This window comes from Streptomyces sp. NPDC014861 (assembly GCF_043081625.1).
In the GTDB taxonomy this organism is placed as follows: domain Bacteria; phylum Actinomycetota; class Actinomycetes; order Streptomycetales; family Streptomycetaceae; genus Streptomyces.
The window spans coordinates 637,451-683,895 of the sequence record NZ_JBIBWV010000002.1 but is presented as its reverse complement, the minus strand read 5'-3'; the positions used below and the strand labels follow the sequence as shown (position 1 = coordinate 683,895).

Genomic DNA, 46,445 nt, shown 5'->3' with positions numbered 1-46,445 from the left:
CCCTCCGCAACACCGACGGCAAGGACGCCCCCCTCACCATCCGCGCCACCACCTCCTACGGCGACATCACCGCCCACTCCCACTGACCCGCACGCGTTGTCGGTGGGCCCTGCCACGATGAGGGACACCGGAACGACACGAGCGTGAAAGGGCGTACGCGCCATGGGGACCTGGGACATCGGGCCGTTCGACAACGACACCGCCGCCGACTTCTCGTACCGGGTGGATTCGGCACCCGAGGGGAAGAAGGCGGAGGTGCTGCTCACGGCCTTCCGCGAGGTGACGGGGACCGGGGAGGAGTACCTGGACGCGGACCTGTCGATGGAGGCGATCGCGTCCGCCGCACTGGTGGCGGCGCAGTGCCCGGGCGGGGAGCCGGTGACGACCTCGTACGGGCCGAAGGAGCCGCTGGGGGTGCTGCCGGCGGAGCTGCGGACGGAGGCGGTGGCCGCGCTCGACCGGGTCGTCGCCGAGCCGTCCGAACTGCTGGAGCTGTGGGAGGAGTCGGACGGCGAGGAGTGGAAGGCGGGGGTACGGGCGCTGCGGGGCGTCCTCGCGGGGGCCTGACGCCGTCGCCGCCGCCTACAGTGGGCTCCGTCGTGAGAACGGGGGTTCGATGGAAACGCCGACGTGGGGGCTCGTCATGGAGACGACCGTGGGCATGGGGGAACGCAAGCACACGGAGGCGAGCGTGCTCGCGCACGTCACCGGGTCGCGCGAGGAGGCCCTCGCGGAGCTGGAGCGACGGGCGCGGAACCATACGCCCGCCCACCCGCTGAGTCACCGGCGGCGCCGGCTGCTCCGGCAGGACGACGGGTTCCTGCTCGTCGTCGACGGGGCGTGGCAGTCCTACGTCACCCGGTTCACGGTGGCGGAGCTGCTGGAGGACTCCGCGGCGCCCGTCCGTCGGGAGGAGCCCCGGCCGGAACGGCGGCCCGAGCCCGTACCCGCCGAGCCCTCCCCTCCCCCGGTCGAACGGGACGCGGACGGGGTGCCGGTCCGGCCCTCGTGGCTGGGCCGCGACGACCTGCGGTGAGCGAGGGCGCCACCCCGCGCGGGCGGGAGATCGGGCCCGGGCGGGGGCACTTGGACTTCCGTGCGGGTTCTTGGATCCTCGGCCGCAGACACGGCTCCGGGGCCGGCCGGGGCGCGATCATGGCGGCATGACGACGACCGAACCCGCCCTCCCGCTCGCCCTGGCATGGGTGACCGCCCCCGCCTCCTGGTCCCTCGGCGGTGACGGCGTCCTGACCGTCACCGCCGCGCCGCGCACCGATCTGTTCACCGACCCGCTCGACGGCACCCGCCGGCAGGACGCGGCGCTCGCGCTGACCGCGCCGCCGGACGGGGACTGGCAGTGGTCGGCCCGGGTCCGGGCCGGACTGCGGGACGCCTGGGACGCCGGCGCGCTCGTCGTCCACGCCGACGACGACCACTGGGCGAAGCTCACCGTCGAGCAGGCGCCCGACGGCACCGCGGGCGTCTTCTCCGTCGTGACCCGCGGCCGCTCCGACGACGCCGTCGGCGCGCCCGTCACCACGGACGCGCTGTGGCTGCGGATCAGCCGGACCGGCGAGCGGTACGCCTTCCACTCCTCCGAGGACGGCGGGACATGGCGCCTGGTACGGCAGTTCACCCTCGGCACCCCGGGACCCGTACGGGTCGGGATCGGGGCGCAGTCGCCCGTCGGGGAGGGGTGCCGGGCCGACTTCGACGCCCTCCGCCTCACCCCGACGCCCCTTGCGCACCTGTTCGACGGACGGTGAGCCGCGCGGCGGCTACGCTCCCGCCATGGCGAGCATCGGAGCATGGCGCGCGGAGGCCGTCGACCACCGCCGGGAGGAGGGCAGGCCCCCGTACGAGCAGGCCCGCCCTCCCGGCGAACCCCTGGCCCGGCGCGGCGAGTTCGCCGTCCACGGCGCGAAGGGCGAGATCCGGGCGACCGGTGCCGACGGCCGCACCCTGTGGACCCACGCCCTGGCCGGCCGCCCCAACGCCGCCCACATCTCGGGCGGCCGGGTCCTCGTGACCACCGACTCCCTGGAGTACACCCCCTGGGGCTTCCTCGGCCCGGCGTACCTCCTCGACCTGGCGGACGGCCGCAGGGTCGCCGAGCTGCGCGGCGAGCGGGGGGCCGCCCGGAGCGGCGGCCGGTTCCTGCTGGGCCTGGAGGGCTACGGCGTCTTCGAGACCCGCGAGTACGACCGCGACGGCGCCGAGACGGACCGCTGGACCTCGTACGGCCACTACGTCGTCGGCAGCGGCGTCCGCGTCGTGGAGGCGGACCGGCGGATCCCCACCCGGGCCCGGGTCGTACGGCTCCTGCCCGGCGGCGCCGTCTCCCCGGGCCCCCGCCTGAACGACCCCCAGCCGCCGAAACCGGTCGTCCTCCCCGACGGCACCCTCCTCGTCCTGGACGGGGGCGTGATCCGCGCGGTGGACCGGGACCTCGGCGCGACCGTCCTGGCCGAGCTGCGGACCCCCGCCGACTCCCGGACCGTACGGGCCCTGCGGCGCGACGGCGACGTGCTGCTCGCGATCGTCGCGGAACCGCACCCCGCCGACCCGGTCCGCTACACCGTCGACACCTGGACCTTCCGCCTCCTCGGCGGCTGACGCGCCCCACGACCGCGCCCCTCGACCGTGCCCCGCCCGGCGGGTAGGGCACGATGGGCGCCCGTACCGACGTACTACTCGCCAGTAGGAGACCGCCATGTCCGAGCCCAGTGCCGAGATCCTCGCCGCCTTCGAGGCCGCGAAGGGGTTCATGCCCGTCGGGGAGGGGCTGGCCCTGTACGCGGCGGCGGAGGAGGCGGGGAAGCTGGGGCTGCCGCTCCTGGAGGTGGGCACGTACTGCGGGCGGTCGACGATCCTGCTGGCGGACGCGGCGCGGGCGGCGGGGACGGTCGCGGTGACGGTGGACCACCACCGGGGCAGCGATGAGCAGCAGCCGGGGTGGGAGTACCACGACCCGACGGTGGTGGACCCGGAGGTGGGCGTGATGGACACGCTGCCGACCTTCCGGCGGACGCTGCGGAAGGCGGGTCTGGAGGAGCACGTGATCGCGGTGGTGGGCCGGAGCCCGCAGGTCGCGAGGGTGTGGGGCGGGGAGCTGGGGCTCGTCTTCATCGACGGCGGGCACACGGACGAGCACGCGACGAACGACTTCGAGGGCTGGGCCCCCCGGGTCGCCCCCGGGGGCCTGCTGGTGATCCACGACGTGTTCCCGGACCCGGCGGACGGCGGCCAGGCGCCGTACCGGATCTATCTGCGCGCGCTGGAGTCCGGGGACTTCGAGGAGGTCTCGGTGACGGAGTCGCTGCGGGTGCTGCGCCGGACCGCCTGACGCCTCAGGCGGTCACTTGCGCCAGAAGAGGTGGTGGGTGACCCCGCTGGGGCTGGGGACGACGTCCAGGTGGAAGCGGTCGGTGAGCTCCTCGGGCGAGTCCCAGAGCCTGAGGCCGGTGCCGGCCTCCACCGGGGAGACGGCGACGTGGAGGGTGTCGACGAGGTCGGCGTCCAGGAACGCGCGGACCGTCGTCACCCCGCCGCCGAGCCGGACGTCCTTCCCCTCCGCCGCCTCCCTGGCGCGGGCCAGGGCGGTCGCCGGGTCGGCGTCGAGGAAGTGGAAGGTGGTGTCGGAGAGCGTGAAGGAGGGGCGCTCGTGGTGGGTGAGGACGAAGACCGGGGTGTGGAAGGGCGGCTCCTCGCCCCACCAGCCCTTCCACTCCTCGTCGGCCCACGGGCCGCGCTGGGGGCCGAACTTGTTGCGCCCCATGATCTCGGCGCCGATGCCGTGGTGGAAGTCCCGGACGAGGTGGTCGTCCAGGCCCCGGCTGCCGCCGGGGTCGGTCCGGTTCGGCCAGCTGGCGGTCGCCCCGGCCCAGCCGAAGAGCCGGCCCGGGTCGAGGTGGCCGAAGGGCCGTTCCAGGGTCTGGTCCTCGCCCGCGGCGACGCCGTCGGCGGTGACGTTGAAGTTCTGCACCTTCAGGAGCTGGGGCCGGTGGCCGGCGGTCATGGGATGCCTCCTCGCGCGTGTGTTTCCGAGGTCATGACTGCCCGGGCGGCGGGAACTCATCGCGGGAGAGCGCGTACGCTACCCAAAGGGGTGCGACTGTAGTACTACGAATGGAGTGGCCTTCATGGCGAGGCGGAACGACGAGCGGCGCGCCGCGCTGGTGGACGCCGCGATCGAGGTGCTGGCGCGGGAAGGGGCCCGGGGGCTGACCTTCCGGGCGGTGGACACGGAGGCCGGGGTGCCGACGGGGACCGCGTCCAACTACTTCGCCAACCGGGACGACCTGCTCACCCAGGCCGGCGCCCGGGTGTACGAGCGGCTCCAGCCCGACGAGGCGACCATCGAGGGGACGCGGACCGCGCCGCGCGACAGGGAGACGTACGTCCGGCTGATGCGGGAGCTGGTCGGACGGGTCTCCGGCTTCCGCACCGGCTACCTCGCCCTGCTCGAACTGCGTCTGGAGGCCACCCGCCGGCCCGCGCTCCGCTCGATCCTGACCGAGCGGGTACGGGCCGACGTCGAGCAGAACGTCGCCTTCCACGACGCGTCCGGCCTCCCCGGCGACGCCACCGCCGTCAAGCTGCTCATGCTCACCCTGAACTGGCTGATCGTGGAGCAGCTGACCCTCCCCGAGGTCTTCCCGGAGGAGGAGCGCGACGCGCTGGTGGCGGCGGCGGTGGACCGGATCGTGTTCGCGGCTCGTGACGGGGCCTAGTACAGACCCCGGCACGAGCCGCCGTGCAGGCCCGAGTACAGGCCCCCGTACCAGCCCTAGTACAGGCCCGACGTGACGTAGAGGCAGTTGGTGTAGTCGTAGCCGGGCTCGATGGTCGCCTTGCTGGTCTTGGTGTCACCGGCCGTGGAGAAGCCGCTGCCGGCCCGCTTCTGGAGCATGTGGTACTTGCCCGCGGGCAGCTGGATCGTCACCTTCGGGTACTTCGAGGCCGCGCCGGAGCAGGGCTTGAAGCCGGGCCGGAGGGTGTCGACCCGCTCGTAGCTGCGGCAGCCTCCGCAGCCCTTCAGGGTGATCTTGCCGGTGACCGGTCCGGTGTAGAGGAGTTCGACCGCGTCCCGGGCGTCGTTGCTGATCACCATGGTCATGCGGGCGCCGCCGGGCACCGTCGCCGGGGGCAGCTTCTTCCCGGCCTCCGGCTCCTCCCCGGCGATCTGCGCGGCGATCGCGATGGAGCGGGCGTGCCCGACCTGCTCGCCGTCCGGGTAGTCCTTGACGTAGGTGTTCATCGTCTCGACGGCCTCGCTGAACTCCTCGTCCCCGAACTGCTCGGTGCCGCACGCGAAGACGCCCTTCCGCACGCCCCGGTCCGCGTCCGCGACCGCCCCGTCCAGCGAGACGCCCTTCATGCCGGCGGCGACCACCCGCAGGGAGCGCAGTTCGGCGGTGGTGTCGCAGCGGCCGGTCCCCGCGGCACCGAGTGCCCCGGCCTTGGCCCGGATCGCGTCCTTGACCGCCGTCTCGGCCTTGCCGACATAGGGCGACTGCGGGAACGTCGAGGTCAGGTCGTTGAAGCGCGCCGTCGCGTCCGACTTCGACGAGCCCCCGAGGGCGACCGTGCCGCACTCGTAGAGCGACTGCGCCAGCGGCTCGTCCATGCGGGCCGGGCGGTCGCCGAGGAGCGCCTTGTCGACGGTGTCCGGCAGCGACCGCAGGTGCCCCAGCGGGGCGACGGCCTCGCAGTACTTCTGCTGCCCGTACGGGGCGGAGACCGCCTTGTAGTAGGCGTCGAGCCGGTCCGGTACGAGCTTCGCGGCGCGCGAGCCGCCCTCGGTCGCGGTCAGGTCCTGGTACTCCTCCAGCGCCTTGCGGTAGTCGGCCTCAGCGGTCGTGAACGGCTGCCCCTCGCCGCCCTTCACCAGCGCGTCGGCGGCGGCGAGCCGGGCCAGCAGGGACTGCTGGCGGGCCTCCTCGCGGGCGTCCGAGTGGGCCCCCGCGTAGGCGACGGCGCCGCCGACCGGGGCGGCGAGCAGCACGACGGCGAGCGGCAGCGCCAGGCGGCGGACCGTGGTCCCGAAGCTGATCCGGGCGCGCAGGCCCCGCCGGGCCCCGTCGGCGGCGACGGCCAGCAGGAAGGCGCCGTACCCGACGAGCACGCCCGCGGGCACGCCGTCGGCGTCCGCCGGGAGGGCCACGAGGAGCAGGCCGGCGGTGGCCGCCCAGCAGAGGGCCGCGCTCACCCAGTGGCGGAGCGCGAGGTAGCCGAGGCCGAGGCAGGAGAGGTTCAGCAGGGCGATCAGGAGGGCCTGGAGAGGCCGCGCCTCGCCGCCCGCCCCGCCCTGGCCGTGTCCCGGCGGGGCGGGGGGCGGCGGGGGCAGCGTCCCGGTCCCGGCCCAGCCGGGCGCGGTCGCGGGCGCCTGACCGTGCGCGGCCCCCGCCCCGAACCCGCCGACGGGCGGACCGAACCCGCCGCCGGACGCGGTGCCCCCGGGATGGGACCCCCCGTTCTGCGGGGCCTCCCAGGGCGCCGGTCCGGCGGCCTGGACGGGTGCAGGTGCGGGAGCGGGCAGCCGGAAGGAGCCCGTCGCCGAGGCGTCCGTACCGCTCCCGGAAGCGTCGGCCCCGAAGCCCGTACCGCTCCCGGAACCGGCCGCCCCTGAGCCCGTACCACCCCCGGAACCGGCCGCCCCGGAAGCGTCAGCGGGCGCGGGGTCCGTATTGGCGGCGCCGGCGTCGGGGCGGCGGGCCGGTCTCATCATGATCGTCGCGCCGGAGCCGTCCGGCGGCGGCGCGTCGGACGGGCGCCCGTCCGCGTCCGGGCCCGGCCGGACGTCCTGCGGCGAGCCCGGCGGCGGCGCGTCGGCGGGCCGCTTGGCCAGGTCCGGGCCGGGCCGGGCGTCCTGCGGCACGGGCGGCACGGGACGGGCGTCCCGCGGGCCTTCCGCGTCCGGGCGCGGACGTGCGTCGTTCGGTTCTTCCCCCGCCACGGTTCCCCCTCGTGGTCCTGGCGCGGTGACCCGTCACCGCCGCTTCTTGCACCTACCCTTCACCCGGCGCGCACACTCGTCCAGCGGATTGCGGGAGCGGTGACGCAGCCGGTACATCCCGTCGATGGTTTCGGCCATCGGAGGGCCTAGAGTCGCGGGGTGCCGTACGACCGGAGGAACCCCGTGACCCGCTCCGCGCCCGCCGCCCTCGCGGCGATCGTCTGCTCCGCCGCCCTCGCCGGCTGCGGCGCCGCCTCCGAGGCCGCACAGGGCGCCCGGGGCCCCGCGGCCGGGGCCGCGACGGCCACGACGGCCACCGCGCCCGCCCCGGACCGGACCGGACCGACCGCCGGCGGCCCCCGGCCGCTCGCCGGGCGGACCGTCGTCATCGACCCCGGCCACAACCCGGGGAACTTCGACCACACGCGCGAGATCAACCGGAAGGTGGACATCGGCACCGCCCGCAAGGAGTGCGACACCACCGGGACCGCGACGAACGCGACCGGGGGCAGGCCCGCGTACACGGAGGCGGCCTTCACCCTCGACGTCTCGCACCGGCTGCGGAAGCTCCTGGAGGCGGGCGGCGCCACGGTCGTCCTGACGCACGACGCGGACCGGCCGTACGGGCCCTGCATCGACGAGCGCGCCCGGACGGGGAACGAGGCGAAGGCCGACGCCGTCGTCTCCGTCCACGCGGACGGCTCGGCCACCGGAAACCGCGGCTTCCACGTGATCGTGCCGGCGAAGGTGCGGGAGGGGGCCGCCGACACCGGCCCGATCGTGGCCCCTTCGCGCCGGCTCGGCGAGCGGATCGTCTCCGGCTTCCGCGGGGCGACCGGAACGAACCCCGCCAACTACCTCGGCGGGGGCACCGGATTGGACGTCCGATCGGATCTCGGAGGTCTCAATCTGTCAACGGTGCCCAAGGTCTTCGTCGAATGCGGCAATATGCGTGATCCGAAGGACGCCGCACTGCTGACGTCCGGGGTGTGGCGGCAGAAGGCGGCACAGGGCATCGCCGACGGCATCGTGACCTACCTCCAGGGGTAGAACCCGCGAGCGATAGATTCGCTCCGTACGATGGGGCCGCCCCGTGCCCAGAATTTGCGCCTGCCCGACGCGACGACGACCCGACGAAGGACTTCTTACGTGAATATCCGCTCCCTCACCCGAGGCGATGGCGTGCTGATCGGTGCTGCGGTGGTGCTGTTCATCGCCTCGTTCCTCGACACCGCCGGCTGCGACGGTCCGGCCGCGATCTGCGACCAGATCGACTTCGGCAACTCCTGGGAGGCGTCGCCGCTCGGCTGGGGCGCCTTCTTCCTCGGCCTCGCCGGTGCGGCGCTCGTCGTCGTCTCCCACGCCCTGCCCCAGCCGCGCAAGGTCCTGGGCCTGGAGCTCGGCCAGGTCGGGGCCGCCCTCACGGTCGCCTCGGCGTGGAACCTGCTCATGTGGGTCTTCGAGTCGGAGAACTCCGGCGCCGGCCTGATCCTCGGCCTGATCGCCGCCCTGGTGCTGGCCGCCGCCGCGGTCGCCGGCCCGATGGTCCCCGCCCTCAAGGCCCCGCTCGTCGGCGCCCCGCGCCCGCAGACCCCGCAGCCGTACGGCGCGCAGCCCGGCCAGCCGGGTGTCGCCGGCGGCGGCTACGGCTACCCGGGCGCCCAGCAGGGCCAGCAGCCCTACCCGGCCCCGCACGACGCCTCGCAGGGCGGCCGGCCCTTCGGCCAGCCGCAGCCGGCCCCGCAGCCGGAGCCGCAGGCCCCGGCGCAGGGCGGCTCGGACTTCACGCCGTTCTGGTTCGCCGTGCCGGTCGCCCGTCCGCTGTACGCGGAGGACGGCTCCGGCGCCCAGATCGCCGAACTGGCCCCCGGCACCTGGTACCTGGCCGTCGAGCAGCGCGGCCAGGCGCTGATCGCGCAGACGCAGGACGGCCGCCGCGGCGTCCTCCAGGACGCCACGGGCATCCAGCGCGGCTGAGCCCCCGCCGATCCACCGCAGCGGCCCCCCGACCGGAACCACTTCCGGTCGGGGGGCCGCTGTCGTACAGTCCCCGGGAACCAGATCTGACACATCGTCAGAATGTTTCGTCGGCGTCAGAAGGGAGTCCGGCATGCGCCTGGGACTCGCGCTCGGCTACTGGGGCCGCGGCCCCTCCCCCGCCCATCTGGAGCTCGCGCGCGAGGCGGAGCGGCTGGGCTACGACTCGGTGTGGACGGCGGAGGCGTGGGGCTCGGACGCCTTCACCACCCTCACCTGGATCGCCGCCCGCACCAGCAGGATCGGCCTCGGCACCGCCGTGGCGCAGATGGCGGCCCGCACCCCGACCGCGACGGCGATGCAGGCGCTGACCCTGGACCACCTGTCGGGCGGCCGGATGCGGCTCGGCCTCGGGCTCTCCGGGCCGCAGGTGGTGGAGGGCTGGTACGGGCGCCCGTTCCCGCGCTCCCCGCTGACCGCCACCCGCGAGTACGTGGACGTGATCCGCCAGGTGCTGCGCCGGGAGGGCCCCGTCCGGCTCGACGGCCGGCACCACTCCTTCCCGTACGCGGGAGAGGACGGCACCGGTCTCGGCAGGCCCCTCAAGCCGATCACCCACCCGCTCCGCGCCGACCTGCCGATCCTGCTGGGCGCGGAGGGGCCGAAGAACATCGCGCAGACGCTGCGGATCGCCGACGGCTGGCTGCCGCTCTACTGGTCGCCCGGCCGCTGGCGCGAGGTGTACGCCCTCCCGGACCGGCTCCCCGACGGCTTCCGGGTGGCCCCGATGGTCCGCGCCCAGGTCTGCGACGACGTGCCGAAGGGCCTGCTGCCGGTCAAGGCGATGCTGGGCTTCTACATCGGCGGCATGGGGCACGCGACCCGCAACTTCCACGCCGACCTCATGGCCCGCATGGGCTACGAGGCCGAGGCCCGGCACATCCAGGACCTCTTCGCCGAGGGCCGCCGCGAGGAGGCCGTCCTCGCCGTCCCGGACGCGTTCGCCGACGAGATCTCCCTGGTCGGCCCCCGCGGGCGGATCGCCGAACGGCTCCAGGAATGGCGGACGGGACCGGTGACGGAGCTGCTGGTCACGGCCCCGGACCAGGAGACCCTGCGGACGCTCGCGGAACTCTCCGCGTAACCCCGCGGGGGCGGGTCGGGGGTCGACGACCTCGGCGAGGACGCCCCGGGGCGGACGAGGCCGACGACCACCGTGTCGACGCGCGCCCGCTCCACGGTCGGCTCGTCGGCCGGGCGCGCGGTGGCGAGCTCGCCGACCGCGCGATGGCGAACCCCGCCGGGCGTGCCGCCCTCGTGCGCGGGCGCCGCTGTCAGCCGCCGCTGAGCTGGGAGGCCGAGGGGACCTTGTCGACGACCTCGGCCCCGGCGGACTTGCCGGCGTCCTTGATGTCGTTGATGACGCCCTCCAGGCCGCCGACGCCGGCCGCGTCGATCTCGCCCTTGCGGAGCTTCGTCCCGAGGTCCTTGAGGGACTCGATGCCGGCGGTGAGCGGGGCGACGGCCTTGGAGAGGAGCGGGTCGCCCTTGGCGTTGTTCACCGCGGCCTTGAGCCGGTTGTAGGTGAACGCGCCCGCGAGGCCCGCCTTGACGAGGGCGAAGGTGCGCCCGTCCGCGCCCTTCTTGAACTTGCCGGCCCTGTAGGGCTTCACGATCCACTGATACGCGGCCCCGGCGGCGAGTCCGGCGTTCGCGACGAAGCGGGTCTTCGCCAGCTTCTGCTGCTCGAAGGTGCTCGACGCCGAGGGGCTGGAGGCCGTACTCACGCTCTGGGTGGTGTCGGCCCCGCAGGCGGCCGTGGTGAGCAGCAGCGTGCAGGACAGCAGCAGCGCGACGACGCCGCGGGTCAGGCTTCTGGGCACAGCGGAACCTCCCTGGAGTGGTGGCGCCAGCCTCGCCCCGGCCCCGGGGCACCGCCATCCGTGCGGCTCCGTACGGGTGGCCCCGCCGGGCACCTCAGCCCCGCCCCCGGCGGGGATCGGGAGGAGGGAAGGGCCCCGGGACCGGTCCGGTCCGGGGCCCTTCCGCCGCCGTGTCACGCCCCGCAGCAGTCCGGGGCCAGGCCGGTCGGGAGGGTCTCGCCGCCGAAGACGGCGACGGTGGCCTGTTCGCCGCCGAGGGCGGCCACCGCGAGGAGGAGGGAGCCCGCCGTCCAGGTGGTCTGCTCCTCGGGCCAGACGGCCGGCTCGTCGCCGTCGGCGCCCTCGTACACGTACCCCGTCCAGTACAGGCCGCTCGGGGCGCGCAGGTGGCCGATGTCCTGGAGGATCGTGAGGGCCCGGTCGGACTCCCCCGTCGCCCAGAGGGCGAGGGCGAGTTCGCAGCTCTCGCCGCCGGTGACCCACGGGTTGGGGACGACGCAGCGGACGCCGAGGCCCGGGACGACGAACTCCTCCCAGCGGGCGTCGATGCGGGCCTTCGCCTCGGCGCCGGTGACGGCGCCGCCGAGGACCGGGTAGTACCAGTCCATCGAATAGCGGGACTTGTCGAGGAACCGCTCCGGGTGGCGGCGGATCGCGTGGGCGAGGGAGCCCGCCGCCAGCTCCCAGTCGGGCTGCGGCTCCTCGCGGGCCTCGGCGACGGCGAGGGCGCAGCGCAGGGCGTGGTGGATCGAGGAGGAGCCGGTGAGGAGGGCGTCCGTGACGGGGGCGCCGTCGGGCTCGCGCTTCCAGCCGATCTGGCCGCCGGGCCGCTGGAGCCGGAGGACGAACTCGACCGCCGCGTAGACGGCCGGCCACATCCGGTCGAGGAAGGCGTCGTCGCCGGTCGACAGGTAGTGGTGCCAGACGCCGACGGCTATGTACGCGGTGAAGTTGGACTCCTTGCCGCGGTCGGTGACGTCGTCGGCGTCGCCGTCCCGGTAGGCCGCGTACCAGGAGCCGTCGGGGTTCTGGTGGCGGGCGAGCCAGGCGTAGGCGCGGGCGGCGGCCTCGTGCTCGCCGGCCGTGTCCAGGGCCATGGCGGCCTCGGTGTGGTCCCAGGGGTCGAGGTGGTGGCCCCGGAACCACGGGATGGCGCCGTCCTCGCGCTGGGCGGCGAGGATGCCGGCGACGGTGGCGGCGGCCTGCTCCGCGGTGAGGACGCCGGGCAGGACCAGGTGCTCCGCGATCCGTTCGGGGGAGGTCACCGGGCCGCGTCCGCGGTGGCGGCGCCGGCCCCTGCGGGGGTGTCGGCGGCGGCCTTCGGGAGGTGGGGCTTGGTGGCGTAGGCGACGAAGCTCTTGCCGACGACCGGGTTGAGCAGCTGTTCGGCGACCCGGGTCAGGGCGGGCTTCTTCATGATGTCCCAGACCAGGAGCTTGTGGTAGGCGCGGACCGGCAGCGCCTTGTCGTTGTCGACGCCGAAGGCGCACTTGAGCCACCAGTAGGGCGCGTGCAGGGCGTGCGCGTGGTGGGTGCCGTACGGCTTGAGGCCGGCCTGGCGGATCCTGGCGAGGAGTTCGTCCGCCTTGTAGATGCGGATGTGGCCGCCCTCGACCTCGTGGTACTCGTCGGAGAGCGCCCAGCAGATCTTCTCGGGGCCGTAGCGGGGGACGGTGATCGCGATCCGGCCGCCCGGCTTGAGGACGCGGACCATCTCGGCGAGGACGCCCTTGTCGTCCGGGATGTGCTCCATGACCTCGGAGATGATGACGACGTCGAAGGACTCGTCGGGGAAGGGCAGGTTGAGCGCGTCGCCCTCCATCGCGGTGGCGGTGGCACCGGCCGGGGCCTCGCCGGCCTCCTTCATGGCGGCGAACCACTTGGCGACCTCGCGGATCTCCTCGCCGTTCTGGTCGAGGGCCACGACCTGGGCGCCGCGCCGGTAGCACTCGAAGGCGTGCCGGCCCGCACCGCAGCCCAGGTCGAGCACGCGGTCGCCGGGGGCGAGCGGGAAGCGGGTGAAGTCGACGGTCAGCACGGGGTCTGCCCTTCAGGGTGGCGGGGTTCGGGTGGTGCGGAGGCGGTACGAGGTGGGGCGGCGGCGGTCGGCGGTGGACGTGGGGTCAGCGGCGGCGGGCGCCCTGGCGGTCCAGGGCCTCCCGGTAGAGCTCGGCGGTGCCCCGTGCGGCGGCGGCCCAGGTGAACCGGGACAGGACCCGGTCCCGCCCCGCCGCGCCGAGCCGCGCCCGCAGTTCGGGGTCGCCCAGCGTCCGGCCGAGCGCGGCCGCCAGCGCGCCCGCGTCGCCGGTGGGGACGGCGAGGCAGGTCTCGCCGTCGGGTCCCGCGACCTCGGGGATCGCCCCGCCGGTGGTGGCGACGAGCGGGGTGCCGGTGGCCATGCCCTCGGCGGCGGGCAGCGAGAAGCCCTCGTAGAGGGAGGGGACGCAGGCGACCTCGGCGGAGCGGTAGAGGTCGACGAGCTCGGCGTCGCTGATGCCCTTGACGAAGCGGACGGCGCCGTCGAGCCCGTACCGCCCGATGGCCTGGGCCACGGGTCCGTCCTCGGCCCGCTTGCCGACCACGACGAGGTGCGCGTCGGGCCGCTCGGTGCGGAGCTTGGCGAGCGCCTCGATCAGGAAGACCAGGCCCTTGAGGGGGACGTCGGCGCTGGAGGTGGTGACGATCCGGCCGGGGACCTCGGCAACCGAGGGGTCCGGGGACCACAGCTCGGTGTCGGCGCCGATGTGCACGACCCGGATGCGGTCCTCGCGGACGCCGAGGTGCTCGACGATCTCGTCGCGCGAGGTGCCGGAGACGGTGAGGACCGAGGGCAGCCGGCGGGCGACCCGCTTCTGCATGCGGGTGAAGCCGTACCAGCGGCGGACGGAGGCGCGGCGCTTCCAGTCGGCGGCGGCGTCGAGGTCCAGCCGCCGGTCGACGGTGATGGGGTGGTGGATCGTGGTGACCAGCGGGGCGCCGAGCGCGCGGGGGCCGCCCAGGAGTCCGTACCCGAGGGTCTGGTTGTCGTGGATCACGTCGAAGTCGCCGCGGCGGGCGGCGAGCGTGCGGCGGGCCCGCAGCGAGAAGGTCAGCGGCTCGGGGAAGCCGCCGGTCCACATGGTGGCGACCTCCAGGCCGTCGATCCAGTCCCGGTACTCCTCGCGCTTCGGCGTCCGGAAGGGGTCGGGCTGGCGGTAGAGGTCGAGACTGGCGATCTCGCTGAGCGCGACGCCCTCGTCGAGCGTCGGGTACGGCTGGGAGCCGAAGACCTCGACGGTGTGGCCCAGGCGGGCGAGCTCGCGGGAGAGGTGGCGGACGTAGACGCCCTGGCCGCCGCAGAACGGGTTCCCCTTGTACGTGAGGAGAGCGATCCGCAACGGACTGTCACCGGACGGGGCGGCACCCTGCCGGGGGCTCGCCTCTATGGCCTCAGCGGTCATGCGCGACCCCCTTCGAGCGTGCGTTTCGCGCGAGCGTAACCGCTCGCGCTAATGTAGAACAAGTTACAGACTTGATCGTTCCCGACGTCTTCCGACACCACTCTCGATCCTCCGGGAGGCACCGAATCTACCGGCAGGTAGCTCCTGTGTGAGCGCCGGAACAGGTGATTCGCACCACCCGGCCGCGGAGGTTCGCGCCGCGGCCGTCCTCCGCCATACTGACGCTCCCCACCGCACGGAACGGGACCCCGATGACCGCAGAGAGCAGAGCGGACCACCGCCCCTCCGCCACCCCGCCCCTGACGGAGCGCCAGGAGGCGCGGCGCCGCCGCATCCTCGACGCCAGCGCGCAGCTCGCCGCCCGCGGCGGCTTCGACGCCGTGCAGATGCGGGAGGTCGCGGAGGCGGCCGGGGTCGCCCTCGGGACGCTCTACCGCTACTTCCCCTCCAAGATCCACCTGCTCGTCGCGACCATGCAGGACCAGCTCCAGCACATGCACACCACGCTCCGGAAGCGGCCCCCGGCCGGCGCCGTCCCGGCCGAGCGGGTCGCGGAGACCCTGATGCGGGCGTTCCGCGCCCTCCAGCGCGAGCCGCAGCTCGCCGACGCGATGGTCAGGGCGCTGACCTTCGCCGACCGCAGCGTCAGCCCCGAGGTCGACACGGTCTCCCGCCTGACGACCGCGATCATCCTCGACGCGATGGACGCGGAACAGCCGACCCCTGAGCAGCTGTCGGCCGTCCGCGTCATCGAGCACACCTGGCACTCCGCCCTCATCACCTGGCTCTCGGGCCGCGCCTCGATCGCCCAGGTGAAGATCGACATCGAGACGGTCTGCCGCCTGATCGACCTGACGTCCCCGGGACGGACGTCCGCCCGTCCCTGACGGGGTCGTCACCGGGGCCCTACTCCTCCGGCGGGTAGACCGGCTCGCCGCCGTCGGCGAGGGTGATGAGGATGGCCTCGACGGGGCAGCCCTCGGCCGCCGCGAGGAGGCGTTCGCCCGCGTCGGCCTCGGCGGCGAGGGGGTGGGACTGGCGGGCGGTGTCGAGGCGGAAGCCGTCGGGAGCGTGGTCGACGCACATGCCGGAGCCGATGCAGACGCCCCGGTCGACCTCCAGGTGCCAGCGGTCGCCCATCAGTCGCCCACCGGCCCCTCGTACCCGGCCGGCAGGTGGACCATCTTGTGCTCCAGGTACTCGGAGAGGCCCTCGGGGCCGAACTCGCGGCCCAGACCGGAGTCCTTGTAGCCGCCGAAGGGTCCGAGCATGTCGAGGCTGAAGGTGTTGACGTTGAAGGTGCCGGTGCGGACCCGGCGGCCGAACTCGATGCCGCGCTCGACGTCGCCGGTCCAGACGCTGCCGCTGAGCCCGTACGCGGAGTCGTTCGCGATCCGCAGCGCCTCGGCCTCGTCCCCGTACGGGAGGAGGCAGACGACCGGGCCGAAGATCTCCTCGCGGGCGATCCGCATGGAGTTGTCGACGTCGCCGAAGAGCGTCGGCTCGACGTACCAGCCGCGGTCCAGGCCGTCCGGACGGCCGCCGCCGGTGAGGACCTTCGCGCCCTCCGCCTGCCCGATGCCGATGTAGTCGAGCGAGCGCCGCTGCTGACGGCGGGCGACGAGCGGGCCGAGCTGGGTGGCGGGGTCGAGCGGGTCTCCGACGACGAGCGCGGAGGCCGCGGCGGCCAGCGCCTCGGCGATCTCCTCGTACCGGGAGCGCGGGGCGAGGATCCGGGTCTGGGCCACGCACGCCTGCCCGTTGTTCATCCAGGCGGCGGGGACGATGCCGGCGACGGCGGTGGCCACGTCGGCGTCCGGGAGGATCACCGCCGCGGACTTGCCGCCGAGTTCGAGGGTGACGCGGGTGAGGTTGCGGGAGGCGACCTCCATCACGCGCTTGCCCGCGGCGACCGAGCCGGTGAAGGAGACCTTGTCGACACCGGGGTGCCCGACGAGGTACTCGCTGACCTCGCGGTCGGCCGGCAGGATCGAGAGCACGCCCTCCGGCAGCCCGGCCTCCGCGGCGATCTCGCCGAGCAGATACGAGTCGAGCGGGGACTCCGGCGACGGCTTGAGGATCGCCGTGCACCCGGCGAGCAGCGCAGGGCCCAGCTTGGCCGCGGCGGTGAACTGCGGCACGTTCCACGGCACGACGGCGGCGACCACCCCGACCGGCTCGCGCCGCACCAGCAGCGGACCGAGCACCCCGGCGCGCCGCTCCTCGAAGACGAAGTCCCGGGCCACCGTGATCGCCGAGTCCCACACCATCATCGCGCCGAGCGCCTGGGCGAGGACGGACCAGGAGTACGGGGAGCCGTTCTGCGCGCTGATCGAGCGGGCCAGCTCCTCGTGCCGGACGGCGATGGCGTCCTTGATCCGCGAGACGACCTCGATCCGCTCCTCCAGGCTCGTCCGCGGCCAGGGCCCCTCGTCGAAGGCCCGCCGGGCCACCGCGACGGCCCGGTCGACGTCGGCGCGGGAGGCGTGCGGGACGCGGCCGATGACCTCCTCGGTGTGCGGGGAGATCACCTCGATGACGGCGTCGCCGAGGGGGTCGGTCAACTCCCCGCCGATGAACAGCTTCCCGTGCTCCACAAGCTCGCTCATGCCGGTCGCCTCCCGGGGGTTTCTGACGGTGTCTCAGAACTGATATCAGTTCTAGTTATAGTGGGCAATGGTCGTACCGGCACGCAGAGATGAGGACGCTCATGACGCAGGTGACCGAGCACGGCGGCGGCGTCTGGTCGCTGCGGGTGCCCATCCCGGACAACCCGCTGGGCCACACCCTCGTCCACGTCCTCGACACCGACCGGGGTCCGGTCCTCGTCGACACCGGCTGGGACGACCCCGACTCCTGGGCCGAACTCGGCGCCGGGCTCGGCGCGCTGGGGATCGGCGTCGGCGAGATCCACGGAGTGGTCATCACCCACCACCACCCCGACCACCACGGCCTCTCCGGCCGGGTCCGGGAGGAGTCCGGGGCCTGGATCGCCATGCACGCCGCCGACACCGCCGTCGTCCGCCGCACCCGCGAGTCCGACCCCGCCACCTGGCTCGACTACCTGGCCCGCAAGCTCGCCGCCGCCGGCGCGCCCGAGGACCACCTCGCGCCGCTGCGCGCGGCCCGTTCCGGCGGCCGGATGCGGACCCTGCCCGGCCTCGGCGCCGCCCTCCCCGACCGGGAGATCGTCCCCGGCGAACTCCTCGACCTCGCGGGCCGCCGGCTCCGCGCCGTCTGGACCCCCGGCCACACCCCCGGCCACGTCTGCCTCCACCTGGAGGAGCGGCACCCCGCCGGGCTCCCCGGCCACGGCCGGCTCTTCTCCGGCGACCACCTGCTGCCCGGGATCTCCCCGCACATCGGCCTGTACGAGGACCCCGACGACGCCACGGTGACCGACCCCCTCGGCGACTACCTCGACTCGCTGGAGCGGATCGGCCGGCTCGGTGTCGCCGAGGTCCTCCCCGCCCACCAGCACGCCTTCCCGGACGCCGCCGGCCGGGTCCGGGAGCTCCTCGACCACCACGAGGAGCGGCTCGCCGGCCTCCTCGCCCTCCTCACCGTCCCCCTCACCCCCTGGCAGCTGGCCGAGCGCATGGAGTGGAACCGGCCCTGGGACCGCATCCCGTACGGCTCGCGCAACATCGCCGTCAGCGAGGCCGAGGCCCACATCCGGCGCCTGGTGAAGCTGGGCCGCGCGGAGGCCGTGACGGGGACGGAGCCGGTGGCGTACCTGGCGGTGTGACGCGGCTCGCACGCCGGGGAGGGGGGCGTACGGGCCGGTAGAGTGGCCCGGTCGTCTTCATGCCCGAGCGGGGGAAAGCCGGTGCGAATCCGGCGCTGACCCGCAACCGTGACGTGCCCCTCAGGAGCACGGAGCCGGAACGCCCTGCCCCGGGACGTGAGCGCCGGCACCGTCGAGGAATACGGCGCCGGACGCGGGCCCCCCGGGGCGCCGGTGTCCGGTGCCCGCACGAGAGGCCCACATGATCAGCGTCCGCCGCGCCGCCGCCGCGCTCACCGCAGCGGCAGCCGTGCTCAGCACCGCCGCGACCGGCGTCGCCACCGCAGCGCCCTCCCCGAGCGCTTCCGCAGCCGCGCTCCCGCCCGGCCTGTACGGCAAGAGCGACCCGACCTACGACGGCGTCTGGCGCCAGTCGCTCGCCTTCCTCGCCCAGCGCGCCACCGGCTACCAGCCCGCCGACCAGGCCGTGGACTGGCTGCTCGGCCAGCAGTGCGCCGACGGCTCCTTCGCCTCGTACCGCCCGGACGCCGCGAAGCCCTGCGACGACACGACCATGCGGGACTCCAACGCCACCGCCGTCGCCCTCCAGGCGCTCGGCGCGGTCCGCCGCGAGGCCGCCGACCCGACGAAGATCGACACGGCGGTCAAGACCGGCTACGGCTGGCTGCGCGGCGTGCAGAACAAGGACGGCGGCTGGAGCTACACCCCCGGCGGCCCCAGCGACGCCAACTCCACGTCCATCGTCGTCAGCGCCCTCGCCGCGTCCGGCGTCAAGCCCGGCTCGTACACCTCGGCCCAGGGCCGCACCCCCTACGACGCGCTGCTCGCGCTCGCGCTGCCCTGCTCCGACGACGAGGGCCCGGGCGCCTTCGCGTACCAGCCGGACAAGGCGGGCAAGCTGCTCGCCAACGCGGACGCGACCGCCGCCGCCACGCTCGCCGGGCTCGGCAAGGGCATCACCGCCGTGAAGGCCACCCCGCCGCAGGCCCCGACCTGTGTCGACCTCCCCGAGCCGACCGTCGAGCGGGCCGCCCTCAACGGCGCCTCCTACCTGGCGAAGGCGCTCGTCCAGACCGGTCACCTGACCACCCCGCCGCTGCCGGGCGCCACCGACACCGAGCCGAAGCCGGACTTCGGCAACACCGCGGACGCCGTCGTCGCCCTCGCCGCCGCCGGCACCGCCCGGCTCGCGGAGCCCGCGCTCCAGTGGCTGGAGCAGAACGCGGCCCCGTGGGCGAAGGAGTCCGGCCCCGCCGCGTACGCGCAGCTGATCCTCGCCGCCCGCGCGATGGAGGCCGACCCGCGCGAGTTCGGCAAGGTCGATCTGGTCGAGGCGCTGAACGCGACCGGTCCGACGCCCAAGACCCCCGACACGTCCGCCGCCGCCACCGAGGACGAGGAGGACGACTCCTTCCTCGGCTTCGACGTCTGGTGGATCATCGGCATCGGCATGGTCGTCGGCGTCGGCATCGGCTTCCTCCTGAGCGGCCGCAAGAAGTGACCCGCCGCGCGAAGGTGTCGGGCGCCCTGGCGTGCGGCACGGCCGGGGTGCTGCTCGCGCTCGGCGCGGCGGCCCCCGCCCAGGCGGCCGGCTACCGGTACTGGTCGTACTGGGAGGCCGACGGCGGGGAGTGGACCTACGCCACCCAGGGCCCGGCGACCGCCAGGCCCGCCGACGGCGACGCGATCGGCTTCCGCTTCGCGCTGAGCGAGGACTCCGCCGACGCGACGAAGCCGACCGCCGCCCCCAACTTCGGCGCGGTCTGCGCCGACGTCGAGAAGGCCCCCGGGACGAAGCGGGTCGCGGTCGTCGTCGACTTCGGCACCCGGCGGGACGCCCCCGCGGGCGAGACCCCGCCGAAGGACTCGCCGACCACCGGGTGCGCCCGGATCGCCGAGAACGGCACCGGCGCCGACGCCCTCGCGGCCGTCGCGAAGCCGCTCCGCTACGACAGCGCGGCCATGCTCTGCGGCATCGCCGGCTACCCGAAGCGCGGCTGCGGCGAGGCGGTCGCCGAGCCGGCCGCCTCCGCCTCGACCGCCCCGGAGGCGGCCTCCGACTCCTCCGACGGCGGCCCGTCGCTCGGCCTCCTCGTCGGCGGCGGCGCCGTCCTGGTCCTCGGCGCCGCGGCCGTCTGGAAGTCCCGCCGCCGCGCATGAGCCGGGCGAGCGAGACCCCGTCGGACGCCGCCGCCGACCGGCCCGGAAGCCCGCGCGCGCGGGCGCTCCGGACGGCTTCGGCCGGCACCGGGCCCGCCGGTGACCCCGCCGTCGGCCGCAGGCCGGGACCGCCCGTGCCCCCCGGCCGGCCGGGGTGGCGGTCGCGGCTCCTGGCGCCCGTGGCGGACCGGGGCAACGCGCTGCACCCGGGCGCCTGGTGGCTGTGGGCCCTCGGACTCGCCGTCGCCGCCTCCCGGACGACCAACCCGCTGCTGCTCGGGCTGATCATCGGCGTCGCCGGCTACGTGGTGGCGGCGCGCCGCACCGACGCGCCCTGGGCCCGTTCGTACGGGGCCTTCGTCAAGCTCGGCCTGTTCGTCGTCGCCCTGCGGATCGTCTTCTCGGTGGCCCTCGGCTCCCCCATCCCCGGCACGCACGAGCTGTTCACCCTGCCCGAGCTGCCGCTGCCCGGGTGGGCGCAGGGCATCCGGATCGGCGGCCGGGTCACCGCCGAACAGGTGCTCTTCGCCCTGTACGACGGGCTCAAGCTGGCCACCCTGCTGATCTGCGTGGGCGCCGCCAACGCGCTCGCCAACCCGGCGCGGCTGCTGAAGTCGCTGCCGGGCGCGCTGTACGAGGCGGGGGTGGCGGTCGTCGTGGCCATGACCTTCGCACCGAACCTGGTCGCCGACGTCGTACGGCTCCGCACCGCCCGGCGACTGCGCGGCCGGCCCACCGGCGGGGTGCGTGCGGTCCTCCAGATCGGGCTGCCCGTCCTGGAGGGCGCGCTCGAACGGTCGGTCGCGGTGGCCGCGTCGATGGACGCGCGCGGGTACGGGCGCACCGCCCAGGTCCCGCGGGCCGTCCGCCGCACCACCGACGTCCTCACCCTCGGCGGCCTGCTCGGCGTCTGCGCCGGTTCGTACGGGCTGCTCGCCGCGCAGGGCGCCGGCTACGGCCTGCCGCTGCTCGCCGCCGGGCTCCTCGCGGCGGTGGCCGGCCTCCGCCTCGGCGGCCGGCGGAGCGTCCGCACCCGCTACCGCCCGGACCGCTTCGGCCCCCGCTCCTGCCTGGTCGCGGCCTCCGGCATCGCCGTGGCCGTCCTCATGATCCGCGCCAACGGCTACGCGCCCGAGGCCCTGCACCCCGGCGTCGTCCCCCTGACCGCCCCGGAGCTGCCGCTCTGGCCGGCCCTGTCGGTCCTCCCCGGCCTGCTGCCCGCCTTCGTCGCCCCCGTACCCCCGGTCGCGTCCCCCGCCCCCGTATCCCCCGCCCGCGAGGAGCCGCCCGCGTGATCCGCTTCGAGAACGTCTCGGTGACGTACGAGGACGCCGCCGGGCCCACGCTGCGGGGGGTGGACCTCACGGTGCCGGAGGGGGAGCTGGTGCTGCTGGTCGGGCCGTCGGGGGTCGGCAAGTCGACGCTGCTCGGAGCGGTCTCCGGGCTCGTCCCGCACTTCACCGGCGGAACGCTGCGGGGGCGGGTCACCGTCGACGGGCGCGACACCCGCACGCACCACCCGCGCGAGCTGGCCGATCTGGTCGGCACGGTCGGCCAGGACCCGCTCGCCCACTTCGTCACCGACACGGTGGAGGACGAGCTCGCCTACGGCATGGAGTCCCTGGGCCTCGCGCCGGCGGTGATGCGGCGGCGCGTCGAGGAGACCCTGGACCTGCTGGGCCTCGCCGACCTGCGGGACCGGCCGATCGCGACCCTCTCCGGAGGCCAGCAGCAGCGCGTGGCGATCGGCTCCGTCCTGACCACCCACCCGAAGGTCCTCGTCCTGGACGAGCCGACCTCCGCGCTCGACCCGTCGGCCGCCGAGGACGTCCTCGCGGTGCTCCAGCGGCTCGTCCACGACCTGGGCACCACGGTCCTCCTGGCCGAGCACCGTCTGGAACGGGTCGTGCAGTACGCCGACCGCGTCCTCCTCCTGCCCGACGCCGTCCTCGGCACGCCCGAGGAGATCATGGCCGTCTCCCCCGTCCACCCGCCGGTGGTGGCGCTCGGCCGCCTCGCGGGCTGGGACCCCCTGCCGCTGACCGTCCGGGACGCACGCCGGAGATCGGAGGAGCTGCGGAAGCGGCTGGCGGACCCGCCGGAGGCGCGGGACCCCGCCGGTCCCTCCCCCCACACCCCGGGAGGTGGGGGGACCCCCGCCTCCCCCGGCCGGGGCTCCGCCCCGGAGCCGGCGCCTCAGGGGGCGCACGCGCCGCGTCCGTCCCGCACGGGGCTCTTCCGGCGCCGCCGCACGCGTCCCGCCCCGCCCGCTCCCGTCCCCGACGCCGCCACCCCCCTCGTCGACGTCGACCGCCTCGCCGTCCGCCGCGGCCGGGTCGACGCGCTCCGGCGGATCGACCTCCAGGTCCGGGCGGGCGAGGCCGTCGCGCTCATGGGGCGCAACGGCGCCGGGAAGTCCACCCTGCTCTCCACGCTCGTCGGCATGATCGCGCCCACCTCCGGCACGGTCCGCGTCTCCGGGCTCGCCCCGCACACCACCGACCCCCGCACCCTCATCCGCCAGGTCGGCCTGGTGCCGCAGGAGCCGAGGGACCTGCTGTACGCGGAGACCGTCGCCGAGGAGTGCGAGGCCGCCGACCGGGACGCGGGCGCGGAGCCGGGGACCTGCCGGGCGCTGGTGACGGAGCTCGTACCGGGCGTGACCGACGCCACGCACCCCCGTGACCTGTCCGAGGGCCAGCGTCTCGCGCTCGCGCTCGCGGTCGTGCTCACCGCCCGGCCGCCCCTCGTCCTGCTGGACGAGCCGACCCGCGGCCTGGACTACGCGGCGAAGGCCCGGCTGGTCGCCCGGCTGCGGGCGCTCGCCGCCGACGGGCACGCGATCGTGCTGGCCACGCACGACGTGGAGCTCGCGGCGGAACTGGTCGACCGGGTGGTGATCATCGCCGGCGGCGAGCTGGTCGCGGACGGCCCGACGGCCGAGGTCGTCGTCTCCTCCCCGGCCTTCGCCCCCCAGGTCTCGAAGATCCTGGCACCCGCGCCGTGGCTCACGGTCGAGCAGGTGGAGGGGGCGCTGCGTCCATGAGCACCCGCTTCCGCTCCTCGCGGCCCCGTCCCGTCCGGCTCGGCCCCCGCTCGGTCGCCGCCCTGGTCCTCGTCTCCCTGGTGGGCCTGATCGGCATCGGCTGGCCGCTCTTCGCGGACGCCGAGTCCGCCGTGACGGACCACGCCGCCGACGCGCCCTGGCTCTTCGCGCTGATCCTCCCCCTCCTCATCGCCGTCGTGGTGGCGACGATCGCGGACTGCGGGATGGACGCGAAGGCGGTGGCGATGCTGGGGGTGCTGGCCGCCGTGGGGGCGGCCCTGCGCCCGCTGGGCGCGGGCACGGCCGGCCTCGAACCGATGTTCTTCCTGATGGTGCTGAGCGGCCGGGTCCTCGGGCCGGGCTTCGGCTTCGTGCTGGGGGCGGTGACGATGTTCGCGTCGGCGCTGCTCACGGGCGGGGTGGGGCCGTGGATGCCGACGCAGATGCTGGCGATGGGCTGGTTCGCGATGGGCGCGGGACTGCTGCCGGCGGGGGTGCGGGGACGGCGGGAGCTGGTGATGCTCTCGGCGTACGGCTTCGTGGCGGCGTTCGCGTACGGCACGGTCACCAATCTGTACGGGTGGGTGACGATCGGCCTCGGTCCGGGGCTGTCCTTCGTCCCGGGGGCGCCTGCGGGCGAGAACCTCGTCCGCTTCCTGGCGTACGTACTGGCCACCTCCCTCGGCTGGGACCTGGGCCGGGCCGTGCTCACCGTGGTCCTGACCCTCACGGTCGGCGGGGCGCTGCTGCGGGCGCTGCGGAGGGCCACGAGGAGGGCGAACTTCGAGGCCCAGGTCACATTCGAGGGGCCCGCGGAGGGGTCCGCGGGTGAGGCGCCTCATAGGACCCACGTCACGTACGACCCGAAATAGTAGAACCGGACGAGTCACCCAAAACGCCCATCAGCGGATGTGACCTGCGAAAACACCCACGTCCTCGCCCCCGTCCCGGCGGGGTGAGTCCGAACCTGCCTCGTACAGGGGGTCGTTGCGCCGCCCTCGGGGATTTGTTTGTGTAGTGGACGTCGCCAGGCAGCAGGTGCTCCTCACGAAGCACCGCGGCAGGCCGGTTCCCCCCAGATCCCGGGTTCCCCGGGCCCTGGTTCCGGCATGCCGAAAACGGTCGGAAACGGCCGTGACGCCCGGCGAGACCCAGTCCCCGAACGTTAGGTAGACGTTTTGTTCCGCTCGATCACCACTCGTGCCGCTTCCCGCAAGAAGACCTTCGCCGCCACCGCCGCCGTCCTTCTCGGCGCCTCCGGTGCGGTGCTCGGCACGACGGGCACGGCCTCCGCCGCCAGCCCGCAGGAGCTCGCCCGCGACATCGTCCCCGCTGCGCAGTACAACGCCTTCAGCAAGATCGTCTCGCACGAGTCCGGCTGGAACTTCAAGGCCACCAACTCCTCGTCCGGCGCCTACGGCCTGGTCCAGGCCCTGCCCGCCTCGAAGATGTCCTCGGCCGGTTCCGACTGGAAGACGAACCCGGCCACCCAGATCAAGTGGGGCCTCAACTACATGAACGAGCGCTACGGCTCCCCGAACGCCGCCTGGGCGTTCTGGCAGGCCAACGGCTGGTACTAAGAGTCACCACGCCGCACCCGCGCACCCGCAAGGCCCCGCCCTCCTTCTGGAGGGGCGGGGCCTGCGGCGTTTCCGGCCGCTCCGGTGCGTCCGACCCGTTCCTACGCGTCCGTCCTCCCTCCGGGGACGGGCACGGGGCCCCGCCCGTCCCCGGAGGGAGGGGCGGGGCCCCGCGACTTTCCCGGGCACCCCTGCCAGGTCTCGTGGAACGCCGCCGGCGCGGCTACAGCCGCTGGATGATCGTCCCGGTGGCGAGCGCGCCGCCGGCGCACATGGTGACCAGGGCGAACTCCTTGTCGGTCCGCTCCAGCTCGTGCAGCGCCGTGGCGATCAGCCGGGCGCCGGTCGCGCCGACCGGGTGGCCGAGGGCGATGGCGCCGCCGTTGACGTTGACCTTCTCCAGGCCGTCGAGGTCCTTGTCGAACTCCTGCGCCCAGCTCAGCACCACCGAGGCGAAGGCCTCGTTGATCTCGACCACGTCGATGTCCCGGAGGGTCATACCGGCCTTGCCGAGGACCGCGCGGGTCGCGTCGATGGGCCCGTCGAGGTGGAAGTGCGGATCCGAGCCGACCAGCGCCTGGGCGACGATCCGGGCACGGGGGCGCAGCTTCAGCGCGCGGGCCATGCGCTTGGAGGCCCACATCACGGCGGAGGCGCCGTCGGAGATCTGGGAGGAGTTCCCGGCGGTGTGGACGGCGGTGGGCATGACCGGCTTGAGCCGGGCGAGCCCTTCCATGCTGGTGTCGCGGAGCCCCTCGTCGTGGTCCACGAGGCGCCACATGCCCTGGCCCGCGTGCTGCTCCTCCTCGGTGGTCGGGACCTGGACGGCGAAGGTCTCGCGCTTGAACCGCTCCTCGGACCAGGCGACGGCGGCCCGCTCCTGGGAGATGAAGCCGAGGGAGTCGACGCGCTCGCGGGTCAGGCCGCGGCGGCGGGCGATCCGCTCGGCGGCCTCGAACTGGTTGGGCAGGTCCACGTTCCACTCGTCGGGGAAGGGCTTGCCGGGCCCGTGCTTGGAACCGGAGCCCAGCGGGACGCGGGACATCGCCTCGACGCCGCAGGAGATGCCGACGTCGATGACCCCGGCCGCGATCATGTTGGCGACCATGTGGCTCGCCTGCTGGGAGGAGCCGCACTGGGCGTCGACGGTGGTGGCGGCGGTCTCGTACGGCAGTCCCATGGTGAGCCAGGCGGTGCGCGCGGGGTTCATGGACTGCTCGCCGGCGTGGGTGACCGTGCCGCCGACGATCTGTTCGACGCAGTCGGCGGGGATGCCGGTGCGCCCGAGGAGTTCGCGGTAGGTCTCGCCCAGGAGGTAGGCGGGGTGGAGGTTGGCGAGCGCGCCTCCGCGCTTGCCGATGGGGGTGCGTACGGCTTCGACGATGACGGGTTCCGCGGCCATGAGCTGGTCCTCTCCTCGACCGGACGGGGTGTCCCGGCACCCGCCGGTCGGCGTCATGGGAGAACTAGTACGCGTTCTAGTTCTGACTGAAGTCTTATGACCGCTACCGCCGGTACGCAAGGGTCCGGGAGCCAGGAGTTCCCCTCCGGAAGGGCCTCCGAGGGCTCCCGGGGGCTCCGGGGGCGCGTCCGGGGGGCGTATTCCGCCCGCGCCTCTTGCCACTTGTAGAACTCGTTACTACCTTTCCCGGCAACTTCTGATGGTCCATCAGATATTGGAGCGTGTTGCCGATGACCTGCCCCCACCTCCCCGAAGGATTCGACGCCACCGATCCCGACCTGCTGCACCACCGCGTCCCGCTCCCCGAGTTCGCGGAGCTGCGGCAGACCGCGCCGGTCTGGTGGTGCCCCCAGCCGCGCGGCGTCACGGGCTTCGACGACGAGGGGTACTGGGCCGTCACCCGGCACGCGGACGTCAAGTACGTCTCCACCCACCCCGAGCTGTTCTCCTCCCACGAGAACACCGCCGTGATCCGCTTCAACGAGCACATCGGACGGGACCAGATCGAGGTCCAGAAGCTGATCATGCTCAACATGGACCCGCCCGAGCACACCCGGGTCCGCCAGATCGTCCAGCGCGGCTTCACCCCGCGCGCGATCCGCACCCTGGAGACCGTCCTGCGCACCCGCGCCCGCGCGATCGCCGACGAGGCCAGGACCGCCGCCGCCGAAGACCCCGACGGCACCTTCGACTTCGTCACCCGGGTCGCCGTCGAGCTGCCCCTCCAGGCCATCGCCGAACTCATCGGCGTCCCCCAGGAGGACCGCTCCCGGATCTTCGACTGGTCCAACAAGATGGTGGCGTACGACGATCCCGAGTACGCCATCACCGAGGAGGTCGGCGTCGAGGCCGCCACGGAGATCATCAGCTACGCGATGAACATGGCCGCCGCGCGCAAGGAATGCCCCGCGAAGGACATCGTGTCGCAGCTCGTCGCAGCCGAGGGCCAAGGCAACCTCTCCTCCGACGAGTTCGGCTTCTTCGTCCTCCTGCTCGCCGTCGCCGGCAACGAAACCACCCGCAACGCGATCAGCCACGGCATGCACGCCTTCCTCACCCACCCCGACCAGTGGGAACTCTACAAACGCGAACGGCCCGCGACCGCCGCCGAGGAGATCGTCCGCTGGGCCTCCCCGGTCGTCTCCTTCCAGCGCACCGCCACCCAGGACACCGAGCTCGGCGGCCAGAAGATCAAGCGCGGCGACCGGGTCGGCCTGTTCTACTCCTCCGCCAACCACGACCCCGAGGTCTTCGAGAACCCGGGGACCTTCGACATCAGTCGCGACCCCAACCCCCACCTCGGCTTCGGCGGCGGCGGACCGCACTTCTGCCTCGGCAAGGCCCTCGCCGTGAAGGAGATCCAGCTGATCTTCGACGCCGTCGCCGACGTCATGCCGGACCTGACCCTCGTCGGCGAACCGCGCCGGCTGCGGGCCGCCTGGCTCAACGGCGTCAAGGAACTCCGCGTCCGCACGACGGCCCCCGCCTGACGGGGGCGCCTGGCGGAGGGCTCCTGGCGGGTGCCGCCTGACGGAAAGCGCCTGGGGGAGGGCGTCGTCCCGATCCCCGCCCGAGGGGGCCGCCTGACGGGGACCGTCGTCCCGAGCCCCGTCCGGCGGAACGGAACCGCCGCCGTCCCCCGCACGTCCGATCGGGCATGCGGGGGACCACACACAGAATCCTGACCACGCTCGTCGCGCTGCTCGCGCTCCAGCTCGGCTCGCTGGTCGCGCCCGCCTGGGCCTGCGGCTGCGGAGCCATGATCACGCACCCGTCGGAACGCATCGGCGTCGATCGGGAGGAGTCCGCCGTCCACTGGGACGGACGGACCGAGACCGTCGTCATGCGCTTCCGCGTCCACGGCAACGCCCGTCAGGCCGCCTGGGTCATGCCGGTGCCCCACCGGGCCGACGTCACCCTCGGCGACCCGGAGCTCTTCGACCGGCTCGAAGAGCTCGCCGCTCCCGAGGAGCGCGAACGCACCTACTTCTGGCCCCGCGAGGACGACTGGCCCTTCGACGGCGGCTACGGCGACGGCGCCTCCGCCGGCGCGGCCCCCGGCGCCTCCGTCGGCGTCGTCGGCCGCGAGCGGCTCGGCCCCTTCGACGTGGCCCGCCTCACCGCCACCGACCCCGAGGCCCTCGGCACCTGGCTGCGCGCCAACGGCTTCGAACTGCCCGACCGGCTCACCCCCGAACTCCGGCCGTACGTCGAGCGGAAGTGGGAGTACGTCGCCGTCCGCCTCGCCCCGGAGGAGCGCGGCGAGCACCTGTACGGCGAGCTCACCCCGCTCCGCATCACCTTCGCCTCCACCGAACTCGTCTACCCCATGCGCCTCTCCCGGCTCGCCGCCACCTCCCAGACCCTCGGCCTGTCGATCCTCGCCGACCACCGCATGGAGCCTCGCTCGACGATCGGCGGCGAGCGCCACGAGGTCACCTTCTCCGGCCGGATCGACCGCCCCGACGGCCCGGTCGCCGCGCTCACCGGCGGTACGCCCGCCCATCTCACCGTCCTGGAACAGCGGTTCCCCGTTCCGTCCCGGATCGACGACGACCACGTCCTGCGCGCCGTCGCCGACACCCCGTACCGGCGGGTGATCCACCGGGACCGCCTGCTGACCGTCGCCGGGATGCCGGCCTGGCTGCTGACGGCGGGCCTGGGCGCGGCGGCGATCACCGTGACGACCGTGCTCCTCACCGTACGGGCGAACCGCCGCCGCCGAGCGCCGTCAACCGCTTGACGGACCGGCCGCGAACCCCGGCCCGCACGCCGAACCCGGCGCGAACCGACACGCGCCCGGCGAACCCGCGCAGTACCGTCGCCGTATGACGAACCCTCAGTGGACCGCCACCGACGCCTACCTCACCGATCTGCTCGCCCCCGCCGACGAGGCGCTCACCGCCGCCCTCGCCGACTCCACGGCCGCCGGACTCCCGGAGATCGCCGTCGCCCCCAACCAGGGCAAGCTCCTGAACCTCCTCGCCCAGGTCCAGGGGGCCCGGCGCATCCTGGAGATCGGCACCCTCGGCGGGTACAGCACGATCTGGCTGGCCCGCGCCCTGCCCGAGGACGGCCGCCTGATCTCCCTGGAGTACGACCCCCGGCACGCCGAGGTCGCCCGCGCCAACCTCGCCCGGGCCGGCCTCGCCGAGCGTGTCGAGGTCCGCACCGGCCCGGCCCTCGACACGCTCCCGCTCCTCGCGAAGGAGGGCGCTGGCCCCTTCGACCTCGTCTTCGTCGACGCCGACAAGGTGAACAACCCGCACTACGTGACCTGGGCCCTGGAGCTCTCCCGTCCCGGCACCCTGATCGTCGTCGACAACGTCGTCCGGGGCGGCCGCGTCGCCACCGAGGACCCGTCGGACCCGGCCGTCACCGGCACCCGCGCCATGTTCGACCTCGTCGCGCGGGAGCCCCGCCTCGACGCCACCGCGATCCAGACGGTCGGCGCCAAGGGCCACGACGGCCTCCTCATCGCCCGCGTGACGTCCTGACCGTCCCCTCCGGCCCCGCCGAGGAGGTACCGGTCATATCCTTCCTCCCATGAGCATCGTGAAGATCAACGTCCTGTCCGTGCCGGCCGAGCAGCGAGAGGTGCTGGAGCAGCGGTTCGCTTCTCGGGCCGGGGCCGTGGAGGGCTCGGACGGCTTCGAGTGGTTCGAGCTGCTGCGCCCGCTGGAGGGCACCGACCAGTACCTGGTGTACACGCGCTGGCGCAGCGAGGAGGACTTCCAGAACTGGATGAACGGCTCGATGAAGGCCGCCCACCAGGGCACCGCCGGCGCTGAGGGCGGCGAGCGGCCGAAGCCCGCCGCGTCCGGGTCCACCCTGTGGTCGTTCGAGGTCGTGCAGCAGGCGTCGCCGAAGTAATCCGGAGGCGCGGCCGGTCGTGCGGGCCGCAGAATGGCCCGCATGACCTGGACCTTCTCCCCCGAACGCGTCGACACCCCGGACGCCACCTCGCTGCGCCGCGACTACTTCGGCGATGTCGCCGGACGCTACTTCGGCCGCGTGCTGTCCGAGGACGAGTACGACGAGGGGATGATCGACGAGGGTCTCGGACTCCTCGCTCCGCCTGCCGGGGAGTTCCTGGTCGGGCGGTACGAGGGGAAGGCCGCCGCGTGCGGCGGCCTCCTCCTCCTGGACGACGACCGGGCCGAGCTGACCCGGGTCTTCGTCCGCCCCGCATTCCGCGGCCTGGGCGGAGCCGACCTGCTGATGGACGGCCTGGAGCGGGCCGCCCGCGCGCTCGGCGCCCGCCGGACCGTCCTCAACACGCGCCTCGACCTCGTCGAGGCCCGGGCGCTGTACGTGCGCCACGGGTACGGGGAGATCCCGGCGTACTGCTCGGGGCCGTACATGGAGATCTGGTACGGCAAGGAGCTCTCCTAGAGCCTGTCTCCCCGCGCGTCAGCCGTTCCAGACGACGACGTCGAAGGTGGCGTTCGTGTCGCTCGCCTGACCGCCCAGCTCCTTGACCGTCAGGCGGACCAGCCGGCCCTCGCCGGTGCGGCCGCAGAGATGCAGGCCGGTCTTGATCCGGATGTCGTTCGAGGTGGCCTGGGTGTCGACGACGCCCCGGCAGTCGGCGTCCGACGGCGCCGCCGCCGAGCCCTTCCACACGAGCGCCTTCGCGCCGTTGTCGGGCCGCAGCATGTGGTCGCCGAACGGGTAGACGGCGAAGTCGTTGTCGCCGTTGATCTCGGACTCCACCGGCGGCGCCGCGTCGAGGTCCTTGTCCTCCACGTACGTGATGACCAGCGTGCCCTGCCAGGCGACCGTGCCGGGCGGCGCCGTGGAGGGAGCGGGGGTGGTCGGGGCGGTCGTGGCCGGGGCGGTCGTCGCCGGCGGGGCCGTCGGCGTCTCCGGGGAATCCGGTGCCCCCTGGCCCTCGGTGGCGTCCGTCGCGGGCCCGCCGGCCGGCCTGTCGTCGGCCGACGGGGCCGCCGAGCTCGGCCCCGGGGCCGGAGCGGCCTCGGGGCGGTCGTCGCGGGTGTTCACCAGATAGGTGCCGGCGACGCCGATCACGGCCGCCACCAGCGTCGCCGCCGCGCCGATCCAGGCGCCCCTGTGCGCGGGCGGCCGGACGGGCGGAGCGCTCGGGGGCGGCGGGGTGTTCGGGGGCGGGGTGTTCGGGGGCGGGGTGTTCGGGAACTGCGCGGTGCTCTGGGGCGGGGCGCTCGGGGGCGGCGGGGTGCTCGGCGGCCGGGTGCCGTAGGTCCCGTACCCCGGCGTCTGCTGCGGGTGTCCCTGGGGCGGGTGTCCCTGCGGGTGCCCCTGCGGCGGCCAGTCCCGGCCCGGCTCGTGGCTGCTCATCCTGTCCCGTCCCCCTGTGTGTCCGTGTCGCTGTGTGACTGTGCCGCAGTTCAGCTGTGTGGCGGTTCAGCTGTGCCGCCGTGCACCTGACCTGCGCACCCGCGCGTCGATCTTCGGCGGGCAGGTCAGGGTACCCAGCCGTCCTGAGGTCCCGTCATGCCGGTTGCGCGCAGGACGCGTTCGGGCGGGCCGGGGCGTCAGGCGCGGTGGTCGCGGGGCGGTTCGGGGGAGCGGGGGCGTTCCGCGTCGGAGCCGCAGAGCTCGGCGTTGAGCTCCTCGACCAGCTTCACCAGATCCGTGGGACGGTCGGGCCCCCACCAGTCGCCGAGGAGTTCGGCGAGGGACTCCTCACGGGCCTTCGCGAGGCGGACGGCGGTCATGACGCCCTCCTCGGTGAGGACCAGCTGGAGCCCCTCGCGCCGGGCGAGCTGCCGCCCCTCGACCTCCCGGGCCGCGTCGGTGATGACCCGCAGCGGCACGGGGGCGGCCTCGGCGAGCCGCGCGGGTTCCACGGTGCCGTGGCGGCGGATGCGCAGCAGCAGCCAGCTGGAGGCGGGGCGCAGGTCGAGCCCCGCGCGGGCGGTGATCGTCTCGTAGATCTCCTTGCGGCCCTCGCGGGAGCCGAGCACCGACAGGGCGCGGGCCGCCTCCTCGTACGAGGAGCGCTCGACGGGGTTGGAGGCGAGGGTCTGGCTGGTGTCGGGCGCGGTCACGGAGCCCCGGAGCGGATCCTCCTTGAGGAACCAGGCGACGACGAACGCGACGAGGACGACCGGCGCCGCGTACAGGAACACGTCCGTGATGGAGGTGGCGTACGCGTGGAGGACCTCGGGCCGCAGTTCGGGCGGGAGCTGCGCGACCGCGCGCGGGTCGGCGGCGACCTGGCCGGGTCCGGCGCCCTGGGGCAGCTCCGTACCGGCCTCGGCGGCCCGGGCGAAGACGTCCTCCAGCTTGTGGGTGAGCCGGTTGGTGAAGATCGTGCCGAAGACGGCGACGCCGAAGGACGCGCCGATGGAGCGGAAGAAGGTCGCGCCGGAGGTGGCGACTCCCAGGTCCTCGTATCCGACGGCGTTCTGCACGACGAGGACGAGCACCTGCATGACCAGGCCGAGGCCGGCGCCGAAGACGAAGAAGTAGAGGCTCATCTCCCAGGTGGGCGTGGTCTCGGTCAGCTCGTTGAGGAGGAGCAGGCCGAGGCCGGTGATGGCGGTGCCGGCGAGGGGGAAGACCTTCCAGCGGCCCGTCCGCGACACGATCTGCCCGGAGACGGTCGAGGTGAGCAGCAGGCCGACGACCATCGGGAGCATGTGGACGCCGGACATGGTCGGGGTGACGCCCTGGACGACCTGGAGGAAGGTCGGCAGGTAGGTCATCGCGCCGAACATCGCGAAGCCGACGACGAAGCTGATGACCGAGACCAGCGTGAAGGTCCGGATCCGGAAGAGCTTGAGCGGGAGGACGGGCTCGGCGGCCCGCCGCTCGACGGCCACGAAGCAGACGAGGAGGACGGCGCCGAGCACCGCGAGCCCGATGATCTGCGGGGATCCCCACGCCCAGGTGGTGCCGCCGAGGGAGGCGACGAGGACCAGGCAGGTGGCGACCGAGGCGATGAGGAAGGTGCCGAGGTAGTCGATGGTGTGGCGGGTGGAGCGGACCGGGATGTGGAGGACGGCGGCGATGACGAAGAGGGCGACGACGCCGATGGGGAGGTTGATGTAGAAGACCCAGCGCCAGGAGAGGTGCTGGGTGAAGAGCCCGCCGAGCAGCGGCCCGAGGACGCTGGTGGCGCCGAAGACGGCGCCGAAGAGCCCCTGGTACCTGCCGCGCTCCCGGGGCGAGACGAGGTCCCCGACGATCGCCATCGACAGCACCATCAACCCGCCGCCGCCGAGGCCCTGGACCGCGCGGAAGGCGATGAGCTGCGGCATGTCCTGCGCGATGCCGCAGAGCGCGGAGCCGATGAGGAAGAGGACGATCGCGGCCTGGAAGAGCTTCTTCCGCCCGTACTGGTCGCCCAGCTTGCCCCACAGCGGGGTGGCGGCCGTCGAGGCGAGCATGTAGGCGGTGACCACCCAGGAGAGGTGCTCCATGCCGCCGAGCTCGCTGACGATCGTCGGCAGGGCGGTGGAGACGATCGTCTGGTCGAGGGCGGCGAGCAGCATGCCCAGCAGCAGCGCCCCGATCGCGACGAGGACGGTGCGGTGGCTCTGCCCCTCGCCGGGGACGGGCGCGGGCTCCCCGCCGAGCTGAGGCGGACTGGTCTCCTGGGCCATGGGCGTCTCCCTGCGCGTCGCGTCGCTCCCGGGCGTGGTCTCCATCCTGAGTCGAATGTCCGGATATGGCCTGCGGAGGGTGCGGGTGTTCACCCGGCAGCGGGGGGTGGTGTGCCGGTGGCCTGCATAATCACTGCCAGTTGCTTGGGGAGGGGACAGATCATGACCGGACAGGCATGTCCTGAATGTGGTGGACAGAGACCGGGCTGCGCCTGCGCCCGCGCGGAGCTGGCGGCGGCCGAGGACTTCGACCCGCTCCGCATCAGGCCGTACGTGACACTGGACGCCCAGGAGGAGTCGGGGGGCGGGGCGGACCGGCTGGACGGGGCGGGGGCTCAGGACGGGGCGGGTGCGCTCCGTGGGCCGGGCGGGCCGGGCGGGCTCGGCGGGGCTGAACTGGGCGAGGCGGGTGACGGGGGTGACCCGCCGACGACGCAGTTGCGGGCGATCGGGGCCGGAGCGGCCGGGTTCGGCGACGGACAGGGGGATGCGGACGCCCCGTACGGCTCCCCTTCGCACGAGTCCCCTTCCTACGGGTCCGCTCCGTACGAATCCCCTTCACACGGGTCCCGTTCGCACGGGTCCCGTTCGCACGGGTCCGCTCCGTACGAGTCCGCTCCGTACGAGTCCGCTCCGTACGGCTCCGAGGGCGGGGCGCACGAGACGATGCCGCTGCTGCTCGGCGGGGTCGGCGACGGGGCTCGCGGCGAGGGCCCCGGATCGGCCGGGGCGCGGGGCGGGCGGAAGGCGCGGCGGCGCGGCGGGGTGGTCGTGGGCGTCGCGGCGGTGGCCGTGGTCGGCACGGCCGCGCTCGCGGCGGCGGTGCTGAGCGGCGGCGAGACCGCCGACCGGTCGCTGGCGCCCGAGGTGGTCACCAGCGCGTCCCTGAACCTCGCCGTCCCTGAGGAGACGCCGTCCTCGGGCGCGCCGTCGCCGAGCGACACACCCTCCCGTACACCGTCCCCGAGCACGTCCTCGCCGACGGCGACCCCGTCGACGACGTCGGCGTCCCCGTCCCCGTCCTCCTCCCCTTCCGCCACCGCCTCCGCTTCGGCGCCGGTGTCCGCGTCTGCGGCGCCGACGGCGGCCGGCTCGGCGTCCGCCACCGGCGGCCCGGCCTCCTCGGAGAGCCCGTCCACGACCCCGGAGACCTCCGCCGCCCCGACGACCGCCTCCCCCACCCCTTCCCACACGGACGCCGCCGAGGGGGCGGCCCTGAGCGTCGGCGACACGGGCCCCGAGGTGCGCGAGCTCCAGCTGCGCCTGCGGATCCTGTGGGTGTACCTGGAGGAGGCCGACGGGGTGTTCGACGGGAACCTGCGCGACGCGCTGATCCAGTACCAGAGCCGTTTCTGGCGCCTGAAGGACCCCGAGGGCGTGTACGGCCCCCACACTCGGCGCGAGCTGGAGCGGGACACCGAGGGGTACTACGACCAGGGCTGACGGAGGTCACAGGGGGGCGAGTGGCCAAGACCGCCCTCCTTTTTGTATCGTGAAGAAACAAAGTGGCCCCGCCCGCACTCCCTGACCGGCGGGCGGGACCGCTTCGTTCTCCGCACCACCCCCCTGGAGACCCCATGGCCGCCACCCCGGCAACGCTCACCGCCCGCGCCCTCCTGCTCGACATGGACGGCACCCTGGTCAACTCGGACGCTGTCGTCGAGCGCTGCTGGCGCCGCTGGGCGGACCGGCAGGGGCTGGACGCCGGCGAGGTGCTGAAGGTGGTCCACGGCCGCCAGGGCTACGCCACGATGGCGGTCCTCCTCCCGGACCGCCCGATGGCCCAGAACCACGCCGACAACGCGGTGATGCTCGCCGAGGAGACCGCCGACGTCGACGGCGTCGTGCCGGTGCCCGGCGCCCCCGCCTTCATGGACGCGATCGCGTCCGTCCCGCACGCCCTGGTGACCTCGGCGGACGAGGCTCTCGCCCAGGCCCGGATGGGCGCGGCGGACCTGCGGATGCCGGTGACCCGGGTGACCGCCGAGCAGGTCGGCGCGAGCAAGCCGGACCCGGAGGGCTTCCTCAAGGGCGCCGCCGAGCTGGGCGTCGACCCGGCCGACTGCGTGGCCTTCGAGGACTCCGAGGCGGGCATCCAGGCGGCGAAGGCCGCCGGCATGCGCGTCGTGGGCGTGGGCCCGCGCGCGGCCGCCCAGTCCCCCGACCTCCACGTCCAGGACCTGACCTCTCTCCACGTCACCACCGCCCCGGACGGAACGATCACCCTCAGCACGTCGGGCGCCTGACGCCCCCGGCCCCGGGCAGGGCGTCCCGGCGGCCGACCGCGCGCCCGGGCGAGCCCGACGGCGTGTCCGCCGCACCACGTGAGGGCGCGGGTCCGACGACCCGCGCCTTCTTCGTGCGCCGCGACCGCCAGGCGTGAGGACGGACGGGGCGCCGCCGACCCGCCCCCGGTCGCCGTGCCCGCCGACGGGCACGCCGGCACACCCCTCCCCCAGGGCGTACGCACGCACCCGGACGCCTTCGCGTCGAGGCGCTCACGCCGCGCCCTCTGCCGTCCGACGACCCTCCCGCCTCCTCGACGGGCCGCACGGCAGCACCGTCCACCCAGCCCGCGCTGAACGCCCGGCACGCACGAGGGCGGCGCACCCACACGCCGTACGGCGCCGCCCCCGGTGACACACCGGCCCCGGGCCCCGCGACACCGGCCGACACGCCCACCGCCACCAGGCCGTCCCGCCGCCCGACCCGCCTGCCGCGGTCCGCCGCACATCTCCGCGCGCCCACCCTCGGAGCCGTACCGGCACAGCCTGCCCACCCCGGGAGCCGCAGCGGCACGACTCGCCCCCCTCGACGCCCCACGAGGGTGGCCCACCCCCTCCGGCCACCACGACGTCGACCCGAGCCAGGCGCTCCCCCACGCCCCACTCACCCCACACACCGCTCGCCCCCGGCGCGGCCCCGAGGCCCCCGCCGTCCCCCACCCCTCCCGCCCGAAATCGGGGCTTGCGCGGCGGAATTCCGACTCTGCGGAATCGATCCGGCGGAATCCGACGCTCCGTCAGAACACGTCGCACCTCTTGATGTGACGTGTCCATGTCGCCACTCTGTTACCTGGCGCACCCCTCAGCGAAACCTCGCGCCGCCACGATGACCGGGCGCCGCCCGGTACCGCACGGGACCGGCCGAACCGCCAAGGTCCCACCGAATCAAGGGAGTTCCCCATGCCCGTCGGCAAGGTCTACGCGCGTCGAGCCGCCGTGCTCGCCTCCACCGCCGCCCTCACCCTGACCGGCCTCGTGACCGCCGCGCCCTCCGCGCAGGCCGCGATGCCGACCCCGGTCAGCGCCGCGACCGCCCGCACCTACCTCGCCTCCCTCACGGTGAAGGCGGAAGGTTCCCTCACCGGATACAACCGTGACCTGTTCCCCCATTGGATCACCCAGTCGGGGGCCTGCAACACCCGCGAGACCGTCCTCAAGCGCGACGGCTCGGGTGTCGTCACCGACTCCAGCTGCGCCTCGGTCAGCGGCAGTTGGTACTCCCAGTACGACGGAGCCACCTGGACCGCCGCCTCCGACCTCGACATCGACCACGTCGTGGCACTCGCCGAGGCATGGCGTTCGGGCGCCAACTCCTGGAGCACCAGCCAGCGCCAGGCGTTCGCCAACGACCTCAGCCGGCCGCAGCTCATAGCCGTGACCGACAACGTGAACCAGGCCAAGAGCGACCTCGACCCCGCCGAGTGGCTGCCTTCCCGCACCGCGTACCGCTGTACGTACGCCCGCGCCTGGGTGCACGTGAAGCACCACTACGGCCTCAGCGTCGACTCCGCGGAGAAGAGCGCCCTCCAGTCCGTCCTCAACGGCTGCTGACCACACCCCTCCTGACGCCGCGCCGGCACGAAACCGGCGCGGCCCGGACTCGACACACGCGGCCACGCGAGCACGGACGGACACCGACGAGCGCCGACGGGCACTGACGGACATCGCCGAGCACTGCGCGAGCGCCACACAAGTGCCGCACGGGTACCGCACGGGCACCGCACAAGTCCCGCGTAAGCGCCACATAAGAAACGGCGTGAAATCGGCGCGCCTGTGGTCCAGACCTGAGCCACTCTGGTCCAGACCAGAGCGGCCCTCCCCAGGCGCGCCCCACGGAAGGGAGATGTTTGAACTTGCAAGTACTACTCAGGGGAGCCTAACCTGGCGGCCGTTCGGTACCAGTCCCCCATGCCCGCCCCCTCCCCGGGACGGGCCGGCCGAAGGAGTTCCCCCCACCATGAGCACCCTCACCAACCGCCTGAACCAGGCGCAGCCCTACGCGCTCGGCCTCTTCCGGATCGTCGTCGGCCTGCTCTTCGCCTGCCACGGCGCCGCCTCGCTCTTCGGCGTCCTCGGCGGCGCGATGGGCGGCGGCACCGTCCCCACCGGCGCCTGGCCCGGCTGGTACGCGGCGGTGATCCAGCTCGTCTGCGGCGGTCTCGTCCTCCTCGGCCTCGGCACGCGCGGCGCGGCCTTCATAGCGTCGGGCTCGATGGCGTACGCGTACTTCTGGGCCCACCAGTCCGAGGCGCTCTTCCCGCTCCAGAACGGCGGCGAGCTGTCCGCCCTCTTCTGCTGGACCTTCGCCCTGCTGATCTTCACGGGCCCCGGCGGCCTCGCCCTCGACGCCCTCTTCGGCCAGAAGGGCGCGAAGGGCGCCCAGCAGCACGACCCGAACGCACAGGGCACCGAGAAGCAGGGCACCCCGGTCGCCGCCTGACCGCACCCCCGCTCTCTCCCGCTCCCCCGCTCCCGCCGAACTGCCCCCGCCCCCGCCCTCTCCTCGCGCCTGCCCCTGTGCCCGCCCCTGGGCCTGCCCCTGGGCCTGCCCCTGGGCCTGCGCCGGACAAGCCGCTCCCCGGGCCCCCGCCGGCACCACCCGGCGGGGGCTCCGCGAGACCCCGGCCGATGCCCGGCGGGGGTTCCACCGCCGCCCGCGGCACCCACCCGGCGGGAGCAGGGGCATCGGCGCGTAGGCTCTGGCCCTGTGAATCTGCTCGACAGCATGGGCTCGCTGAGGTCGCTGACCGCGGGCCCGTGGATCTATCCCGTGGTGGCGACGTCGATCCTGCTCGACGTCTTCCTGCCCGTTCTGCCGAGCGGCTTCCTCGTGATCTCCGCCGCCACGGCCGCCTCCGCCTCCATCGGCGCGGCCACGGCCCCCGCGGACGTCCCCTCCCTGCTGCCGCTGCTGCTCACCGCGGCGGCGGCCTCGATGCTCGGCGACTTCCTGGCGTACCGGCTGGCGCTGCGCGGCGGCCGGCGGCTGGACGGCGCGATAGCCCGCTCCCGCCGCCTGACCGTGGCGCGGGAACGTCTCGGCACCGCCCTGGCCCGGGGAGGCGGCTTCATCGTGGTCCTGGCCCGCTTCGCCCCGGCGGGCCGCTCCGTGGTCTCCCTGGGCGCGGGCGCGGCGGGGCGGCGCCCCGAGGAGTTCCTGCCCTGGTCCGCGCTGGCGGCGGTGATCTGGGCCTCGTACAGCGTGGGGCTCGGCTGGCTGGGCGGCGCGTGGCTGGGCGCGACCTGGTTCAGCGCGGGGGTGTCGACCCTGGCGCTCCTGCTGGCGGGCGGACTGGCCGGTTACCTCATACGGCGTCCGGGCGCGGCTCCGGCTCCGGCGTCGTGACCTGAGGGTGGTGGTGCGCTCCTCTCACCTCCAGGGTGGCGAGGAGCCGGGCGGTCGCGTCGGCGATCTCCTCCACGGCCCGGTCGAAGACCTCCCGGTTGTGCGCGGCGGGGGCGCGGAAGCCGGAGACCTTGCGGACGTACTGGAGCGCGGCGGCGCGGATGTCGTCCTGGGTCGCCTCATGGGGCAGGACGGGCGGGCGGAGCGTCTTGATGCTGCGGCACATGCCTCCAGTGTGACGCGCCCCACTGACAACGGCGGGACGGCGCCGGACAGCGGCGGGATGTCGCCGGAGGCGGCGGGACGGCCGGCAGGGCTGCACCACGGCCGACCGGAGCCGGCGGGGCGGCCGGGAGCGGCGGGGCAGTCGGGGAAGGCGGCCGGACTGTCGGGGAAGCTGGCCGAGCCCCCTGGAGAACGGCGTCCGGGCAACCGGGCAGCGGCGTCCAAGCCCCCGGAGGGCGGCGGCATGGTTCAGTTCAGGCCACGGCGGCTGCGCGCGTTGATCTCGGCGGCGCGGGCGCGGAGCTCGCGCAGGGGCGTGGCGAGCTGGACGTCGCCGGGCTCGGCCTCCCACTCGCCGCCGCCGTGGACGGCGCGGATCAGGAAGCGCCCGGAAGCACTCCGCACGAAGAAGCCGACCCGCCCCGTGGCGGTGTCGCGGACGAGGTCGCCGACCTCGGGCACTGGCTGCACGCAACCCCTCCGTCCCGTCCCGCACGCTGCATGGGGACACCCAGGGAAACGCGGAGACCCCGCCCTGTCAACGTATCTCTAGAGATGTCCCCCGATGGATGGATCACGAGGGCAGGACGGCGCACACGTGTGCACCCTGGGCTCGGGGAGCCCCTTAGGGTGTCCCGCAGACGAAGGGAGTGGTCCACCCGTGACCGACCAGGACGGCACTCGTCGGCCCAAGTACCAGCGCATCGCGGATGAGTTGAGGACGGCTATCGAGTCCGGCGACTTCGCGCCGGGCGACCGGCTCCCCGGCGAGAACGACCTCATGTCCACCTACGAGGTGGCCCGGATGACCGCCCGCCAGGCCCTCGCGGTCCTGCGCGGCGAGGGCCTCACGGAGGCCCGCAGAGGGGCCGGTGTCTTCGTCCGCGCCTTCCGGCCGCTGCGCCGCCGCGGCATCCCGCGCCTCGCCGGGGACGGCTGGGGCGGCGGCCGCTCGGTGTGGGCGGCGGAGGTGGAGAACCGGGCTCTGGTGGTGGACCAGATCGTGGTGTCGGAGGAGGAGGCCGGGAGCCGGATTGCGGACGCCCTGGACCTGGCGCCGCACACCCCCGTCTGCGTCCGCAGCCGGCGCTTCGTCCTGGACGACAAGCCGGTCCTGCTGTCGGTCTCGTACCTCTCCGCCGAGCTGGTCCGCGGCACGCCCGTGGCCCGGCCCGACACGGGCCCCGGCGGCACGTACGCCCGCCTCGGCGAGCTGGGCCACCGCCCGGTCCGCTTCCGCGAGGAGATCCGCTGCCGGATGCCGACGGCGGACGAGACCGACCGCCTGACCCTCCCCCCGGGCACCCCGGTGGTCCTCATCGGCCGCACGGCCTTCACGGACCAGGGCCGGCCGGTCGAACTCAACGAGATGACCCTGGACGCGTCGTCCTACATCCTGGAGTACGACTTCGACGCGTGAGACACCGCCGGCGGCGGCCTCCTCACCCCTCCCGAGCGGCGGGAACCTCCCCCTTCCCCTGCCCGCCCCCCTGAAGATCGGCGCTGACCTGCCCGCCCAGCGTCATCACGTTCAGCGTGGCGGCGTTCTCGTTGGCGATGGCCTTCTCGACCCGGGCGACGAGCAGGGTGAACGCATCCCGCTCGAACAGCCCCCGGTAGGGCCCGACCCGGGTCTCGAAGTAGACCCGCTCGTACCCGAGCAGCTGCTCGGTGGACCGGTAGTTCTTCCACTGCTCGCGATACCGGTAGACGCTCTCCAGGGACACCGCCGCGACCACGACCACGCTCAGCACGGTGGCGGTGACCCGGGCGAACCCGGCGTCCAGGTTCACGAACACCGGCACCAGCGCCCCGCCCACGACGGACACGGTCCGCATCCGCAGATGCATCGCCTTCATCCGCGTCGCCTTGACGTCGTACCACTCCTGATACTGCGCGAGCCGCCCCTCGACATACCCGTGCGCCGTCATGTCCCCACCGCTCACGCCCACTTCGGGCGCGTCCCCCACGTCGACCATCCCCGGAGTAGACCCGCCCGGCGTCCCCCCGGTCAACTCACCACCCCGTTCCCCCCGAACACCCCGGCGCGATACGTTCCCCCCGCCCACCACCACTCCACCCGAGGAGCCGTCATGACGACCACTTCCCCCCGCACCCGCCTCGCCCTGGCCCTCCTCGCCACCACAGCCGCCGCCCTCACGACCCTCCTGACCACCCCCACCTCCACCACCACCGACGCGAGCGACCGCGAAACGGGCACGGTCAAGCCCGTCACCCTGGCCAAGTCGGCAGGCGACAAGAAGGTGGACGTCATCAAGTAGCCCCCGGAACCACACCGAAGGCCCCGAACCATGATCGGTCCGGGGCCTCGGCACCGGTGGGCGCGGACGGTTTCGAACCGCCGACATCTGCTGTGTAGGCCTGTCACCCGCACCTGATCCGTCACCGCAGCTCACCCCCACTGCACCCTGCGGCGGCTCCCCCTAGCCGTCGATCCCGCAGCGACCCTCCAGTGACCGTGGTCGACCGCTCGATCTGGCACACAACCGGCACGGGTGGGCTCGGAACGCGAACCGCTTGCTCACGTCAGACACTGCTCGTGCCGGCAGTCATCGTTTCGCCGGTGCAAGCGCCGCAGATCCTGCAAGGCGGCCATGGGAAACGGGTGCAGCATCCACTTCTCCAGGTACCCGTCCTCCCCGTGCTCCAGCAGTACGGCCTCGGCCGCTTCCTTCACCGCGTGGCACAACACGCCACGAGGCTGGGTGGACCTCCAGAGAAGGGTGCCGCCCGTCTCGTCAGGCGAACCCCAACTCACTGCCCCGTCCGGGAACTCAAAGACGTCGATGGCCACGTCCGCCCCTTGGCGCCGGAGCAGCCACCTCGTCTCCATGGGCTCGCGGTCGAACGAAAAGCGCTCACAGGACGAGTCCCCGTAGAGCCCCGTCATGGCGTAAAGCAGGTCGGCCAAGGCGTCCGTGCAGTAGCCGAAGTAGGTCTCATGCTCCGAAGCGCCGTCGGTAATCCGGTAGGTAACCCACCCAGGGCCGCTCAGTGCCCAGCTGAACTGAAGATTGCCCGCCATCCTTACCCCTCCCGAGTTGGTCGCAGGCCTGTCATCGGTTGACAGGGATCTCGTAGACGATCTCGCGCCCCGCCCAGCTATCTGCCATCGGGCTCTCCACCGCATCGAAGAGCACCACCAGCACATATCCAGCTCGAAGCCGTGGGGCATGTGAATCGGCTGCTCAGGAGCCGTCCCAGGTCGTGATCGACCGTCCCCGTTGATGTCAGAAGTGGACGCCGAAGGCCCCGGACCATGATCGGTCCGGGGCCTTCGCACTGGTGGGCGCGGACGGTTTCGAACCGCCGACATCTGCTTTGTAAGAGCAGCGCTCTACCCCTGAGCTACGCACCCGTGGAAGGCAACACAGTACATGGCGGACGGGTGGGTGGGGCAAACCCGTAGGGGTGGGGGGACAGCCCCACCACCGGGTGGGTGGGTTGCCGGATCGTGGGTGGGGGTGGGGGTGCGTAGGTTCGGAGGGTCGGGGTGTGTCGGGCGGTGCGGGGTTCTTGGGGGTTGTCGTGGGTGCTTGGCGGCGCGGGGTCGTCGGGGGTGTCGGGGTGCTGGTGCTTCTGGGCGGGGTCGTGGGGTGCGGGGGGCCGGAGGTGGAGGGGGCGCCTGTGGAGCGGCGGGCGTTCGCGTTCGGCGGGGAGGCGTTGGTGGTGGACGTGGAGGGGTCCGATGTGGAGGTCGTGCCCGATGACGTCGAGGACGTGCGGGTGGAGCGGCAGGTCGAGGGGTGGGTGTTCATGGGGACCGGGCCGAAGGCCAGTTGGGGGCTGGCGGACGGGCGGCTCTCGCTGAAGGTGGAGTGCGGCGGCGTCGCCTCGAACTGCGGGGCCGTGCACCGGGTGCGGGTGCCCCGCGCGGTGGCGGTGTCCGTCGAGGGGGACAACGGGGACGTGACGGTCGCGGGGTTCGCCACGCCGGTGAAGGTGCGCTCGGACAACGGGGACGTGCGGGTGCGGACCGTGTCCGGGCCGCTCGACATCGGGAGCGAGAACGGGGACGTGACCGTCGAGGCCTCCGCCACCTCCCCCGAGGTCGTGACCCGCTCCGACAACGGGGACGTGCGGATCACGCTCGGCTCCGTGCCCCGCCGGGTCGACGTCGCCGGCGAGAACGGTGACCTCACCGTCGCCCTGCCCTCCGCCGCGTACGACGTCACCGGCACCTCCGAGAACGGCGACCGCAGCATCGACGTCCCCGAGGGGCGCGGCAGCGGCCGCACCGTGAGCGTCCGCAGCGACAACGGCGACGTCGTCGTGCGCACGGCGAACTGATCGGCCCGTGTGTTCGTCCCTACCGGTGGGAGAATGAACCGGACGGGGCACGGCGGACACGGCACGGGAGAGGGACGTTGGCGGCGAGCGGCGAGACATCCTCGGGGGACGGTACGGCGCCCAGGACCGGTTCCACCTGGCGGCTGGCCCTCGCGCTTCCGCTGCTCGCCGTGGCGCTGCTGCCGCAGTCGTTCGCCGGCGGCGGGACCCGGCGGTGGTTCGGAGGGCGCGGGGAGGGTCAGCGGGCCGAGGCGCAGGCCGCGAAGGACGCCGCCGCCTCCGCCTTCTACGAGCTCGACACCGCCCAGCGCGGAATGCGGATCACCATCGAGACGATCACCGCCGTCGACGGGTCTCCGGAGGCGCAGCGGGCCGTCGAGGGGTTCGCGGCGCTGGGGCGGCGGATCGACGAGGTGTCGCACGCCTACATCTCCGCCGTCGACGCCCACGATCTCGACCGGGACGAGCTCGACGCCGGCACCGCCTCCCGGGCCCGGGCCGAGCTGACCCGTGCCAGGGAGGAGCTGGAACGGGTCAAGGAGGAGCTCGACCGCTTCGAGAGCGGGCTCGCTCCGCTGCTCGGACGGGCCGAGACCCAGCTCGCGCGGCTCGCGCCCGCCGTGGAGCGGGCGCGGCAGGCGCTGCGCGGGGCGAGCGACGCGCTCGACGCCGTACGCGGGAAGGGGCTGCGCGCCGACGATCTCGCGGCCCGGCTCGCCGCGCTCGGGCCCGAGCTGACCCGGCTCAACGAGGGAGCCGGCCGGCACGGCGTCGCCGAGACCCTCCAGCGGGCCGACCGGGTGCTGCGGGACGCCGAGGCGGTACGGGCCGAGGCCGAGCGGCTGCCGGAGCGGGCCGCCGAGATCGACAAGCGCCTGGTGTCCCTGCGGACCCGGGCGCAGGCGCTCACGACCCGGTCGGAGGCGGTCGAGCCGGTGCTCTCGGAGCTGCGCCGCCGGTACTCGGTGGCCTGCTGGCAGGACCTCCAGCACGTGCCGGAGCAGGCCGCCGAGGCCGTACGGCAGGCCGAGGAGCGGCTGGCGGAGGCGACGGCGGCGCGGGCCGAGCAGCGCTGGCCGGACGCGGTCGCGCTGCTCTCGACCGTACGGGCGCTGCTCGACACGACCGGGGAGGCCGTGTCGGCGGCCGGTGACCGGCTGCGGCGGCTCGACGCGGTCGCGAAGGACCCGAAGACGGAGACGGACCGGGCCAGGTTCGCGGTGCGGGACGCGCAGCGGCTCGCCATGGAGGGCCGGCAGCGGCCCGATCCGCGGCACGCCGGACCCCTCGACGAGGCCGTGGCCCGGATCGACCGGGCTGTCGCCGGGCTCGAGGGGCGCCACCCCGACTACTGGCACTTCCTGATGGAGCTGGAGGCCGTACGGGCCGCGGCCGCCACCGTCGTCACCGCCATCCGCGAGGAACGCGGCGCCGGTGCGCACTGAGTGGCGGTGCGCACTGAGTGGTGGTGCGCGGCGAGGGGCTAAGCGGTGATGCGCGTTGAGGTACTGACCGTGGTGCGCGTCGAGGGGTGGCGCGCCGAGCGGCGTGTTCTGAGCGGGCGGGGAGTTCCGTGCCCAGGAACGGGGGCCGCCAGGCGAAGCGCACCCCCGGCCGGAGCCCCCTGCCCGTCGCCCGTCCCCGCCGCTAACCTGGCCCCATGCCTCGTTACGAATACCGCTGCCGCACCTGTGGTGACACCTTCGAGCTGAGCCGGCCGATGGCCGAGTCCTCGGCGCCTGCCGCCTGCCCCGCCGGGCACGACGACACCGTGAAGCTGCTGTCGGCCGTGGCCGTCGGCGGCTCGGCCTCGGCCGGCCCCGCCCCGAGCGGTGGCGGGGGCGGCGGAGGCGGCTGCTGCGGCGGGGGCTGCTGCGGCTGACGTTCGGTCGAGCGCCGCGGGGCGGAAGGGGCGGAGGATCGTCTCCGCCGCCCCGCCGGAACGGCCTGGTCAGCCGAGTGCCGCCGCGCGGAAGCGGCGGAGGATCTCCTCGCCGGCCGCAACGCCCCGCTCCGCGAGGACGTGCAGGTGCGGGGCGGTCCACGCGCTGTCGGCGAGTTCGCCGTGGCCCGGGCGCCAGGCGCGGTCCGCGGCGAGCAGCAGGTCCGCGTCGAGGAGCGAGTCGCCGGCGGCGAGGGTGAGCGCGGCGCCGGTGCGCCGGGCGACCTCGCGGACGGCGGCGCTCTTCGTGAGCGGCTTCGGGACCGCGTACACCTTGCGGCCCTGGAGCGAGACCGTCCAGCCGCGGTCGCCGGCCCAGGCGCCGAAGCGGTCCAGCCAGTCCTCCGGAAGTCGCTCGCGCTCGACGACGAGGTAGGCGAAGAGGTCCTCGGCGACCCGGTGCTTGCGGACCCAGGACAGGTCCGTCGTCGCGGTGAGGTAGGCGCGGATCTCCGAGAGCGGCGCGCACTCGTCGGCGAGCCGGCGGACG

The 46,445-nt window shown here is 74.1% G+C and carries 48 protein-coding genes, 1 tRNA gene and 1 riboswitch (1 of these 50 cut by a window edge); of the genes, 32 read left to right on the top strand and 17 right to left on the bottom strand.

Annotated elements, in window-relative coordinates:
* The first annotated feature begins 162 nt into the window (after window positions 1-162).
* From ACF1BN_RS06790 to ACF1BN_RS06770, 5 genes are all read left to right on the top strand, one after another.
* Window positions 163-567 carry a DUF4259 domain-containing protein gene (locus ACF1BN_RS06790; RefSeq protein ID WP_392330471.1) on the top strand — a complete coding sequence of 135 codons (405 nt, stop codon included), beginning with the start codon at window positions 163-165 and terminating at the stop codon, window positions 565-567.
* 49 nt (window positions 568-616) lie between these two features.
* Complete coding sequence (locus ACF1BN_RS06785; RefSeq protein WP_392330470.1) at window positions 617-1,036, top strand: hypothetical protein; 420 nt, start codon at window positions 617-619, stop codon at window positions 1,034-1,036.
* Window positions 1,037-1,163: 127 nt separating this feature from the next.
* Window positions 1,164-1,766 (top strand): DUF1349 domain-containing protein, encoded by a 603-nt coding sequence (locus tag ACF1BN_RS06780; protein ID WP_392330469.1) that lies wholly within the window; start codon window positions 1,164-1,166, stop codon window positions 1,764-1,766.
* Between the two features lie 25 nt (window positions 1,767-1,791).
* On the top strand, window positions 1,792-2,616 hold the full coding sequence (locus ACF1BN_RS06775) for a hypothetical protein (protein WP_392330468.1): 825 nt from the start codon (window positions 1,792-1,794) through the stop codon (window positions 2,614-2,616).
* Window positions 2,617-2,713: 97 nt separating this feature from the next.
* Entirely contained in the window at window positions 2,714-3,346 is a 633-nt protein-coding gene (locus tag ACF1BN_RS06770) for a class I SAM-dependent methyltransferase (protein ID WP_392330467.1), read from the top strand.
* 12 nt (window positions 3,347-3,358) lie between these two features.
* On the opposite strand, the gene ACF1BN_RS06765 is transcribed toward ACF1BN_RS06770, so the two are convergent.
* Complete coding sequence (locus ACF1BN_RS06765; RefSeq protein ID WP_392330466.1) at window positions 3,359-4,018, bottom strand: dihydrofolate reductase family protein; 660 nt, start codon at window positions 4,016-4,018, stop codon at window positions 3,359-3,361.
* 124 nt (window positions 4,019-4,142) lie between these two features.
* On the opposite strand from ACF1BN_RS06765, the gene ACF1BN_RS06760 reads away from it, so the two are divergent.
* Window positions 4,143-4,733, top strand: coding sequence for a TetR/AcrR family transcriptional regulator (locus tag ACF1BN_RS06760; RefSeq protein WP_392330465.1), 591 nt, complete (start codon window positions 4,143-4,145; stop codon window positions 4,731-4,733).
* Between the two features lie 56 nt (window positions 4,734-4,789).
* Here the strand turns inward: ACF1BN_RS06760 and ACF1BN_RS06755 are convergent, their stop codons facing one another.
* A complete protein-coding gene (locus tag ACF1BN_RS06755; protein ID WP_392330464.1) occupies window positions 4,790-6,880 on the bottom strand; it encodes a hypothetical protein in 2,091 nt (696 codons plus the stop codon).
* 237 nt (window positions 6,881-7,117) lie between these two features.
* Between ACF1BN_RS06755 and ACF1BN_RS06750 the strand changes: the two genes are divergently transcribed.
* The 3 genes from ACF1BN_RS06750 to ACF1BN_RS06740 all read left to right on the top strand — a co-directional run bounded on the left by ACF1BN_RS06750 (window position 7,118) and on the right by ACF1BN_RS06740 (window position 10,079).
* Window positions 7,118-8,008 carry an N-acetylmuramoyl-L-alanine amidase gene (locus tag ACF1BN_RS06750; protein ID WP_392330463.1) on the top strand — a complete coding sequence of 297 codons (891 nt, stop codon included), beginning with the start codon at window positions 7,118-7,120 and terminating at the stop codon, window positions 8,006-8,008.
* 99 nt (window positions 8,009-8,107) lie between these two features.
* A complete protein-coding gene (locus tag ACF1BN_RS06745; RefSeq protein ID WP_392330462.1) occupies window positions 8,108-8,935 on the top strand; it encodes a DUF5336 domain-containing protein in 828 nt (275 codons plus the stop codon).
* A gap of 133 nt (window positions 8,936-9,068) precedes the next feature.
* Complete coding sequence (locus tag ACF1BN_RS06740; RefSeq protein WP_392330461.1) at window positions 9,069-10,079, top strand: LLM class F420-dependent oxidoreductase; 1,011 nt, start codon at window positions 9,069-9,071, stop codon at window positions 10,077-10,079.
* 190 nt (window positions 10,080-10,269) lie between these two features.
* Here ACF1BN_RS06740 and ACF1BN_RS06735 read toward each other — a convergent pair whose 3' ends face one another.
* From ACF1BN_RS06735 to ACF1BN_RS06720, 4 genes are all read right to left on the bottom strand, one after another.
* A complete protein-coding gene (locus tag ACF1BN_RS06735; protein ID WP_392330460.1) occupies window positions 10,270-10,818 on the bottom strand; it encodes a hypothetical protein in 549 nt (182 codons plus the stop codon).
* Window positions 10,819-10,991: 173 nt separating this feature from the next.
* Window positions 10,992-12,083, bottom strand: a complete 1,092-nt coding sequence (locus ACF1BN_RS06730; RefSeq protein WP_392330459.1) for a prenyltransferase — start codon at window positions 12,081-12,083, stop codon at window positions 10,992-10,994.
* The gene (locus tag ACF1BN_RS06725) at window positions 12,080-12,856 is read right to left on the bottom strand and encodes a class I SAM-dependent methyltransferase (RefSeq protein WP_392330458.1); all 777 of its coding nucleotides are present in this window, start codon (window positions 12,854-12,856) and stop codon (window positions 12,080-12,082) included. The genes ACF1BN_RS06730 and ACF1BN_RS06725 overlap by 4 nt, the downstream gene beginning before the upstream one ends.
* A gap of 85 nt (window positions 12,857-12,941) precedes the next feature.
* Window positions 12,942-14,258: a glycosyltransferase family 4 protein gene (locus ACF1BN_RS06720; RefSeq protein WP_392330457.1), complete on the bottom strand. Its 1,317-nt coding sequence runs from the start codon at window positions 14,256-14,258 to the stop codon at window positions 12,942-12,944.
* Between the two features lie 251 nt (window positions 14,259-14,509).
* Between ACF1BN_RS06720 and ACF1BN_RS06715 the strand changes: the two genes are divergently transcribed.
* Complete coding sequence (locus ACF1BN_RS06715) at window positions 14,510-15,145, top strand: TetR family transcriptional regulator (RefSeq protein ID WP_392330456.1); 636 nt, start codon at window positions 14,510-14,512, stop codon at window positions 15,143-15,145.
* 19 nt (window positions 15,146-15,164) lie between these two features.
* Here the strand turns inward: ACF1BN_RS06715 and ACF1BN_RS06710 are convergent, their stop codons facing one another.
* On the bottom strand, window positions 15,165-15,398 hold the full coding sequence (locus ACF1BN_RS06710) for a ferredoxin (protein ID WP_392330455.1): 234 nt from the start codon (window positions 15,396-15,398) through the stop codon (window positions 15,165-15,167).
* The gene (locus ACF1BN_RS06705) at window positions 15,398-16,867 is read right to left on the bottom strand and encodes an aldehyde dehydrogenase (RefSeq protein WP_392330454.1); all 1,470 of its coding nucleotides are present in this window, start codon (window positions 16,865-16,867) and stop codon (window positions 15,398-15,400) included. Before ACF1BN_RS06705 ends, ACF1BN_RS06710 begins: the two co-directional genes overlap by 1 nt.
* Before the next feature lie 101 nt (window positions 16,868-16,968).
* Here ACF1BN_RS06705 and ACF1BN_RS06700 point away from each other — a divergent pair, with 101 nt between their 5' ends.
* From ACF1BN_RS06700 to ACF1BN_RS06670, 7 genes are all read left to right on the top strand, one after another.
* Window positions 16,969-18,006, top strand: coding sequence for an MBL fold metallo-hydrolase (locus tag ACF1BN_RS06700; RefSeq protein ID WP_392330453.1), 1,038 nt, complete (start codon window positions 16,969-16,971; stop codon window positions 18,004-18,006).
* Window positions 18,007-18,077: 71 nt separating this feature from the next.
* Window positions 18,078-18,151, top strand: a riboswitch (cobalamin riboswitch).
* A gap of 96 nt (window positions 18,152-18,247) precedes the next feature.
* A complete protein-coding gene (locus tag ACF1BN_RS06695; protein ID WP_392330452.1) occupies window positions 18,248-19,507 on the top strand; it encodes a prenyltransferase/squalene oxidase repeat-containing protein in 1,260 nt (419 codons plus the stop codon).
* On the top strand, window positions 19,504-20,166 hold the full coding sequence (locus ACF1BN_RS06690; RefSeq protein ID WP_392330451.1) for an SCO2322 family protein: 663 nt from the start codon (window positions 19,504-19,506) through the stop codon (window positions 20,164-20,166). Before ACF1BN_RS06695 ends, ACF1BN_RS06690 begins: the two co-directional genes overlap by 4 nt.
* Window positions 20,163-21,461 carry an energy-coupling factor transporter transmembrane component T gene (locus ACF1BN_RS06685; protein WP_392330450.1) on the top strand — a complete coding sequence of 433 codons (1,299 nt, stop codon included), beginning with the start codon at window positions 20,163-20,165 and terminating at the stop codon, window positions 21,459-21,461. The genes ACF1BN_RS06690 and ACF1BN_RS06685 overlap by 4 nt, the downstream gene beginning before the upstream one ends.
* Complete coding sequence (locus ACF1BN_RS06680) at window positions 21,458-23,212, top strand: ABC transporter ATP-binding protein (RefSeq protein ID WP_392330449.1); 1,755 nt, start codon at window positions 21,458-21,460, stop codon at window positions 23,210-23,212. The genes ACF1BN_RS06685 and ACF1BN_RS06680 overlap by 4 nt, the downstream gene beginning before the upstream one ends.
* Window positions 23,209-24,084, top strand: coding sequence for an ECF transporter S component (locus tag ACF1BN_RS06675; RefSeq protein ID WP_392330448.1), 876 nt, complete (start codon window positions 23,209-23,211; stop codon window positions 24,082-24,084). Before ACF1BN_RS06680 ends, ACF1BN_RS06675 begins: the two co-directional genes overlap by 4 nt.
* A 306-nt stretch (window positions 24,085-24,390) precedes the next feature.
* Window positions 24,391-24,792 carry a transglycosylase SLT domain-containing protein gene (locus tag ACF1BN_RS06670; protein WP_392330447.1) on the top strand — a complete coding sequence of 134 codons (402 nt, stop codon included), beginning with the start codon at window positions 24,391-24,393 and terminating at the stop codon, window positions 24,790-24,792.
* A gap of 223 nt (window positions 24,793-25,015) precedes the next feature.
* Here the strand turns inward: ACF1BN_RS06670 and ACF1BN_RS06665 are convergent, their stop codons facing one another.
* The gene (locus ACF1BN_RS06665; RefSeq protein ID WP_392330446.1) at window positions 25,016-26,194 is read right to left on the bottom strand and encodes a steroid 3-ketoacyl-CoA thiolase; all 1,179 of its coding nucleotides are present in this window, start codon (window positions 26,192-26,194) and stop codon (window positions 25,016-25,018) included.
* A gap of 290 nt (window positions 26,195-26,484) precedes the next feature.
* On the opposite strand from ACF1BN_RS06665, the gene ACF1BN_RS06660 reads away from it, so the two are divergent.
* The 5 genes from ACF1BN_RS06660 (at window position 26,485) to ACF1BN_RS06640 (ending at window position 30,649) form a co-directional block, all read left to right on the top strand.
* Entirely contained in the window at window positions 26,485-27,744 is a 1,260-nt protein-coding gene (locus tag ACF1BN_RS06660) for a cytochrome P450 (RefSeq protein WP_392330445.1), read from the top strand.
* Window positions 27,745-27,911: 167 nt separating this feature from the next.
* Window positions 27,912-28,997, top strand: a complete 1,086-nt coding sequence (locus ACF1BN_RS06655; RefSeq protein WP_392330444.1) for a DUF2330 domain-containing protein — start codon at window positions 27,912-27,914, stop codon at window positions 28,995-28,997.
* Window positions 28,998-29,082: 85 nt separating this feature from the next.
* Window positions 29,083-29,751, top strand: coding sequence for an O-methyltransferase (locus ACF1BN_RS06650; protein ID WP_392330443.1), 669 nt, complete (start codon window positions 29,083-29,085; stop codon window positions 29,749-29,751).
* Between the two features lie 49 nt (window positions 29,752-29,800).
* Window positions 29,801-30,127 (top strand): antibiotic biosynthesis monooxygenase family protein, encoded by a 327-nt coding sequence (locus ACF1BN_RS06645; RefSeq protein WP_392330442.1) that lies wholly within the window; start codon window positions 29,801-29,803, stop codon window positions 30,125-30,127.
* A gap of 33 nt (window positions 30,128-30,160) precedes the next feature.
* Window positions 30,161-30,649, top strand: coding sequence for a GNAT family N-acetyltransferase (locus tag ACF1BN_RS06640; protein WP_392330441.1), 489 nt, complete (start codon window positions 30,161-30,163; stop codon window positions 30,647-30,649).
* Between the two features lie 18 nt (window positions 30,650-30,667).
* On the opposite strand, the gene ACF1BN_RS06635 is transcribed toward ACF1BN_RS06640, so the two are convergent.
* Both ACF1BN_RS06635 and ACF1BN_RS06630 read right to left on the bottom strand, forming a co-directional pair.
* Window positions 30,668-31,573 carry a hypothetical protein gene (locus ACF1BN_RS06635; protein WP_392330440.1) on the bottom strand — a complete coding sequence of 302 codons (906 nt, stop codon included), beginning with the start codon at window positions 31,571-31,573 and terminating at the stop codon, window positions 30,668-30,670.
* Window positions 31,574-31,770: 197 nt separating this feature from the next.
* The gene (locus ACF1BN_RS06630) at window positions 31,771-33,846 is read right to left on the bottom strand and encodes a DHA2 family efflux MFS transporter permease subunit (protein WP_392330439.1); all 2,076 of its coding nucleotides are present in this window, start codon (window positions 33,844-33,846) and stop codon (window positions 31,771-31,773) included.
* Window positions 33,847-34,512: 666 nt separating this feature from the next.
* Here ACF1BN_RS06630 and ACF1BN_RS06625 point away from each other — a divergent pair.
* The 5 genes from ACF1BN_RS06625 to ACF1BN_RS06605 all read left to right on the top strand — a co-directional run bounded on the left by ACF1BN_RS06625 (window position 34,513) and on the right by ACF1BN_RS06605 (window position 39,477).
* A complete protein-coding gene (locus tag ACF1BN_RS06625; protein WP_392330438.1) occupies window positions 34,513-35,289 on the top strand; it encodes a peptidoglycan-binding protein in 777 nt (258 codons plus the stop codon).
* A gap of 134 nt (window positions 35,290-35,423) precedes the next feature.
* The gene (locus ACF1BN_RS06620; protein ID WP_392330437.1) at window positions 35,424-36,092 is read left to right on the top strand and encodes an HAD-IA family hydrolase; all 669 of its coding nucleotides are present in this window, start codon (window positions 35,424-35,426) and stop codon (window positions 36,090-36,092) included.
* A gap of 939 nt (window positions 36,093-37,031) precedes the next feature.
* The gene (locus ACF1BN_RS06615; RefSeq protein ID WP_392330436.1) at window positions 37,032-37,682 is read left to right on the top strand and encodes an HNH endonuclease family protein; all 651 of its coding nucleotides are present in this window, start codon (window positions 37,032-37,034) and stop codon (window positions 37,680-37,682) included.
* A 406-nt stretch (window positions 37,683-38,088) separates the two neighbouring features.
* On the top strand, window positions 38,089-38,571 hold the full coding sequence (locus ACF1BN_RS06610) for a DoxX family protein (protein ID WP_392330435.1): 483 nt from the start codon (window positions 38,089-38,091) through the stop codon (window positions 38,569-38,571).
* Window positions 38,572-38,844: 273 nt separating this feature from the next.
* Window positions 38,845-39,477: a DedA family protein gene (locus tag ACF1BN_RS06605; RefSeq protein WP_392330503.1), complete on the top strand. Its 633-nt coding sequence runs from the start codon at window positions 38,845-38,847 to the stop codon at window positions 39,475-39,477.
* On the opposite strand, the gene ACF1BN_RS06600 is transcribed toward ACF1BN_RS06605, so the two are convergent.
* Both ACF1BN_RS06600 and ACF1BN_RS06595 read right to left on the bottom strand, forming a co-directional pair.
* Entirely contained in the window at window positions 39,437-39,703 is a 267-nt protein-coding gene (locus ACF1BN_RS06600) for a DUF2277 domain-containing protein (RefSeq protein ID WP_392330434.1), read from the bottom strand. The genes ACF1BN_RS06605 and ACF1BN_RS06600 overlap by 41 nt on opposite strands.
* A 248-nt stretch (window positions 39,704-39,951) precedes the next feature.
* Window positions 39,952-40,173 carry a hypothetical protein gene (locus ACF1BN_RS06595; RefSeq protein WP_392330433.1) on the bottom strand — a complete coding sequence of 74 codons (222 nt, stop codon included), beginning with the start codon at window positions 40,171-40,173 and terminating at the stop codon, window positions 39,952-39,954.
* 190 nt (window positions 40,174-40,363) lie between these two features.
* On the opposite strand from ACF1BN_RS06595, the gene ACF1BN_RS06590 reads away from it, so the two are divergent.
* Window positions 40,364-41,122, top strand: coding sequence for a GntR family transcriptional regulator (locus ACF1BN_RS06590; protein ID WP_392330432.1), 759 nt, complete (start codon window positions 40,364-40,366; stop codon window positions 41,120-41,122).
* Window positions 41,123-41,144: 22 nt separating this feature from the next.
* Here the strand turns inward: ACF1BN_RS06590 and ACF1BN_RS06585 are convergent, their stop codons facing one another.
* Window positions 41,145-41,681, bottom strand: a complete 537-nt coding sequence (locus tag ACF1BN_RS06585) for a DUF4231 domain-containing protein (protein ID WP_392330431.1) — start codon at window positions 41,679-41,681, stop codon at window positions 41,145-41,147.
* Between the two features lie 114 nt (window positions 41,682-41,795).
* Between ACF1BN_RS06585 and ACF1BN_RS06580 the strand changes: the two genes are divergently transcribed.
* A complete protein-coding gene (locus ACF1BN_RS06580; RefSeq protein WP_392330430.1) occupies window positions 41,796-41,984 on the top strand; it encodes a hypothetical protein in 189 nt (62 codons plus the stop codon).
* A 260-nt stretch (window positions 41,985-42,244) separates the two neighbouring features.
* On the opposite strand, the gene ACF1BN_RS06575 is transcribed toward ACF1BN_RS06580, so the two are convergent.
* Window positions 42,245-42,748 (bottom strand): hypothetical protein, encoded by a 504-nt coding sequence (locus ACF1BN_RS06575; RefSeq protein WP_392330429.1) that lies wholly within the window; start codon window positions 42,746-42,748, stop codon window positions 42,245-42,247.
* 258 nt (window positions 42,749-43,006) lie between these two features.
* Window positions 43,007-43,081 (bottom strand) — tRNA-Val (locus ACF1BN_RS06570).
* Between the two features lie 209 nt (window positions 43,082-43,290).
* Between ACF1BN_RS06570 and ACF1BN_RS06565 the strand changes: the two genes are divergently transcribed.
* The 3 genes from ACF1BN_RS06565 to ACF1BN_RS06555 all read left to right on the top strand — a co-directional run bounded on the left by ACF1BN_RS06565 (window position 43,291) and on the right by ACF1BN_RS06555 (window position 45,895).
* Complete coding sequence (locus ACF1BN_RS06565) at window positions 43,291-44,013, top strand: DUF4097 family beta strand repeat-containing protein (protein ID WP_392330428.1); 723 nt, start codon at window positions 43,291-43,293, stop codon at window positions 44,011-44,013.
* Window positions 44,014-44,090: 77 nt separating this feature from the next.
* Entirely contained in the window at window positions 44,091-45,458 is a 1,368-nt protein-coding gene (locus ACF1BN_RS06560; protein ID WP_392330427.1) for a hypothetical protein, read from the top strand.
* A 215-nt stretch (window positions 45,459-45,673) separates the two neighbouring features.
* Window positions 45,674-45,895 (top strand): zinc ribbon domain-containing protein, encoded by a 222-nt coding sequence (locus ACF1BN_RS06555; RefSeq protein WP_392330426.1) that lies wholly within the window; start codon window positions 45,674-45,676, stop codon window positions 45,893-45,895.
* A 69-nt stretch (window positions 45,896-45,964) separates the two neighbouring features.
* On the opposite strand, the gene ACF1BN_RS06550 is transcribed toward ACF1BN_RS06555, so the two are convergent.
* Window positions 45,965-46,445, bottom strand: partial view of an HAD family hydrolase gene (locus ACF1BN_RS06550; protein WP_392330425.1) — the 3' end only. The gene runs 482 nt beyond the window's last position; the window shows 481 of its 963 coding nt (coding positions 483-963); the start codon falls outside the window, past its right edge; the stop codon is at window positions 45,965-45,967.

Coding starts and splice junctions, on each gene's coding strand:
- ACF1BN_RS06790 (WP_392330471.1), top strand. CDS start 163: ATGGGGACCTGGGACATCGGGCCGTTCGACAACGACACCGCCGCCGAC.
- ACF1BN_RS06785 (WP_392330470.1), top strand. CDS start 617: ATGGAAACGCCGACGTGGGGGCTCGTCATGGAGACGACCGTGGGCATG.
- ACF1BN_RS06780 (WP_392330469.1), top strand. CDS start 1,164: ATGACGACGACCGAACCCGCCCTCCCGCTCGCCCTGGCATGGGTGACC.
- ACF1BN_RS06775 (WP_392330468.1), top strand. CDS start 1,792: ATGGCGAGCATCGGAGCATGGCGCGCGGAGGCCGTCGACCACCGCCGG.
- ACF1BN_RS06770 (WP_392330467.1), top strand. CDS start 2,714: ATGTCCGAGCCCAGTGCCGAGATCCTCGCCGCCTTCGAGGCCGCGAAG.
- ACF1BN_RS06765 (WP_392330466.1), bottom strand. CDS start 4,018: ATGACCGCCGGCCACCGGCCCCAGCTCCTGAAGGTGCAGAACTTCAAC.
- ACF1BN_RS06760 (WP_392330465.1), top strand. CDS start 4,143: ATGGCGAGGCGGAACGACGAGCGGCGCGCCGCGCTGGTGGACGCCGCG.
- ACF1BN_RS06740 (WP_392330461.1), top strand. CDS start 9,069: ATGCGCCTGGGACTCGCGCTCGGCTACTGGGGCCGCGGCCCCTCCCCC.
- ACF1BN_RS06720 (WP_392330457.1), bottom strand. CDS start 14,258: ATGACCGCTGAGGCCATAGAGGCGAGCCCCCGGCAGGGTGCCGCCCCG.
- ACF1BN_RS06715 (WP_392330456.1), top strand. CDS start 14,510: ATGACCGCAGAGAGCAGAGCGGACCACCGCCCCTCCGCCACCCCGCCC.
- ACF1BN_RS06710 (WP_392330455.1), bottom strand. CDS start 15,398: ATGGGCGACCGCTGGCACCTGGAGGTCGACCGGGGCGTCTGCATCGGC.
- ACF1BN_RS06705 (WP_392330454.1), bottom strand. CDS start 16,867: ATGAGCGAGCTTGTGGAGCACGGGAAGCTGTTCATCGGCGGGGAGTTG.
- ACF1BN_RS06700 (WP_392330453.1), top strand. CDS start 16,969: ATGACGCAGGTGACCGAGCACGGCGGCGGCGTCTGGTCGCTGCGGGTG.
- ACF1BN_RS06695 (WP_392330452.1), top strand. CDS start 18,248: ATGATCAGCGTCCGCCGCGCCGCCGCCGCGCTCACCGCAGCGGCAGCC.
- ACF1BN_RS06685 (WP_392330450.1), top strand. CDS start 20,163: ATGAGCCGGGCGAGCGAGACCCCGTCGGACGCCGCCGCCGACCGGCCC.
- ACF1BN_RS06675 (WP_392330448.1), top strand. CDS start 23,209: ATGAGCACCCGCTTCCGCTCCTCGCGGCCCCGTCCCGTCCGGCTCGGC.
- ACF1BN_RS06665 (WP_392330446.1), bottom strand. CDS start 26,194: ATGGCCGCGGAACCCGTCATCGTCGAAGCCGTACGCACCCCCATCGGC.
- ACF1BN_RS06660 (WP_392330445.1), top strand. CDS start 26,485: ATGACCTGCCCCCACCTCCCCGAAGGATTCGACGCCACCGATCCCGAC.
- ACF1BN_RS06655 (WP_392330444.1), top strand. CDS start 27,912: ATGCGGGGGACCACACACAGAATCCTGACCACGCTCGTCGCGCTGCTC.
- ACF1BN_RS06650 (WP_392330443.1), top strand. CDS start 29,083: ATGACGAACCCTCAGTGGACCGCCACCGACGCCTACCTCACCGATCTG.
- ACF1BN_RS06645 (WP_392330442.1), top strand. CDS start 29,801: ATGAGCATCGTGAAGATCAACGTCCTGTCCGTGCCGGCCGAGCAGCGA.
- ACF1BN_RS06640 (WP_392330441.1), top strand. CDS start 30,161: ATGGCCCGCATGACCTGGACCTTCTCCCCCGAACGCGTCGACACCCCG.
- ACF1BN_RS06635 (WP_392330440.1), bottom strand. CDS start 31,573: ATGAGCAGCCACGAGCCGGGCCGGGACTGGCCGCCGCAGGGGCACCCG.
- ACF1BN_RS06630 (WP_392330439.1), bottom strand. CDS start 33,846: ATGGCCCAGGAGACCAGTCCGCCTCAGCTCGGCGGGGAGCCCGCGCCC.
- ACF1BN_RS06625 (WP_392330438.1), top strand. CDS start 34,513: ATGCCGCTGCTGCTCGGCGGGGTCGGCGACGGGGCTCGCGGCGAGGGC.
- ACF1BN_RS06620 (WP_392330437.1), top strand. CDS start 35,424: ATGGCCGCCACCCCGGCAACGCTCACCGCCCGCGCCCTCCTGCTCGAC.
- ACF1BN_RS06615 (WP_392330436.1), top strand. CDS start 37,032: ATGCCCGTCGGCAAGGTCTACGCGCGTCGAGCCGCCGTGCTCGCCTCC.
- ACF1BN_RS06610 (WP_392330435.1), top strand. CDS start 38,089: ATGAGCACCCTCACCAACCGCCTGAACCAGGCGCAGCCCTACGCGCTC.
- ACF1BN_RS06600 (WP_392330434.1), bottom strand. CDS start 39,703: ATGTGCCGCAGCATCAAGACGCTCCGCCCGCCCGTCCTGCCCCATGAG.
- ACF1BN_RS06585 (WP_392330431.1), bottom strand. CDS start 41,681: ATGGTCGACGTGGGGGACGCGCCCGAAGTGGGCGTGAGCGGTGGGGAC.
- ACF1BN_RS06580 (WP_392330430.1), top strand. CDS start 41,796: ATGACGACCACTTCCCCCCGCACCCGCCTCGCCCTGGCCCTCCTCGCC.
- ACF1BN_RS06575 (WP_392330429.1), bottom strand. CDS start 42,748: ATGGCGGGCAATCTTCAGTTCAGCTGGGCACTGAGCGGCCCTGGGTGG.
- ACF1BN_RS06555 (WP_392330426.1), top strand. CDS start 45,674: ATGCCTCGTTACGAATACCGCTGCCGCACCTGTGGTGACACCTTCGAG.